The organism is Clostridium transplantifaecale, assembly GCF_900626075.1.
GTDB classification, from domain to species: Bacteria; Bacillota; Clostridia; order Lachnospirales; family Lachnospiraceae; genus Otoolea; species Otoolea transplantifaecalis.
Genome location: NZ_UYZY01000006.1, coordinates 115,344 through 173,014, shown reverse-complemented (window position 1 = coordinate 173,014; position 57,671 = coordinate 115,344). Strand labels below are relative to the sequence as shown.

The following is a 57,671-nucleotide window of genomic DNA, read 5'->3' as shown; positions in this document are numbered from 1 at the left end:
CTGTTGCCAGCTTCGCTGGCATAATCACTCAAGATTCCGAGAGATCATTAAATGATTGGTTTGCCTGCGGGCAGCCGCGACGGGACTGCCGTATGTTTTTGGTTAATATTTTACATGCGAGAAATTCATTTAACAAATATCTAGCATGCTAATTAATAGCTTGCATAAATCATACTTCTTTTTTCTCTGTTGGTCAATATGCAAAGTGTAAAATTATCTGCCGTTTTTTTGTGTAATTTCACAACAACCGGTTTTACAACAACCGGCAGATTCCGGCCGGAATTGTCAAAGCCCGAGGGATGCCAGCACAATGAAGAAACCACAGGCGATAAATGGAATAATGATCTGAGTGACGGCAATATCCCAGTAAGCTTCCTTGTGCGTCATCTTACAGATGCCGAGAAGCGTAATCTGCGCGCCCTGGTGAGGCAGGGTGTCGAGTGTTCCGGCAGCAATAGCGGCGATGCGGTGGACATACTGGAAGTTGATGCCCATTTCCAAATAGGTGCTTTTTAATGCATTAAAGGCAACGCCCATTCCGCCGGAAGCGGAACCGCAGGCTCCGGCGCAGACCGCCACGGTAAGCATAACGAATACAAGAGGCGGCATATGGAGGCTTTTTAGCGTCAGTACAAGGTCGGAAAAACCCTGCGTATTCTGCACAACGCCTCCGAATCCGACAACGATAGCCGTGTTCAGGATTGCGACTCCCGAGTCGGCGGCTCCTTTGTTAAAAACTTCGATCCAGCGGTTCAGGCCGCCGACTCTCCGGAACATCAGAAGGACGGAAGCGCCGATTCCGGCCAGTACCGCGGTTTCCACCGGGAAATTAAGAAGGTTAAATACGGTCAGGATAATGAGAATCGGCAGGAATGCAATAATCCAGTGAGGCAGATCCCTGCTTTCCTCGGTGCTCAGTTCCTCGTCGGTTAGCTGGTATTTGAGAGAAGCGTCATTAAATACCAGACCTTTTTTCGTAAACTTCCTGGCCCTGTATTCCAGCCAGGCAAAAATCATGGCAAACATGGCGGCCGTGGTGATGAGCGACGGCACAAAAGCAGCCGTGGCCGGAGTTCCCAGATTGGTCATAGCAATATAGTTCTGGATGGAAGGAGAGCCGGGACCGCTCATGGACCAGGTCCAGCAGCCCGCCGAGATGGCAGCCGGCAGCAGCCGCCGTGTGAGATTGGCTTCCTTGAACAACTGGATGGCAATCGGGTAAATGACAAAGAATACAACAAAGCCGCTGACGCCGCCAAATGTCAGTATACCGGTGATGCACATAATAATCGGAGCGGCATATTTTCCCTTGCTCACCTTAACTATGGCCCTTGCAATGGATTCGGCGGCTCCCGTAAACTGGTAGACGGAACCGAACAGAGCGCCCACAAAAAAGATAAGGAAATACTTGATAATGTAATCCCCGGCTGCCGGCATGAACTGGTTCTGCAGGCTGTCGAGAATCGGAAGTCCGGAGCAAACCGCGACAAAGATGGTAATGACCGGAGCCAGAACCAGGGCGCTGACCTGTTTAAAGGCCAGCAGCCCGAACAATACGATAGCAATGAATAAAATCCAAATCTGAAAATTCATAGATTTATGCCCCCCTGACAATAAGTTTTGCTATCTGGCCAGACCCATCAGCTCGTTTCTGAATATCCTGCTGTCCATCAATCTTGGCTGTCCGTCCATCTTGGGAGTGAATCCCATCTGATCAATAATCTGGGTCTGTATATCAATTCCGGGCGCCACTTCAAGCAGATAAACGCCGTCTTTTCTAAGCTCGAATACGGCACGCTCGGTGATATAGAGCACCGGCTGCCCTGTCTTATTGGCATAGTCACCGCTAAAGGTGATCTGCTCCACCTGCTCAATAAATTTCTGTTCCCTGCCTTCAGAAACAATCTGAAGCTCTCCGTTTTCAAAGGAAACCTTAAGTCCTCCGGCAGTAAACGTACCGCAGAAAAAGACGCGTTTTGCATTCTGGGTGATGTTGATAAAACCTCCGCAGCCAGCAATTCTCGGACCGAACTTGCTGACATTGATATTGCCGCAGCTGTCGGCCTGTGCCAGACCGAGAAACGCATAATCCACGCCGCCTCCGTCGTAAAAGTCGAACTGGTACGGCTGATCCAGAATTGCCTCGGGATTGACGGAACCGCCGAATTTCGGGCCGCCCTGGGGGACTCCGCCGACGGGGCCGGCCTCCACGGTCAGGGTCATATAGTCGCCGATTCCCTCCTCGTTCGCAACCATGGAAATATATTCGGGAACTCCGATACCCAGATTGACGACGGAATCATTTTTAAGTTCCATCGCAGCCCTGCGGCCGATCACTTTCTTGGCGGAGAGGGAAGGGTAGGACAGGCTGCTTAACGGCACGCTGAAATCTCCTGTCATGGCTCCGTCGTACTCACAGCCGACGCACTGTTCGTGATCCTTCATATCCTCACATACCACAACGGCATCCACATAGATTCCGGGGATTTTAACCAGCTTCGGATCAAGACAGCCGTTCTTAACGACTTTTTCCACCTGCACAATCACTTTGCCTCCGCTGTTGCGGACAGCCTGTGCAATGGATGTGGACTCAAGTGACGCCACCTCATGCTCCATTGTTATATTGCCGTTTTCATCGGAATAAGTGCCGCGGATAAAGGCAATATCAAGAGGAAATGATTTATAAAGCAGTTTTTCTTCACCGAGAATCTCGACAACCTCCACTAAATCATCTTTTGTAATGGAGTTCAGCTTTCCGCCCTCAATCCTGGGATCGGCAAAGGTGTTCAGGCCCACATGGGTGATGGTGCCGATGCGGTGTGCAGCGATGTCGCGGAAGAGCTGTGACAGAGTGCCCTGGGGAAGGTTGTAACCCTCGATCTTGTTTTCCAGGACCATCCGTCCAAGGTTGGGAACCATATTCCAGTGGCCTCCGATTACACGTTTCACCATACCCTCATGGGCAAAATGGTCGGCTCCGCTGCCGTCCCTGTTACCCTGGGCAGCGGCGTAAAACAGGGTCAGATCCTTCGGAGCGCCCGTTTCCAGAAATCTCTGCTCCAGAGCCTTTGACAGAGCCTCCGGCATATCACTTGCCACAAATCCGCTGGTAGTTACGGTCATGCGGTCTGTGACTAATGCGGCTGCCTCGGCGGCTGTTATAATAGAAACTTTGCTCATATATTACCTCCTGTGGTTTAAGAATCATAAAAGAATATTGTGTGGTAAATGGAACTTGATAAATAAAAAAATCAGACTTTTGGTTAAAACAAAATAAAAAACAGATAATTTTGGGCAAAAAAATATTTAAAATACCGGAGCCGGGTTTTACACCAACTCCGGTTAAACTATATTACCTATGTAATTTTAGAAATCCGTCAGCTCGGCTTTTCTCTTTTCCAGAAATGCCTGCATTCCTTCCGCTTTGTCATGGGTGGAGAATGCCAGGCCAAAGAGATTGGCTTCCAGCTTCAGGCCGCTGTCCAAATCGGTGTCCATACCCGTGTTGATGGCCTGTTTTGCGAGGGTAACCCCGAAGCTGGCCTTGGACATGATTTTCTTCGCCATTTCCTTACAGTAGTTAAGAAGCTCTTCCTGAGGAACCACCTTGTTGGCAAGTCCGATGCGGTAGGCCTCCTGGGCATCGATCTGGTCGGTTGTGAAAATCAGTTCCTTGGCGCGCCCTTTGCCAACCAGTCTTGGAAGGCGCTGTGTGCCTCCAAAGCCGGGAAGAATTCCGAGATTGACTTCCGGCTGGGCAAATTTGGCGTTTTCCGCAGCAATCCTGATATCGCAGCACATGGAGATTTCACATCCACCGCCGAGGGCGTATCCGTTGACGGCTGCAATGGTCACCTGAGGCATATTTTCAAATTTTTTAAAGGTATCGGCGGCCAGAAGCGCCATAGCGCGTCCTTCCTGAGGTGTGGCGTTTACCATTTCAGAAATGTCTGCGCCTGCGACAAATGCTTTCTGCCCGGCTCCCGTCAGAATTACCACCTTTACTTCTTTCGATTTTTCAATCTCAGCGGCAATGTCGCCCAACTCTGCCAGCGTCTCGCTGTTCAGCGCGTTTAAAGATTTAGGACGGTTGATTGTGACAACGGCAATACCTTCTTCTACTTCTACCAATAAGTTGTTGTAATTTTTTACTTCCATGATCCGTTCCTCCCAATTTGAATGATTTGGTTAATAAATTTTCCTGAGCCATCGTCGCTGCTCTTATAATCAGGAGTATATCACAGTTATAAATGAATGTGAATAGTTTTGCGATAAAAAATATAGCATGCTAATAATTTGAAATAAATCAAAGAGCGAGCGAAAAATTGGCACAAATAGATAAAAATATTTTTGATTTTTGGGGAAATTACCTCTGGAAATGGGGGGCGGAATTTTTGAGAACAGATTTTTTCCGTCTAAATGAACAAAAATAGAGCATGATTTTCTATAGGAAAGCGGCCCCGCATCAGGAGCGGAGCCGAAGCCGTTACATTCTTTTCACTTTTACTATCTTTCCAGCACTTGTTTTATATACGCAGCAGTTATATTTTTCTAGTACATGTAATGGCTAAACTTATACGGAATGTAACGTGCGGCCGGAGGAACGGCCTTTTTCGGCTCCCTGACACAGCGGCTGTCTGCAGCATGCAAAAATCATTTGGGAGTAAGCTAATTGTTAGCATGCTAGATAAAGCTTGTATGTATGATAATCTATTTTTCCCCTTTCGTCAATGTACAGATTGCATAATATAGAAAGAGGTTTATTGTGAATAGTTCCGACGTTCCACCGGTGCGGTGTGTCTGAAAACAAATCCTTTACCCCTCGGAGGGCCTAATTATTGATATATTAATATCACAGTTATAAATTACGGCGAATAACAGGAGAAACGGAATGTCCAAAATCTCACACAGTCGTGCTACTATTTAGTAATAACGCAAAAGAAACCGGGTGAAAAGTAAAAAAAATGTAAAAAAAATTGTGCAAAATTGCCAGAGGGGCTGAAAAACCGGCAAAAAATCATCGCTAAAACCGTGTTAAGAAAGCATTATAAAAAGTTTATAAATTCATTGATAATTATTTGACAGGACACTTCAAGAGTGATAAGATAGAGTTACTATCAATCTATGCAATTGTTTTATTTACGTGGCAAGTCATTTTTTAAGGAGGAAATTTGATATGTCAAAGAAAGTCGTAATAGCAAGTGCATGCCGTACCGCCGTAGGTTCCATGGGCGGTCAGCTCAGCACAGTGCCGGCAGCCGAAATGGGCGCTGTCGTTATTAAAGAAGCACTGAACAGAGCTGGCGTAGCACCGGAACAGGTAGATCACGTTTACATGGGCTGTGTAATCCAGGCCGGCCTTGGTCAGAACGTGGCTCGTCAGATGTCTATCAAAGCAGGGCTTCCTATCGAAGTTCCGGCAGTGACAATGAACGTTGTGTGTGGCTCCGGTTTACATTGTGTAAACGCAGCAGCACAGATGATCGTTGCAGGTGACGCTGACATCGTAGTAGCAGGCGGCGCGGAGAACATGTCCGCAGCACCATATGCGTTAATGAACGCACGTTACGGCTACCGTATGAACAACGCTCCAATGATCGACACCATGGTAAATGACGCCCTGTGGGATGCCTTTAACGGTTATCACATGGGAATTACCGCAGAGAACATCTGCGACAAATGGGGCATTACAAGAGAAGAGCTTGACGAGTTTGCAGCAGCCAGCCAGCAGAAGGCATGCGCAGCACGTGAAGCAGGCAGATTCAAAGACGAGATTGTTCCGATCGAAGTCAAGAAGAAAAAAGAAACTGTCATTGTTGATACCGACGAAGGCCCGCGTGCAGGTACAACAAAAGAATCACTTGCTAAACTTCGTCCTGCATTTAAACCAGACGGCGGACGTGTTACGGCAGGTAATGCTTCCTCTATCAACGACGGCGCAGCAGCAGTAGTTGTAATGAGTGAAGAAAAAGCAAAAGAACTGGGAATCAAACCAATGGCTACTTGGGTTGCAGGCGCACTTGGCGGCGTTGATCCTACTATCATGGGTATCGGCCCTGTAGCAGCTACCAACAAGGTTCTCAAGAAAACAGGCATGAAAGTTGAGGACTTCGACCTGATCGAAGCAAACGAGGCATTCGCTGCACAGTCTATCGCAGTTGCCCGTGATTTACACTTCAACACCGACATCCTGAACGTAAACGGCGGAGCTATCGCCATTGGACATCCGGTAGGAGCTTCCGGATGCCGTATCCTTACTACATTGTTATACGAGATGCAGAAACGGGACGCTAAGAAAGGTCTCGCAACACTTTGTATCGGCGGCGGCATGGGATGTGCCACAATCGTCGAGAGAGACTAAGCAGTTTAAATAACCGGAATCTGTGGAGGGGGACAACCCCTCCACGCTCCGGCTGTTTCTGGTTTAACTACATAATTATGTAAGGAGATGATGGCAATGGGGTTTGTTGATTACGAAGAGGATGGATACGTTGGCATTATGACCATCAACCGTCCCAAAGCACTCAATGCGTTAAATGAAGATGTGTTAAAGGACATCGAAGCTGCTTTTAATGCAGTGGATCTTTCCAGAATCAGAACCATTATCCTGACAGGCGCAGGGGAGAAATCCTTTGTGGCCGGAGCCGACATCGCTGCCATGAGCACGATGACAAAGGCTGAGGGAGAAGCATTTGGCAAATTCGGCAATGATATTTTCCGTAAGATCGAGACATTCCCGATTCCGGTAATTGCGGCAGTGAACGGATTCGCGCTTGGCGGCGGCAACGAGCTTGCCATGAGCTGTGACATCCGCATCTGTTCCGACAATGCGATGTTCGGCCAGCCGGAAGTTGGCCTTGGAATTACACCGGGATTCGGCGGCACTCAGAGACTGGCCCGTCTGATTGGTGTAGGAAAAGCGAAAGAGATGGTTTACGGCGCCCGAAACATCAAGGCGGATGAGGCGTACAGACTGGGACTTGTCAATGCGGTTTATACACAGGAAGAACTGATGCCGGCGGCAAAGAAGCTGGCGGCAGGCATCGCAAAGAATGCTCCTATCGCAGTGAGAAATTCAAAGAAAGCGATGAACGAAGGACTTCAGGTTGATATGGATCAGGCTATCGTCATTGAGGAAAAAGCATTTGGCGGCTGCTTCGAGACAGAGGATCAGAAAGAAGGCATGACCGCGTTTCTCGAGAAACGGAAAGTAGAAAATTTCAATAACAAATAACAGTGTAAAATCAGGAGGATTTGTCATGAAAGTTGGTATTATTGGTGCAGGAACAATGGGTTCCGGTATTGCTCAGGCTTTTGCCCAGGTAGATGGTTACGAAGTATGTTTATGTGATATTAATGAAGAATTCGCCGCAAACGGCAAAATGAGAATTGCAAAGGGATTTGAGAAACGTGTTGCAAGAGGCAAGATGGACAAGGAGACGGCTGATAAGATCCTTGCCAAAATCCACCCAGGTGTGAAGACAATCTGCGCTGACTGCGATCTGGTAGTTGAAGCAGCAATCGAGGATATGGAAATCAAAAAACAGACCTTCAGAGAACTGGCTGCAATCTGCAAACCGGAGTGTATCTTCGCAACAAACACATCCTCTCTGTCCATCACGGCAATCGGTGCAGGACTTGACAGACCGGTAGTAGGTATGCACTTCTTTAACCCGGCTCCTGTTATGAAGCTGGTAGAGGTAATCGCCGGACTGAACACACCGGAAGCGACTGTCGACAAAGTAAAAGCAATCTCAGAAGAAATCGGAAAGATCCCGGTTCAGGTAGAGGAAGCCGCAGGTTTCGTAGTAAACAGAATCCTGATTCCGATGATAAATGAAGCTATCGGCATTTATGCTGAGGGCGAAGCAACTGTAGAAGGCATCGACACAGCTATGAAGCTGGGTGCAAGCCATCCGATGGGACCGCTGGCTCTTGGAGATCTGATTGGTCTTGACGTAGTACTTGCCATCATGGAGGTATTACAGGCTGAATCCGGAGATCCGAAGTATCGTCCGCACCAGCTCCTTCGTAAGATGGTCCGCGGCGGAAAGTTAGGACAGAAATCCGGCGAAGGCTTCTATAAGTACAATTAATTAATTATTTGAACCGCATCAGGCGTGCCTAAGCCGCCTTTAAGCGCTATATAAGAAAATGATGGAGGAATAGACATGGATTTTACATTAAGTAAAGAGCATGAAATGGCGAGGAAGTTATTCCATGACTTCGCCGAAAAAGAAGTAAAACCTTTAGCACAGGAAGTTGACGAGACAGAACATTTCCCGACAGGCACTGTTGAGAAGATGCAGAAACTGGGCTTCATGGGAATTCCGGTTCCGAAGGAGTACGGCGGACAGGGCTGCGATCCGTTAACATACGCTATGTGTGTTGAGGAGCTTTCAAAGGTTTGCGGTACTACAGGCGTTATCGTATCCGCACATACCTCTCTTTGCTGTGACCCAATCCAGACCTACGGTACTGAAGAGCAGAAACAGAAATTCCTGGTTCCCCTTGCAAAAGGTGAGAAATTAGGTGCTTTCGGTTTAACAGAGCCAGGCGCTGGTACAGATGCACAGGGACAGCAGACAAAAGCTGTTTTAGATGGTGACGAGTGGGTACTTAACGGTTCCAAAATCTTCATCACAAACGGTAAGGAAGCTGATGTCTATGTAATTATCGCTGTAACAGGCATTAAAGAAGATGCAAGAGGAAGAAAGAAAAAAGAAATCTCTGCATTTATCGTAGAAAAAGGAACTCCAGGATTCACCTTCGGAACGAAAGAGAAGAAGATGGGTATCCGTGGTTCAGCAACATATGAGCTGATCTTTACAGACTGCAGAATTCCGAAGGAGAACATCTTAGGACAGCAGGGTAAAGGCTTTGGTATCGCTATGCATACTCTGGATGGCGGACGTATCGGTATTGCCGCTCAGGCACTCGGCCTTGCAGAGGGCGCTCTCGACAGAACAATTGAATATGTTCAGGAAAGAAAACAGTTCGGCCGTTCCATCGGACAGTTCCAGAATACACAGTTCCAGTTAGCAGATATGGCTACAAAAGTTAAAGCGGCTCAGCTCCTTGTTTACAGAGCGGCTATGGCTAAGAAGACACAGAAAAATTATTCTGTGGAAGCAGCTATGGCTAAATTATACGCAGCAGAGGTTGCTATGGAAGTAACAACCAAGGCTGTTCAGCTTCACGGCGGTTACGGCTACACAAGAGAGTACGACGTAGAGCGTATGATGCGTGACGCTAAGATCACAGAGATCTACGAAGGAACATCTGAAGTTCAGAGAATGGTAATTTCCGCTTCCCTGTTAAAGTAAGATTTCCAGATAATAGATTGAAAAGTATCTCGATTATGAGAAAAAACATTGAATAAGGAGTGAACATACCGTGAAAATAGTAGTTTGTGTTAAACAGGTTCCGGATACCAAAGGCGGAGTTAAATTTAATCCTGATGGTACACTTGATAGAAGCGCAATGCTTGCAATCATGAACCCGGATGATAAAGCAGGACTGGAAGCAGCACTTCGTTTAAAAGATCAGTATGGCGCAGAAGTTACCGTAGTTACAATGGGTCTTCCAAAGGCTGAAGAAGTTCTTCGCGAGGCTATGGCTATGGGTGCAGATAAAGGTGTTTTAGTAACAGACAGAGTATTAGGCGGCGCAGATACATGGGCAACATCCCAGACAATTGCAGGCGCTATCCGCAATATGGAGTATGACTTAATCATCACAGGCCGTCAGGCTATCGATGGTGATACAGCACAGGTTGGACCGCAGATCTCCGAGCACCTGGGAATCCCGGTAATCAGCTATGCACAGGAGATTAAAGAGATTAATCTCGAAGACAAATATATTGTTGTTGAGCGTCAGTATGACGACAGATATCATGTTGTTAAAGCTCAGTTACCATGCTTACTCACAGCTCTTGCAGAATTAAATGAGCCGCGTTACATGACTCCAGGCGGAATTTTTGATGCTTACAGCACGGAAATCACTGTTTGGGGAAGAAATGACCTGAAAGACGTAGAAGATTCCAACTTAGGTTTAAAAGGTTCTCCAACTCAGATCGCTAAGGCTTCCGATAAAGTCAGAAAGGGCGCCGGCGAGCATGTAACTTTAGATCCGGCAGCTTCCGCAGATTACATCGTAGGCAAACTGGCAGAAAAACACGTTATTTAAAAATCAAAGAAAAGAGTGGTGAATAAGATGAACTTAGAAGCATATAAGGGAGTATTTGTCTTTGCACAGCAGGTTGATAACGTAATCGGCGGTATCGCATTCGAGCTGATTGGCAAAGGAAAAGAATTAGCAAAAGACTTAAACACAGAAGTAACAGCTGTTTTAGTTGGTTCCGATGTAAAAGGCCTTGCAGACCAGCTGGCTGAGTACGGCGCTGACAAAGTAATCGTTGTTGATGATCCTGAGTTAAAAGAGTACAGAACTGAGCCATACACACACGCTCTTGCATCTGTAATCGAGAAATATAAACCGGAAATCTTCTTAATCGGCGCTACAGCAATCGGCCGTGACCTTGGACCACGTGTTTGCGCGAGAATCCACACAGGTTTAACAGCTGACTGTACACAGCTTGATATCGGTGACTTCCCAATGAACCCGATTCCTGGAAGAGAGACAAAACATAATCAGTTACTGATGACACGTCCTGCATTCGGCGGTAACACAATCGCTACTATCGCTTGCCCGGAATTCCGTCCTCAGATGGCAACCGTACGTCCAGGCGTTATGAAGAAAGCTCCGAAGGTTAAAGGCGCTAAAGCTGTAGTTGAAGAATTCAACCCAGGATTTACACCAAACAACCAGTACGTAGAAATCCTTGACATCGTTAAGGCTGTATCCGACACTGTAGATATCATGGACGCTAAGATCCTCGTATCCGGCGGACGTGGAATGGGAAGCCCGGAAAACTTCAAGATTCTTGAAGAACTTGCTGAAGCAATCGGCGGAACAGTAAGCTGCTCCCGTGCAGTCGTAGATGCAGGCTGGAAACCGAAAGATTTACAGGTAGGCCAGACAGGTAAGACAGTTCGTCCTAACGTTTACTTTGCAATCGGTATTTCCGGCGCTATTCAGCATCTTGCAGGTATGGAAGAGTCCGACATCATTGTTGCTATCAACAAAGATGAGACAGCTCCTATCTTCGATGTAGCTGACTATGGCGTAGTAGGCGATCTGAACAAGATTGTTCCTTTCTTAACAGAGAAGATCAAAGAAGCAAAAGCTGCTGCAAAAGACAACTAATCAGCAGATTCAATTAAAAAAGCACCGCAGACCAACTGTGAAAACAGGGTTTGCGGTGCTTTTTTTAATTAACAGCTATTTACCTGTTGCCTTTGCTCGGAATAACTTTTGGAAATAAAAAAGGGCCGATAGTATAATTGGCTTATCAAAAGAACCAAAGAACTGCTGCAAAGGAGGCAGAAGAAATGATGTCAGTTAAAAAATATATTGAAACAAGAATAGAACGTCTGAAAAAAAGATGGTTGAACAGGGGCTAGATGCGGTGATTATTCAAAGCTTATAGATTTATTGCATAATTTGTGCTATATTATTAAATATTTATAATAGAATGAATGGGCTTCAAAGGGGGATATATGCTGAAAGAAGATCGTTTTTTACAGATAGTAAATTACCTGAAAGAGAATAATGTGGCCACATTTGCAGAGCTTTCGGAGATAACGGGGACATCGGTGGGAACGATTCGCCGTGACTTAACGGAATTGGAAGACAAGGGAATGCTGTCGGTAGTCCGCGGCGGGGCGGCCAGACGCAAGGACGATCTGACACGCCAGAGCTTTGATATGAGAGGGATAGAAAACAGAAAAGAAAAAGAAGAGCTGTCGCGGCTGCTCCAGGAGGTTGTGACAGACGGTCAGGCCGTTGCAATGAACAGCGGGACCACAAATATTGAGGCGGCAAAGTTTCTGGCCGGCAACTATAAACGTCTGACGGTACTTACCAACAATATGCGGATTGTGGAAGTTCTGCAGGAGAATCCGGGCTTTTTAATTGTGGTTCCCGGAGGCGTCCTGAGAAATGAGGAACATTCCATTTTTGGCAAACAATGCGAAGAAGAAATAATGGCATACAATTTTGACACGGCAATTCTCGCGGTCAATGCTTTGTCTTCTGATAAGGGAATTACGGATTTCAGAATGGAAGAGGTGGGAATTGTCAAAGCCATGCTGGCTGCTTCTAAGAATAGGGCTGTGGTGGCGGATCATACTAAATTTGACAGAACTGCATGCATTAATGTCTGCCAGCTTTCAGAGATTAATTATATACTGACGGATCATAAAATAACCGGGGAGCAATTGGAACGGTATGAAAAGATGGGAGTAACTGTACTTACCCCGGACAAGGCGGGTGAAAAGAGATGATGCAGGATGAGCGTTTTATAAGAATTATAGACTTTCTGAAAGAAAATCAGACAGGTACTCTTGCGGAGCTGAGTGAACTGAATGGAGTGTCCCTCGACACTGTAAGGCGCGATTTGGAACAGCTTGAGAAGAGCAAGATGCTGCGCAGGGTCCGAGGAGGCGCAGTCTACCACAATGCCGACATAACTACTCACGGAGTGGGCCTGAGAAGTATTTCCCACAAGCGGGAGAAACGGGAAATAGCCGAGGTTGTAAGTTCCCGTATTGTAGACGGACAGGCGATCCTGATTAACAGCGGCACGACCTGTATGGAGGTGGCAGAACTTCTGGTGGAGCGTTTCTACCGTTTAACCGTTATGACCAACAGTCTGCCTGCAATTCGCATTTTGTCACAAAACAAGAAATTTAATATCATAATACCGGGAGGAATTGTGGATGGGCAGGAAGAAGCCATATGTGGTGAACAATGTCCAATTGATATCCGAAAATACAATCTTGATATGGCAATTCTGGGAGTCCACGCGGTTTCCCTGGAGAAAGGAATTACAGACTTCCGGATTCACCAGGAACCAATTATGCGCGCGATGCTGGAATCTTCAAGGCAGAAAATTATAGTAGCGGATCACAGCAAATTTGAAAAGATTTCCTATGTGAATATATGCAGCCTTGCGGAAATAGACAGTATTATTACCGATAGCGGACTGGCGGCTGAAATGCGGCGAAAGTACACAGAACAGGGAATTGAGGTGATAGCAGCGGAATCAGAGTGACAAGTAACCCGATTAATCTGATGTTATGCGGTAAAATGATAAGTAGTTGAATGGAGCAGATCCGGTTGCGGCTTGAAAGCCGGGCCGGCTCTGCTTTTTTGCGCCATAATTGAAAGAAATGCAATATTTTTAAAATATAAGCGATAAAAACAAGAAAATATTTAAAAATATAGCAAAACATTATTGACATACATGAAACAATATGCTTTAATATAGTTAAGAAATGCGAATTTATTAAAATTTAAAGGAGGATATTTTATGTACAACAGACACTACACTGGAAAAATCGAACTCGCGGTATTGGATACGGCAGGTACCTTCTGTGATGGCCCTGGCGATCTCAGACACAGATGGCCGCTGGACGATCTTCGCGGATGCAAAGCGCCGGTCGTTCCATTTTATGAGGCTCTCCGTGGATTTGGCATTGAGTGCGACTGGGCGACTATTCGTAAGCCGATGGGTAATTTTAAACCGACTCATTTAAGAATGCTTCTTGACCAGCCGGAAATTTCAAAACAGTGGGAAGAAAAGTATGGCCGTCATTGGACTGAAGATGACTTTAATGCAGTTTTAGCAGCATTCCGTCCATTGATGTCAAAATACATAGTGGATGAAGATTTGGCAAAACCAATCGAAGGCGCAAACGAAGCAATTAAAAAGATGCGTGAAGCCGGGATCCTCGTTGGCTGCGATACCGGGTATTATGAGGAAGACTCCCTCAACTTAAACCGGGTCCTGGAAGAAAAGTACGATATGAAGTTTGACGTAGTAACCAACGCCGAGAAGGTTCCCGGAAGGCCGTCACCTTTCATGGTTTACGATTGTATGCTCAGCGCTTATAAGCTCACGGGTAAAGTGATTCCGATTGAATCTGTTGTTAAAATTGACGATACGGCTGCGGGCATGAAGTGCGGCAACAATGCGGGCTGCTGGACAATTGGCCTCTATGCAAGCGGAAGCAATACGTATGATGAACTGGCCGCATCCAAACCGGATTTCCTGGTGCCGTCTGTAGCATATGTTCCTGAAATTATCTTTACTCAGATTGAGCCAAGATTAAGACAGGGGATCAGACCTGGACAGGGACTGATTGAAACAATCTAAGTACATAGACAAACAATGATGCTGTATACGGGAAGGGCGTCCGATGGGACTCCCTTTTCCCGTAAAAAAGGATTATTTCAAAAGTTAAAAGTGCGAGGAGGGTGTTTGTGGGTAAACAAGAGGGAAAATATGGTTATAGTGGGGATGAATACTTAAAATTTAAGAAATATGCCATGTATATGCTGATTGGTTTTTCGATTATGTACTGTTTCTTCTATAATGGAAGGCAGAACATGAATCTGGCCATTCCTCTGATGATAGAAGAGTTTGGCGTTACCAAGGCAGATATGGGTATGGTTACATCGGCGCTATTCTGGTGTTATGGGTTTGGACATCTGTTTTCCGGCCGTCTGGGGGAGATGGTGGGAAACAAGCGTTTTATTTTCTGGGGCGTTGTATTATCTGCTCTGTTGAACCTTATCATCAGTTTCCAGGCATCACTGATTGTTATTGCTATTCTGTGGGGAATCAATGGTTTCGCCCAGTCCATGGCTTGGTCTCCGGGAATTGCTTTGAGTAATAAATGGTGGCCGAAAGATAAACGCGGATTTGCCAGCGGCGTTATTACGGGCGCATCAGGCGTTGCTCAGGTTGTTACATACTTCTGCGTATTGATTGCATATCAGATTTCACCGAATATGGGATGGAGGGCTGCGTTCAGATGGCCGTTGATCCCCATGCTGATAATTTTAGTGGTATTTGTGGCGCTGGTTAAGAATTCACCGATGGATGTGGGGCTTCCGGAGTTTGAGGAGGAAGATAAAGAAGCGGCAGCCCTGGAAGCGGCCAGAATGAAAGAACTTCAGGGTAAAGGAGCAGTTTACCCGTTTTTGTGCCTGCTTCGTGAACCAAAGATGTGTGTATTCTTATTTATCATTGCAATTGGAGGAATTGGAAGATATGGAATGCTGACCTGGGTTCCTACCTATTTCAAAGAGGCTCTTGGAATGGATATTAAAAGCGGAATTTTTGCATCCGTACTTCTGCCGGTAGGCCAGGCGGCGGCTTTCTTCCTGATGCCGTACCTGACAGACAAGGTGTTTAAGGGCAAGAGAGAACCGGTGCTGGTAATCTGCGGATTTATTTCCGCTATTTCGCTGATTCTGTTTCCGCGCATCACATCTCTTGGAATGGCATCCGTGATGCTGCTGTTCGTAGGCTTTTTCTCATCTGTAAACGGTATTGTATGGGCATTCGCCGGCGATATTGGAACAAGGGCATTTGCCGGTACTGCCACAGGACTTTTGGACTGGGCCGCTTATATGGGAGCTGCTGTCCAGTCTATTCTCTTTGGTTATGTAAGCAGCTACAGCTGGAATGCAGTTTTTATTACAATTGCGATATTATATGTAGCGCTGGTTATCCTGGCGCTGGCAGCTAAAAACATGAAAGTACGGGGAACCGCACAATAGGAGGTATATTATGGGATATGATCCATACTGTTCAGTAGAAATTGAATTTTCAGACATGGAAGGACTTCACAATTTAATTACAGGATGCAGCCATGCTCAAAAGACACTTGTGGTTTGCGACCGTTTTACCACAGATATCTGGGGAATTACAGAGGAAATTGAAAATGGTGTTGAAGAAGGCATTTTGGCATGGGTAGACCGGTGTCCCGGCAATCCGACCCAGAAGGATATCTTTGATGCATTAAATAAAGTCGGCGATTTGAACCCAACTCAGATACTTGCTATAGGCGGCGGCAGCACCATCGACCTTGCTAAGGCGGTCAGCGCATTCTACTACATGTTTAAGGGACAGGAAATTACTATCCCGATTATCACGGAAGCGCTGAAAAATAAAACCTATACAACACCACATCAATTCATAGACATCATCGCCCTTCCTTCGGCAGCCGGAACGGGCTCTGAGGTTACACGGTTTGCTACCATCTGGGATGTAGATAAAAAAGCAAAATTTTCAATCGACTGCCAGGAGAACTATGCAAAGAAGGCTATTGTTATTCCGGATCTGACCCTGTCACTTCCGCTTCGCCTCACCCTTTCCACCGGTCTGGATGCATTGTCCCACGCTATGGAATCTTTCTGGGCCAAGCCGACTACCTATGTTGTTAAAGATATTGCGCTGAGAGCCATCGACCTGATTATGACTTATCTGCCTCAGGTCTTGAAGGATCCGAAGAACCTGGAGCTGAGGACTGCAATGTCCCGGGGAGCTCTGCTGGCAGGTATGGCATTTGCAAAGACCAGAACTACGGCCTGCCACTCCATCAGCTACCCGATTACCATGCAGTACGGTGTGGAGCATGGCCTGGCCTGCGCCCTGTCTCTGGATGCTGTGTCAAAAATCAACCGTGATAAAACGGTTCTGGCTGACGACCTCTTTGACGTTCTGGAAAAGCACGGCGGTTTAAAGAACTGGCTTGATTCCACCAGTGAAGGAATTGTGGATATTCGTTTAAGCGCCCTGGGAGTGCCGAGGGAAGGTATTGATTTGATCGTGGAAGGCACATTTACAAAGGGACGTATGGACAATAATCCTGTGGATATCAGTCCGGAGCAGGTAAAAGAAATTCTCATATCGGTTTACTAAAGGAGGGAAGTTTGTGGCATATACATATCTGACTCCGCAAAAGGTGCTTCTCGGAGAGGGAGCCCTGGCGCTGGCACAGGATACATGGAAGAACTGCGGTCGAAAAGCGTTAATCATTACCGATTCTGTAATGGTAAAACTAGGGAACGTGGGGAAGGTGACCGCCCTCCTTGATGAAATCGGCATTGCATATGAAATCTATGATGGGATAAATCAGGAACCCTGTGATTATATGATAGCAGAGGGAGCGGAGGTCTATCTTCAGAAGCATTGCGATTTCCTGATAGCCGTGGGAGGCGGCAGCCCGATTGACAGTATGAAGGCAATCGGTGCAGTGATTGTGCTGGGGGACAGCATAAACAGTTTTATGGGAAAGACTATTGAGGGCAGTCTGCCGCCAATGTGTGCCGTGCCGACCACGGCAGGGACCGGAAGTGAGGCTACTCAATTTACTATCATTAATAATACTGAGAAAAATATTAAAATGCTCCTGAAGGGGGCCGCGCTTTTGCCGCAGCTTGCCGTGATTGATCCGGTATTTACTATGACGGCGCCCCCTGCCGTCACAGCGGCTACAGGTATCGATGCACTGTGCCACGCGGTAGAGGCTTACACCTCAATTAAAGCTTTCTCTATGACAGACACCATGGCGGTGTCGGCCGTAAAAAGAATATTTGACAGTCTGTATCTGTGTTATACGGACGGCGGAAATATGGAAGCCAGAATTGACATGGCGATTGCGGCGCTGGAAGCGGGAATGGCGTTTAATAATTCTTCCGTCACAATTATCCATGGAATGAGCCGGCCGATTGGCGCGCTTTATCACGTTCCCCATGGCTTATCCAACGCCATGCTGCTGGAGAAATGCCTGGAATTTGCAATCGAAGGCTGCCCTGAACGGTTCAGGGAGCTGGCACAGGCAATAGGCGTCTATGAACCGGGAATGACGGATCCCGAAGGCGCCGCCGCTTTTGTGCAGGCTGCCTCAAAACTGTGCAAAAGCCTGAAGATTCAGACGCTGGAAGAATTCGGAATCGACAAAGATGATTTTCTGGGCAGGATTGATAAAATGGCCCAGGATGCGCTCGACAGCGGAAGTCCGGGTAATACACGGAGGAAACCTGATAAAGAGGATATAGTAAGAATTTATAAAGCGTTATTTGATTAAAAGATTTTTGGAAACAACTGATAGAAGGCTGCCGCACTGGCGTTATTATGACCGGTGCGGCGGTTTTTTTGAATGGTGATAAAAAAATTTGTTGGAGGTAAGCTGCTCGGCGATGCAATGTTTCTGCGGTATATTAAAACGGCCCTGGATACCGTTATTCAAATCCACAGGCGAATACGGGGACAGTATCCTGCAGAGCCACTGTGCCGGGAGAATGGAATAACAAGAATGTAATAACAAAAATGAAATAACCAATAGCAAATACCAATAGACAGATGAAAAAACCACAGTGAAAAATACAGGTTTTAAGGAAAGAGAAGTTCCGTAAGCTCTTCCATAAAAAAATTCCGGCCAATCTGCTCGATACAGGAACGCGCAAGCAGTGGATTGTCTGTTATCACACCGTCGGCCCCGCAGTTAAGAATCTTGTTGATGTTTTCCTTTGAATTTGCCGTCCATGCATACACCTGCTTCCCAAGTAAGTGTGCCTGCACTACCATACTCGGAGATAAGGAAGTGGTTTCCACGCTGAAGGCATCCACATCTTTTAGATTATACTCTTCGGTGAGCAGCAGGACGGAGATAAGCACTGTTTGTATCCCGGGGGCCGATGATTTTACCTGGTTTAGAAGACCGGCATCCATAGAGGCAATTACACACTGGTCCTCCATATCATGCTTCTGTATCAGTGAAAGCGTTTCCCTCACCAAATTCTGTTCCCGGCCTGTTGGTTTCAGTTCGATCATCAGGTCAATGCGGCCGTTTGCCTCAGAAAGAACGTTTTCTAAGGTAGCGACCGGTTCTCCTGCAAAATCAGGGGAAAAGAAGGAACCGGCATCTAAGCGCTGCACCATCTCAATATCAGCATCCCATACGTTCAGGTCTACACCTGTTGTTCGTTTGAAATTAGCGTCGTGCATTAATATCAGTGTTCCGTCCTTTAATTGCCGGACATCAATTTCAGCCATTTCTGCTCCGTCTTTGACCGCCTGCAGCAGTGAAGCTATGGTATTTTCAGGGGCAACGACCGCGCTGCCGCGGTGGGCGACGACGCGGGTGGTGACAATTTCAGGGAAGATTATTCTGCCGCCCAGCTCAGACTCACTGAAAATAATCAGAAGGGAGAGCGTACCTAATGCTGCGCATACGCGCAGCGTTGTCCGGCACAACGTCATGGGCTGAGGCTTTTTATCCGGGCGGCGGTTTTTGCGGTATTGATGATAAAGCACTACAATACCGGCACAGAGAAAAGCTGAGATCAGGGCGCCGGCGGCAATGCTTTCGACTTCCTGAAAGGAGCGGAAGTGAAGCTGAAACTGGTATTCTGCAGTCTTCAGATTCGGATATGAGAGGCGGACGCCTCCGTAAATCAGAAAGATTCCGGCTCCTAAAGCTGCAGCACGCGCTAAAATGAACAGCAGAATATAACCGTAAAGTATCCCGGCAGTGCGCAGCTTCTTACCATGCAGCATTTTAAGGCTCTCTTTCCAGGAAGCGGCAAAGGACTTTTGGGTAAAAAGAAGATGAGGAACACCAAAAATGTATAGAAACAGGATAATGTGGCAGAAAACAACCACTGCTGTGAAAAATATCAAAAGCAGCGGAGCAGTTTTAATGTAATCCATAACAAATTCAGGAATCTTTACCATACGCAAATACCCGCTGAGGACAGCAAAAACGGAGAGAGCCATAAAAGGCAGCATTAGAAACACCGGCAGGCGGTTGAGACGAATCAGCCCCACAGACTTAACCACAGTTTCATGCCATAGTTCCCAGACTGAAATCTGTTCCCGCCTCCATCCTTTTTCTGCACAAATAAACAGAGCCGTGATTTCAAAGAAGATATAGAGCCCCGTCATGAGTGCTATGGCGATAAGAAGCAACAGGGCCGCAGGGTGATGAAAAACGGATGCGATATTTTCCTGGCCAAGATAAGCCTCTCCTGCAAGTCCCGGGAGCAGGGCAAGGAGATAGCGGTGCAGCGGGAACAGGAGAGTGGCAGCCGTTCCGCGATAAATCATCTCGAAACAGAATAATGTACTCCAGTTTTGAAAAACGACATTGAAGGCTCCGGTAAATACCTGCTCATTTTTGCTCATAATTAAAGTCTCCCTTTTCCCGAATCCGCTGTTTATGTGCCTCTCCAAGCGCTGCTTGGGCAGAACTATGGGTTGTTTTCCGGACGACAGCATTATTAATATGCGCAAAAAAGGCGCCCCTCAATCATCATACCGATAACTAAGTGGCACCTTCAATGGCAGCAGGAATTTCTTGCAGTGTAATTTTATCGTTTCATCCCATCACAGGCTGCTCCTGTCAATTGCTATTTTGTTAAATCCATCCGCCGTCCAGTCCGATAATCTGTCCGGTCAGATAAGATTCCTTATATCCGAGATGATAAGCCAAATCCGCTACCTCCTCCGCTTTTCCGAGCCGTCCGGCAGGTATTTCATCTATCAGATTCAGCAGGTCCTCCCTGTGCAGGAAATGATTCATTTCAGTGTCGATCGCGCCGCAGGCAATGGCATTGACCTGGATGTTGCTTGGGGCCAGTTCTTTAGCCAGCGCTTTTGTAAATGCATTGACTCCGCCCTTGGTTGCGGAATAAGCAACCTCGCAGGAAGCGCCGCTTACACCCCAGACAGAAGAAATGTTGACGATCTTACCCTGCTGTTTCTGAAGCATCATGGGAACGGCCAGTCGGCAGCAGTTGAATACGGAGGTCAGGTTGGTGCGGATGATACGGTCCCAGTCCTCCGGTTTCATGTCCTGGAGCAGACCAATATATGAAACGCCTGCATTATTAATAAGTACATCCAGTGTTCCAAACTGCTTTTTAATCTTTTGGAACAGTTCTTCGCAGGAGGCATAGTCCCCTGCATCCCCTACCCAGGTCAGGCATTCCACGTTGTAATCCTCGATTTCCATCTCCGTTTGAAGAAGCTGCTCACGTCGGTGGATGCAGGTAATGATCACATTGTAGCCCTTTTTGGCATATTTTATCGCGATGGCCTTTCCGATTCCCCGGGAAGCGCCGGTGACAAATACAGTTTTTCTTGGCATAAAATCAACTCCTTTGACAGAATACCCTGCGGGATATTCACTGTGAACGGCATCGGAAAGCAGTTATGGTTTATCCCATGCCCGGCAGCAAGTTTCCTTATTCAGGTTAAGATTATTTTATCACGTATTTGGAAAAAAGTCATCCCCAGGCAGGCTTTTGGAATGGCTTTGGAATGGCGGCACCTTGCACGTCTTCAGTCACGGCCATAAGCCGTCTTTGGCTAATTATTGCAAAAAATGTAAGAAGTTTCCATATAAAATATCTGTTCGGTGCTGGAAAGATGTGGTATACTTAAAAGTAAGCTTAAAAGCCATATTTAAAATGGCTGAAAACGGAAGATAATAGTTAGAAGAGAATACAGAAAAACCAGAGTCCCAGTGGGATATGCCTGGTCATTGGATAAAATTCAGAAAAAGCAAAAATCCGATATTATTTTAATGAAGGAAACAGTGAATCTACGGCGCTGTTCCGCGGGTTTTTGTGTAACAGACTAAAATATCAGGACGAATGGAGGACGGTCAGATGGACAAAATCCATGATTTGATCATTATCGGTTCAGGACCGGCAGGATTGAGCGCCGCCGTTTATGCGCAGAGAGCAGAGCTCGACACGGTGGTGATTGAGAGAAATATGATGAGCGGGGGACAGATCCTCAACACATATGAAGTAGATAATTATCCCGGCCTTCCGGGAATTTCCGGTTTTGATCTCGGAATGAAACTGAGAGAACATGCGGACAAGCTGGGAGCCGAATTTAAAGAGGATACCGTTATGGCCGCCGAGTTGGGCGGAGACGTGAAGAAGATCGTCTGCGAGAATGATACGTATCTTGCAAAGACAGTGATTATTGCCACGGGAGCCCACCACAGAAAACTGGGGGCGAAGGGTGAAGAAATCCTGACGGGAGCCGGGGTTTCCTACTGTGCAACATGCGACGGAGCATTCTTTAAGAATAAGGTAACGGCTGTTATCGGCGGAGGTGATGTGGCATTAGAAGATGCCATATTCCTGGCCAGGATGTGCAGTAAGGTATATCTGATCCACAGAAGGGATGAGCTGAGAGGCGCCAGGAGCCTGCAGAACAGACTGCTGTCCTTAGATAATGTGGAAGTGATCTGGGACACGGTAGTGGATGAGATAGAAGGAGAAGACAAAGTAGAGTCATTAATGCTCATAAATAAAAAGACCGGAGAGAAGAGCGGACTGAAGGTGGACGGCGTGTTTATAGCCGTGGGGATCGAGCCTGACAGTGAGCAGTATTCCGGACAGGTAGAGATGGACCAGCACGGATATATTGTAGCCGGCGAGGACGGAAAGACATCGGTGGACGGCGTGTATGCCGCCGGGGATGTGAGGACGAAAGCACTCAGACAGGTTATAACGGCAGCAGCTGACGGAGCGAACTGTATTACCAGCGCTCAGAGCTATCTTACCATGATTTAGGGGGAAGTTTCACATGAAAAAGGGTTTGAAGATACTGATGATGTCGTCCGCCTGCCTGCTTTTTGCAAGCGGGATGGCGTTTTCATCGGAAGCCGCAATGAATCTTGAGACGGATTCCCCGGTGGCGGGCGCGTCGGTAGCGATTAATAATTACTATGCAGGAAGCCTGAACCCGGAGGAGGAGCTGGCCCAGGCCTTCTCTTCGGATGAGAAACTGGCTCAGGCAGCCACATCGTCCCGTGACGGAGAAGTACCGGTCGTAAAAGCCACATCCAAGTCAGCATATGACAATGTGGCGATTTCCCGTGTCAGTAATTATGTCAATGTAAGGGCGGAGGCCAACACGGCAAGCGCCGTGGTGGGGAAAATCTATAACAACTGTGCCGCCACGATTCTTTCCACCGTGGATGGGGAAGGCGGAAAGTGGTACCAGATTCAGTCCGGCAGTGTAAAAGGATATATTAAGTCACAGTATTTTATAACAGGCTCGGAGGCGGAATCGATCGCCAGGCAGGTGGGAACCCAGAAGGCCCGCGTTGCCAGCACCGGCACGCTGAGGCTGCGCGAGAAGCCCGGCCTGGACAGCAGGACCCTCGATCTGCTGTCACCAGATGCGGAATACATAGTAATCGGGGAAGAGGGAGATTTTTATAAGATATCCGTTGATAACGACCTGGTTGGCTATGTGTTTAAAGATTATATCGATGTGAAGGTGGAATTTAACCAGGCAGTCTCCACACAGGAGGAACAGCAGAAGGCAGCCGAGGCCGCAAAGCTTAAGAAAGATGCGGAGGATGCGATAAAGAAGATGGAGGATGCCAAGAAGGATGCTGCCAAGCAGACAACGGAAGCAGCGAAGCAGACAACCAAGGCAGAGCCGGCGGCGAAAGCGCCTGAGACATCTTACAACGGAACGATAGAGGCGAATCCGGACAGCGCCCCGACTAAGGCGCCGGAAACAACCAAAGCGCCAACCAAAGCGCCTGAGACGACGAAGGCCGCAAGTAATAAAGGCCCCGGAGGCGGGGATTCAGGAGCCAAAGGCCCTGGCGGCGGATCGAGCGAGGTCACTTCCGCAACAAGGTCTGCTGTTGTAGCTTATGCGAAACAGTTCCTGGGCAATCCGTATGTTTACGGAGGAACCAGCCTGACAAACGGCGCGGACTGTTCCGGATTTACACAGGGAGTATACGCCCACTTTGGAATCACAACGGGAAGAAGCTCCAGGGATCAGGCGGCCAAAGGACGTGAGATTTCGGTTAGCAGCGTACAGCCGGGAGACTTGCTGTTCTATGCCAGCGGCAATTATATAAACCATGTTGCCATGTACATAGGCGGAGGCCAGGTAATCCACTCCAGCACCCCTACTACGGGTATTACGATTACATCGTCCAATTACCGTACGCCGTGTAAAGCGGTATCGTTCCTGGATTGATAACGGAAAATCCATAGAAGAGAAGATGTACATAGATATATTGGTTATCAGGCGGAAAGCGAATTTAGCTTTCCGCCGCTTTTGTTTTATGGAAAAGCGCGTACATTCCGCTGAAACTACTTGCCGCAACAATTTGCCATTTTTACCGCCGATCTAAAAAACCATGCAAAACAGTAGGTACTGTCCTGCATGGCTTGAAGTTTTAATTTCTGTTATTTATTTCATATCTGGTGAAATCAGTCGAGCCTGACTCCGCTTAACGGAGAAAATTCTTTCTGCCTGAAGTAGGTAGAAAGTAGAATTGAGGTGTTGGAGAGACCGTACTTGCGGATCTGCTCAAGGAGCACCTCCAATTCCTGCGCATTGCCTACGCGCATTTTAATCAGTACATTATTTAAGCCGACTATATGATGATGTTCAACGATAGAAGGATCATTTTCGCAGAATCTGCAGAATGGTTCGTATTCTTTCGGCGGGACGTTCACAAGCGCGTACGCTGAAATGTTGCTTCCCAAAAGAGTTTCGTTAATCTGCGCGTGAAATCCTTCAATAACCCCTGCATCTTTTAAACGGTTTATTCTTTCGGCTACAGCCGGAGCGGTCAGTCCTACCATCTGTCCGATTTCACGGGTTGAAGTTTTGCAGTTATCCTGGAGAATATTAATGATCTTGATATCTGTATTATCCATGCCTCTTCCCCTTTCTGTAAATAGTTCCCCTAAAGTCTCATTATACATGATAAAAATTGGTAAGTAAAGACTTTCTGTAAAGCGGTTGGGCAAAATTGAAATAAGAATTTTAGAGAATGAATAGTTTTGCAAACGGAAAGATATTTACACAACGGTGTAATATTGTTAAAATTATCGTACAATATTAAAAGAGGAGAGATGTCTCATGGAGCCGTTGAATTTACCTATTACGGGTATCTGTTCTTTTGGCAAATATCCGATTTGTACCGACCTTGATGAACTTGATGCGGATATAGCGGTATTGGGGGTACCTGTTGACTTTGCGGTAGGTTTTATGAGCGGCGCGAGGCTGGCCCCGAGAAGAATCAGGGAAGCATCCACCCAGTATGGCCGCGGGAAGACGGGATACTATGATTTTGAGAGCGGTAAGCAGAGACTTGCAGCGCCTTTAAAGATTGTAGACTGTGGGGACGTCGATGTACTACATAGCGATTTCAATTACACCTTCGCTAATGTAACGGAAAGTGTAAAGAAGATAATCAGAAAAGGAGCCGTTCCCGTTATTATGGGAGGCGACCACTCTATCTCCATTCCGGTAGGAAAAGCGCTTGAGGAGTTGGGTGAGGAAGTGTGCGTAATACAGTTTGACGCCCACCTCGACTGGACCGACCATGTCGGACCTCTGAAAACCGGCAACGGAAGCCCGATGAGGCGTATGTCGGAGATGGACCATATCGGGCCGATGGCACAGATTGGTTTAAGGGGTATGGGAAGCAGCAGAAAATCAGATTTTGACGATGCCAGGAAATACGGCAGTGTTCTCATCTCGGCACGCGAGGCCGAAGAGATTGGCGTAGAAGGCGTTCTGGCAAAGATACCAAAAGCAAAGAATTATTTTCTTACAATAGATATCGATGGATTTGATATGTCCATCGCACCGGGAGTTGCTTCACCGCTGCCCGGAGGACTTTTTTATAATCAGGAATGCGACATCATAGACGGTATCGCAAAGATGGGAAAAATCGTGGCAGCCGACCTCGTGGAGGTGGATCCGATGTTTGACCCGTCGGGAATTACATTGCGGCTCGCGTCATTGATGATGATGCATGTGTTCGCCAAGATAGAGGAACAAAAACAAACAGACAAGGGTTAAACAGGAGAGGGGTAAGGCTATGGCAGAATACCAGGCGGAATTGTTACACAAAGAAGATTATAAGACGACGGAGTGGAGCGGCGGAATGACAACCGAACTTTCCATTGCACCGGAAGGCAGTGTTTACGCAGACAGAGATTTCATGTGGAGGCTGAGTTCAGCCACCGTGGAACTGGAAGAGAGTGATTTCACATGCCTTCCCGATTATGACCGCATTATTATGACACTGAAGGGCGACATCAGTCTTTCACATAACAACGACAACTGGATTGACCTGCCGGAATTTACACCGCATGCCTTTGACGGCAAAGATGAGACCGTTAGCAAAGGCAAAGTCATTGATTTTAACCTGATGTTACGGAAAGGCCAGTGCGCCGGACATGTGGTTCCGCTGCGCATGGAAGAGGGAGAAGGCTGCGACCTGCGCAGTATCCTTACTTTTGAGATGCCGGAGTACGAAGCAGTTATGGTTTACTGCTATAAAGGAACACTTGCCATTACACTGGAGAACGGAAGTGAGTACCTTCTGAAAACCGGAGATACGATGAAACTGACCGGAAGCTTCGGCGGGGCCAGCTGGTCATGTTCCGCAAAGACGGCCGTAGCGGCCGTTGTGGCGGCCGTCCACTTCCAGTAAGAAAAGAGTTAAGATTATCTCAGGCTTATCCTGAATGACACAGAATAAGCTATAATAGATTCATTATAATATATATCACCATTATATATATCACTATCACTATTATTTATCACTATTAAAACAGAGGAGGATCATTATCATGGGAAACAAACTGATTGAATGCGTACCGAACTACAGCGAGGGCCGTGACCTGCAGAAGGTGGAGCAGATCGTTGACTGCTTCAGAGGTAAAAAAGGAGTTAAGCTCTTAGATTACCAGACAGACCCGAACCACAACAGATGTGTTGTAACTGTTATCGGTGAGCCGGATGAACTGCGCGATGCCGTAGTTGCTTCCTTTGGAAAAGCAGTTGAGTTAATTGATATGACCAAACACGAAGGACAGCATCCTAGAATGGGCGCAGTTGACGTAGTTCCATTCATTCCTTGCCGTAACACAACCGTAGAAGAAGCAGATGCAGTAGCAAAAGAAGTAGCTAAGACAGTTGCTGAGAAATATGGTATTCCGTGTTTCTTATATGAAGATTCCGCTTCAGCTCCTCACAGAGTGAACCTTGCAAAGATTCGTAAGGGACAGTTCGAGGGAATGGCTGAGAAGATGAAAGACAAAGAACTGTGGGCACCGGACTTCGGACCGGAAACAATCCATCCTACAGCAGGTGTTACAGCAGTTGGCGCAAGAATGCCGCTCGTAGCATTTAACGTAAACCTTGACACACCAAACCTTGAGATTGCAAACCAGATCGCAAAGAGAATCCGTCACATCGGCGGCGGCTACCGTTATGTAAAAGCTATCGGTATCATGCTGGATGACAGAAACCTTGCACAGGTTTCCATGAACCTGACAGATTACACAAAAACATCCGTTTACCGTGCATTCGAAGCAATCAAGATGGAAGCAAAACGCTACGGCGTTTCCGTATTAGAGAGCGAATTAGTAGGTCTTGTACCAATGCAGGCTCTGATTGACTGTGCTGAGTACTACTTACAGCTTGCAAGCTTCGGCCCGATGACATTCGATGCTGACAAACAGGTTATGGAGAACCGTTTACTGGAAGAGGAATAATCCGAATCCGGGACGCGGCCTGATAAGAACGATTTTGTAGTGACGCCGCCCCTGCTCTGAGCCGGGGCGGTACAACGAAAGTATGAATAAATGCGAGGAGATATACCACAATGGGAGATTTAAAAGATTTAACAGTTGAGGGTTTTGTAGACGTAACAGCATCTGACGCACCGGCGCCAGGCGGCGGCAGCGTATCCGCACTTGCAGGAGCACTTGCGGCAGCACTTGCAGAGATGGTTGCAAATCTGACAGTAGGAAAAGCAAAATATGCAGAAGTAGAAGGTGAGATGAAGGAACTGGCAGCAGCCGGAGCCGCTATCAGAAAAGAACTGGTAGAAGATATCCAGAAAGACAGCACATCTTTCAACCTTTACATGGATGCTATCGGAATGCCTAAGGACACAGACGAGGAAAAGGCAGCAAGAAGAGAAGCGATGCAGAACGGCTTAAAGGCAGCGGCACAGGTTCCGCTTTCCGTAGGAGAGACAGCATACAAGATTTTCCCAATCGCTGAGGCAGTAGTAAGCAGAGGAAATACAAATGCCGTAACAGACGGCCTTGTAGCAGCAATGATGGCACGTACAGCCGTAATCGGAGCATTATTCAATGTTAAGATTAACCTGGGTTCCATTAAAGATGAGGCATTCGTAGCTGAACTGGCTGCAAAGGTAAAGAGCCTTGAAGAGCAGGCAATCGCTTACGAGCAGAAGATTTTAAAGGCATCTGAGCTTTCCGATCAGTTATACTAAAATTTATATTGAACTTTATTAATCAAAACATAAAATAGAATCGATGGAGGGGAACATATCATGAAAACAGATATCGAAATCGCACAGGAGTCAACACCGTTAAACATCCGTGAGATCGCCAGCGCAGCAGGCATTGACGAGAAGTACTTAGAGCAGTACGGAAACTACAAAGCAAAAGTTGACTACAACCTGTTAAAAGACACAGACAAAGAAGACGGAAAACTGATTCTCGTTACCGCTATCACACCAACACCGGCCGGTGAAGGAAAGACAACGACAACCGTAGGCCTTGCAGACGGCTTAAAGAGAATTGGCAAGAACGTAACCGTAGCTCTGCGTGAGCCATCCCTGGGACCGGTATTCGGCGTTAAGGGCGGAGCAGCAGGCGGCGGATATGCCCAGGTCGTTCCGATGGAAGACATCAACCTGCACTTCACAGGCGATTTCCACGCAATCGGCGCAGCAAACAACCTGATTGCAGCAATGCTTGACAACCACATCTACCAGGGCAACGCACTTCGCATTGATCCGAAGAGAATCACATGGAAACGTGTTGTAGATATGAACGACCGTCAGTTAAGAAACATCGTTGACGGACTTGGAAGAAAAGTAGACGGCTTCACACGTGAAGACGGATATGAGATTACCGTAGCAAGTGAGATCATGGCAGTTCTCTGCCTGGCAAACGACATCACAGACTTAAAAGAGCGTCTTGCAAAGATGATCATTGCTTATACATACGATGATGAGCCTGTAACGGCAGGCGACTTAAAGGCAGCAGGCGCAGCGGCAGCCCTGTTAAAAGATGCCCTGAAACCAAACCTGGTTCAGACACTGGAGCATACACCTGCTTTTATCCACGGCGGACCATTCGCTAACATCGCTCATGGCTGTAACTCCGTTATCGCTACAAAGATGGCATTAAAGCTTGGCGATTACACGGTAACAGAGGGAGGTTTCGGCGCTGACCTTGGCGCAGAGAAATTCCTTGATATCAAGTGCCGTAAGGCTGGCCTCAAACCATCCGCAGTTGTAGTTGTAGCTACCGTACGTGCCCTGAAACATCACGGAGGAGTTGCTAAGACAGAGCTCAACAACGAGAACCTGGAAGCGCTTGAGAAAGGTCTTCCAAACCTGTTACAGCACGTAGAGAACATCACAAAAGTATTTGGTCTTCCTTGTGTTGTTGCTATCAACCGTTTCCCATTCGACTCCGAGGCAGAATTACAGCTTATCGCTGACAAGTGCAAGGAGCTGGGCGTTAACGTGGCACTTTCCGAAGTATGGGCAAAGGGCGGCGAAGGCGGCGAGGAGCTGGCAAAAGAAGTAGTACGTCTTTGCGAGACAGAGAACAACTTTGAGTTCTGCTACGACGAGAACCTCTCCATCGAAGAGAAATTAAATGCAATCGTAACAAAGATTTACAGAGGCGAAGGCGTAGAGCTGGTTGCATCTGCAAAGAAACAGGCAAAGAAACTGACAGAGCTTGGATTCGGCAACCTGCCAATCTGTATGGCTAAGACGCAGTTCAGCTTCTCCGACGACCAGAAACTGACAGGAGCACCACGTGGATTCAAGATTACGGTACGTAACCTGAAAGTATCCGCAGGCGCTGGATTCATCGTAGCCCTCACAGGCGACATCATGACTCTTCCGGGTCTTCCAAAAGTTCCGGCTGCAGAGAAGATTGATGTAGATGAGACAGGAAAGATTTCCGGTCTGTTCTAAAAACCGAATCAGTTCTTTAAGGACTGGAAGAACATTCAAAAGTACAGATACAGGCAGTGTATAGATTAGAGTGTAACGTGAATGATGCCGCAGAAATTCTTTTCTGCGGTGTCATTTCTTATAATTGAAGGCATTTAAAGCGCCATTAAGGTTTTCTATTGCCGAACAGGGGAGGAATATTATGAATCTTTTTACTGCTCCGGAAGTTGTAATGAATTTTGCAGCCGCCGGTAAGAAAAAATCGGAATTATCCATTTTCAAGATGCTGGTATTGGGGATACTGGCAGGTATGTTTATCGCATTAGGAGCCGCCGTCACCAATACGGCAGCCCATACAATTACGGACGTTTCGACAGCCCGTATCATCTGCGGCCTTCTGTTTCCGGCCGGACTGTCACTCGTTGTTCTGATGGGAGGAGAGCTGTTTACCGGGAACTGCCTTATCAGCATTTCCGTCCTGGCAAAAGAAACGACAGTGGCCAAGATGCTTAAAAACTGGCTGTTTGTTTATATAGGGAACTTCATCGGAAGCATTATCGTGGCATTTGGCTGCGCATACTTCGGACAGATGAATTACTCCGGCGGCGGACTCGCCGTATTTACGATGAAGCTGGCTGCCACCAAGGCCTCACTGCCGGCAGGCAATGCAGTCGTTCTGGCTTTCTTCTGCAATGTACTTGTCTGCTTTGCCGTATTATGCAGCCTTCAGGCCAAAGACGTATGCGGAAGAATTTTCGGAACCTTTCTTCCAATCGCTTCATTCGTTATCTGTGGATTTGAGCACTCGGTTGCCAATATGTACTACATCCCGGCCGGAATCTTCGCATCCCATGTTCCGGCTTACGCGGCAAAAGCAGCCGAAGCAGGCCTCGACCTGTCCATGCTGACCTGGGGGAATTTCATTGTGAAAAATTTAATTCCCGTCACGATCGGGAATATCCTGGGCGGTGTATTTGTCGGCGTGGCGATGTGGCTTGGGCATATCTATAATGGAAAAAAACAAGTTGAAAAATGAGAACGCCGCCGGAACGGTCGGGGGCGGGATGGTGAGAGGGAGGTTGTGAGTCTTCAGTCCCGGTTTGCAGGTTGTCGCGAGTGGGGAATCCGGGCAGGTTATGGCCCGGGACTGAAGACTCAACCACCTAGCCTCCGCCCCGTCCGCCATCTTACAGAGGCGTCCTCATATCCCAACTAAATAAATATTGACATTAAATCATAAATTGGTTAAAATAAGGTTAAATAAATAAAAGCCTATGAGAGATAAGAGTAAGGTATCAAGTGTCTTCGGACGCTTTGTTTCCTTACTCTTTTTGTTTATTGGTGGTAAAAAGTCTGAAAAGTGCGCTTTTTGTTACCTTTGGCGGCGGATTTGCCGGGTTTTCTGACCGGCGGCGCCATAACAAATGTAAAAGGAGAGAAGAAAAATGAGCAGTTGTATCTATGATGTAGTTGTAATCGGTGGCGGCGTGACAGGTTGTTCCGTTGCCAGAGAATTATCCAGGTATAATCTCCACACCTGCCTGCTGGAACGTGAAGAAGACGTTTGTTCAGGCACTTCCAAAGCCAACAGCGCCATTGTCCATGCGGGGTATGACGCGGCCAACGGTTCCCTGAAGGCGAAACTGAATGTACAGGGAAATGAGATGATGGAGCAGCTTTCTAAGGATTTACAGTTCGATTTCAAACGCAATGGTTCTATGGTGCTCTGCTTTGACGAAAGTGATATGCCGTCCCTGGAAGCATTGTACGAGAGAGGCGTAAAAAACGGAGTTCCGGGCCTTACGATTATCACAGGGGATGAGGCGAGGGCCAAGGAACCGAATGTGAGTGAGACGGTGGTGGCCGCCATCTATGCTCCTACGGGCGGAATCGTATGTCCTTTCGGCCTGACCATCGCGATGGCTGAGAATGCGTATGAGAACGGCGTAGAATTCAGAATGAATACCGAGGTGGTCCGGATTGAAAAAACGGATTACGGCTACAGGCTGATCACGGCGGACGGAGAGATTGAAACAAAATATGTGGTAAACGCAGCCGGTGTTTACGCCGACGTATTCCATAACATGGTAAGTGAGAAGAAACTTCAGATTATCCCCAGAAGAGGCGATTACTGCCTGCTCGACAAAGAGGCGGGAAACCATGTGTCCCATACCATTTTCCAACTTCCGGGCAAATACGGAAAAGGAGTCCTGGTATCCCCGACCGTCCACGGCAATCTGCTGGTAGGACCTACGGCAATTGATTTGGATGATAAAGAGGCTACCGCTACAACAGCGGAGGGACTGGCAGAGGCCGTTTCTAAATCTGTTTTAAGCGTTAAAAATATTCCTTTCAGACAGACAATCACTTCCTTTGCCGGACTGCGCGCCCATGAGGTGAATGACGAATTTATCATCGGCGAAGCCGAGGATGCAAAGGGATTCTACGATGCGGCCGGAATTGAATCACCGGGACTTTCCTGTGCGCCGGCCCTTGGAAAATATCTGGCCGAAATGATCGCAGAGGCATCGGGAGCAGAGAAAAAAGAAGATTTCAAAGCAACGAGAAAAGGATTTATCAAAGCAGCGGAGCTTCCAAGAGAAGAGAGGGCAAAGCTTATCAAAGAGCATCCGGAATACGGCACTATCATCTGCCGCTGTGAGAATATCAGTGAGGGTGAGATCATTGACGCCATCAGAAGACCGCTCGGAGCCGTATCCCTGGACGGAATCAAGAGAAGGGTGCGCGCCGGAATGGGAAGGTGCCAGGCCGGATTCTGCACACCGAGGACGATGGAAATCCTTGCGAAGGAGCGGGGCATGGCTATGGAAGATATCTGTAAAAACAGAGCCGGTTCAGAACTGTTAAAGGGTGATAAATAGGAGGAGCTTAAAATGATGCATCATGATATTGTAATTATAGGCGGCGGCCCTGCAGGCCTGGCTGCAGCAGTTTCAGCACGTAAAGCGGGCGTTGAGGATATTCTGATTCTGGAGAGGGATAATGTACTGGGCGGCATTTTGAACCAGTGTATCCACAACGGATTCGGTCTGCATACATTCAAGGAAGAGCTGACGGGGCCTGAATACGCAGCACGTTATATTGAAATGGTGATGGAAGAGAAGATTCCCTATAGACTGAACACTATGGTAATCGATATCAATAACGAAAAAGAAGTGACCTATATTAATAAAGAGGAGGGCCTTACGACAATTAAGGCCGGCGCCGTCATCCTGGCAATGGGATGCCGTGAACGTCCGAGGGGAGCCCTCAACATCCCGGGTTACCGTCCGGCCGGTATTTTCTCCGCAGGAACGGCACAGAGGCTGATGAATATTGAGGGTTACAGCGTAGGCAAGGAAGTGGTTATCCTGGGGTCCGGCGATATCGGGCTTATTATGGCGAGACGTATGACGCTCGAAGGCGCAAAGGTGAAGGTGGTGGCAGAGCTGATGCCGTATTCCGGCGGCCTTAAGAGAAATATTGTACAGTGCCTCGACGACTACGGTATCCCGCTGAAACTGAGCCATACCGTGACGGAAATCCATGGCAAAGAGAGAGTGACGGGCATTACAATCGCCCAGGTTGATGAAAACAGAAAGCCGGTTCCGGGAACGGAAGAATTCTATTCCTGTGACACACTTCTCCTTTCCGTTGGACTGATTCCTGAGAATGAGCTGACAAAGGGAGTAGGCGTATCCATGAACCAGGTTACTTCGGGGCCGAATGTCAACGATCATCTTCAGACGGAAGCAGAGGGCGTATTTGCCTGCGGCAATGTGCTTCACGTGCATGACCTGGTGGATTATGTTTCAGAAGAAGCAAACCTGGCAGGAAAGAATGCGGCGGATTATGTGAAAAACGGAACTGTCAAGAACCAGGGAAAAGAAGTAAAGCTGGAGGCTGTAAATGGTGTCCGTTACACCGTGCCGCAGTCGCTTGATATTCAGAATATGAATGACCAGGTAGTAGTGCGTTTCCGCGTGGCCGACGTATATAAGGACCGCTTCATATCCGTATATTACGGGGATGAGAGAGTGTCAAAGAGAAAGAAGAAGGTCCTTGCCCCCGGAGAGATGGAGCAGGTTATTCTGAAAAAAGACAGTTTTAAGAACTATCCTGATTTAAAGAAGATTGTGATTTGTACGGAGGTAGAGTAATGGAAAAGAGAGATCTGATCTGTATCGGCTGTCCTTTGGGCTGCCCTGTGAGCGTTACGATAGACGGGGACAATATTACCGTAACGGGAAATACATGCGCAAAGGGTGAAGCATATGCCAAAAAGGAAGTGACAAACCCGACCCGTATCGTTACTTCCAGTGTTGTTGTGGAGGGCGGGACTCTCACCAGAGCGTCCGTAAAGACGAAAGAAGATATCCCGAAGGGAAAAATCTTTGATATCATGAAGGAAATCAGAGCAGTCAGAATGAAGGCGCCCGTCCACATGGGCGACGTTATCATCAAGGACTGTGCGGGAACCGGTGTTTCTGTCATTGCCACAAAGACAGTGGAGGCGGTTTAACAGCAGCATACATATCGTATCATCAGGAACAGACGGGAGGAACAGGAAATGACCGGAAACAGGGACATACTGAAAGAAATCAAGCTGTTTGTACTTGATATGGACGGCACGTTCTATCTGGGAGACAGAAGGCTCGACGGGGCTTTGGAGTTTATACATGCCGTAGAGGCGGCGGGGAAGCAATTCCTGTTTTTCACAAATAATTCATCAAAGGCGCCTGAAAATTATATTCATAAATTAGAGAAGATGGATTGCCATATAACCAGAGATCAGATTGTCACATCGGGGGATGTGACAATCCGCTATCTGAAAGAATTCTATGGCGGAAAAAACGTTTATCTGATGGGTACAAAAGCGCTTGAAGAGAGTTTCACAAAGGCCGGAATCAGCCTTGTGAACGGCCGGGCGGGAAGTGAAGCAGAGAAAACACCCGATGTGGTGGTGATTGGATTTGACACGGAGCTGACCTATGAGAAGCTGGAACGCGCCTGTACATACATCAGAAACGGAGCCGTTTTTCTGGCAACCCACCTGGATATCAACTGTCCGGTAGAGGGCGGTTTTATACCGGACTGCGGAGCCATGTGCGCAGCTATTGCACTTTCCACGGGAGCGCAGCCCAAATATCTCGGGAAACCATTTGCAGAAACAGTGGATATGGTTCTTGACCATACCGGAATGAAGAAAGAAGCGGTGGCATTTGTCGGAGACCGTATCTATACGGACGTGGCTACCGGCGTCAACAACGGCGCAAAAGGATTTCTGGTTCTGACCGGGGAGACAAAGCCGGAGGATGTGGAGAAGTCCTCCGTGAAGCCGGATGCTATTTTTGATTCACTGGGGGAAATGATACAGTTCCTGTAATGTTCGGCAGGTAATGTATCGCGGAGCAGAAACTGTGCAGGCGTTGAATCAGTTCGGTTTTTTGCAATAGACTATAAATAGGGGGAGTTAAGATGCAGGAATTTTTAAGTCAGTTAAGTCAGGAGACAGAAGCGCTTCTTGTACTTTCTATCATACTATTTGCAGGATTTATCATGACAAGGCTGACCAATACCTTGAACCTGCCCAAAGTGAGCGGTTACATATTGGCAGGTATACTGATCGGCCCCTGCTGCCTGAATTTTATTCCGCAGCACATGATTGATGCCATGGGGTTTGTAAGCGATTTGGCGCTGGCCTTTATTGCCTTCGGTGTCGGCAAATTCTTTAAAAAGGAAGTGCTGATGAAAACCGGTAAAAAGATTATCGTCATCACGATCAGTGAGGCGCTGACGGCAGGCGTTCTCGTGACAGTGATATTAAAGTTTGTCTTTCATCTGGATTGGGATTTTGCCCTGATTCTCGGAGCGATCGCCACGGCGACGGCTCCGGCCAGCACGATGATGACGATTAACCAGTATAAGGCAAAAGGTGAATTTGTCAATACGCTGCTCCAGATTGTGGCTTTGGATGACGTTGTCTGTCTTCTCGCGTTCAGTGTGGTGGCGGCTATTGCCAATGGAAGGGCGTCGGGAGCCCTGTCCGCCAACGACATTTTAATCCCGATCCTGCTGAATCTGCTCGCGATTTTCCTGGGATTCTTCTGCGGTTACTTTTTAAGCCGTCTGCTGATTCCGGCCAGGAGTAAAGATAACCGTCTGATTCTGGCGATTGCCATGCTGCTCGGGCTTTCTGGCATCTGCGCAGCAGCCAATATTTCCCCGTTGTTATCCTGCATGGTATTTGGGGCCGCATATATCAATCTGACCAGGGATAAAAAGCTGTTCCGGCAGATTAATAACTTTACGCCCCCCGTTATGTCCATTTTCTTTATCGTTTCGGGTATGAATCTGGATGTGACGGCTCTGTCCACGGTGGGAGCCATCGGAGTGGCCTACTTTATTATCCGTATTGTCGGAAAATACCTGGGAACGTATTTCAGCTGTCTGGTAATGGGAACCAGTAAAGAGATCCGAAAGTACATGGGCCTTGCACTGATCCCACAGGCCGGTGTTGCGATCGGTCTGGCATTCCTTGGACAGAGGCTTCTCCCGCCGGAGACGGGAAACCTGATGCTGACTATCATCCTTTCGTCCTCCGTACTCTATGAAATGGTGGGACCGGTCAGCGCCAAAGCATCTCTGTTCCTGTCCGGCAGTATCGCCTTTAAGAAGGAAGATAACTGTAAAGAAGAGGGGATGGAGATTGACGCCTCGGTCGATATTCTGGAAAAGGTGAAGGGACTTCCCCTGGACATAGACAGTTCCGAGGATGAGGAAGAAGATCTTGCTCCGGTTTCGGAACGCAAAAATATGTGTGAAAAAATTGACGGAGTTTCGGCGGAAATGGCTCTTTCCGAGTGTAAAGAACGGGAGGCGTCCTTTGAATGCGAGGTGGATGCGGGAGAAGAAACGGAAGAAAATTCCTGCGGTTCCGAGGGTGCAGATGACGGAGACTGCGATGATGATCCTGAAAACGGAGGATGCCAGTCGGAAGACGATGACCAGGAAGACGGCGATGATGCCGAAGAACACGACGATCTGGTCGATGGCGTGCTGGAGGAACTGAGAGAATACAGCAAGGGCGTAGATGAACGGGATGATTATGACATCGAAAAAGAGGTCAAACCATCGAAGCGCAAAAAGAAGAAAAAGCAGAACAAAAAGAATAAATAAGAATGGTTAATTATTTGTCAATATTTACATAAATTGACACAGATTAAGAAAAAAACTGGATGATATCGACAAAAATGCTTGCTTATTTGTTGATATAGTGTTAAGATTACACTATAAATTCGATAAGTGAATAAAGAGCAGAGAGTTGGAGAGCGGCGCAAACTATAATCAGTTCACATAAGTGAGCTGCTTTAGTCGAACCGCTTTTTTCTTTTTCCGGAACCGGCGGATCAGGCCGTCCGGTCTGAGGCATTTGTCGGATTAGAGAAAATAAACAGGAGCGCAAGCTGCAGGAGGGTATCATGGTAAAGAATTTTGCCCACAGAGGATTCAGCGGGAACTATCCGGAAAACACAATGCTGGCTTTCGAGAAAGCCGTGCAGACAGAAGGATGTGACGGAATCGAGATGGACGTCCATCTGACAAAGGACGGGGAAGTCGTAATTATCCACGATGAGAAACTGGATCGTACCTGTGTAAACGGGACCGGCTATGTAAGAGACTATACATATGAAGAGCTGAAGAAATTTGATATGTCGTTCAAATTTGCAGGCCAGTGTGAACCACAGCATATTCCCACTCTCCGGGAATATTTTGAGCTGGTAAAAGACACGCCAATCATAACCAACATTGAATTAAAAACAGGGATTTTCGAGTATCCGGGAATCGAAAAGAAGGTGTTCGGGCTGATTCACGAATTCGGTCTGGAGAAGAAAATCATTATTTCATCATTCAACCATTTCAGCATCCGGAGAATGAAGGAACTTTGTCCGGAACTGGAGTGCGGGCTTCTGACGGAGACATGGCTGATAGACGCAGGCCGCTACACGAAAGGTACCGGAGCGGAATGTCTTCATCCGATTTTCTACAACATGACGGAAGAGATTGTTGCGGAAGTAAAGAGCCAGGGCATCAAAATCAACACGTGGACAGTCAATGAGGAAGAAGATATCAGAACCATGATCGCAAGAGGGGTGGATTCCATCATCGGCAATTATCCGGACCGCGTGACAAGAATCAGGAAAGAGATGCTGGACTAAGAGAGACTTGAGGGACAAACCCTTAAGATATAAGGAGGAAGAAAAATGAAAAAAATGAAGAAAGTACTGAGCCTGACGTTAGCAGCTGCGCTTTGCGTATCATTGGCAGGCTGCGGTTCCAAGAAACCGGCGGAGACACAGGCCCCGAAGGCAGAAGGCGAGGCAGCGGAAGGAAGCCAGGAGGCAGCAGCCCCGGCAGACGATTATCACCTGGTATTAAAGCTGAGCCATGTTTTTGCACCGGAAGAGCAGCTGACCAAGACGATGGATTCCATCGCAGCAAGCATTCTTGAGAAGACAAACGGAGCTATCGAGATCCAGACCTATCCACAGGGCCAGCTGGCAACCTACAAAGATGGCGTTGAGCAGGTAGTCCGCGGAGCCGATTTCATCTCCGTAGAGGATCCGTCCTACTTAGGCGACTATGTGCCTGATTTCAACATCCTGGCAGGACCGATGTTAGTTAATTCCTACGATGAGTATGAGTATCTTCTTGGAACACCGGAAGTACAGGATATGTTCAAGAGAGCAGAGGAAAAAGGAATCAAGATCCTCTCCCTTGATTACATCTTCGGTTTCAGAAGCCTTATGACCAACAAAGTCATCACAAAACCGGAAGACTTAAAAGGCATGAAGATCCGTACGCCAGGCAGCCAGTTATATGTTGACACCTTAAACCATATGGGAGCAACTGCAACACCGCTTGCTTTCTCCGAGACAATCTCCGCTGTTCAGCAGGGTGTTGTAGACGGACTGGAAGGAACAATTGACGCATACGCAACAAACGGCAGCGCCGAAGTTGCCAAGAACATGGCTCTTACAAAACATCTCTTAGGCGTTTGCGGCGCATACATCAGCGTGGATGTATGGAATAAAATTCCTGCAGAGTACCAGACAATTATCCAGGATGAGTTTACAAAGGGTGCGGAGACAATGGTTAAGAACATCTCCGAAGGCGAAGAAGCTACAAAACAGAAACTGGAAACAGAGATGGGAATTTCCTTCAACGAAGTTGACAGTGCGGCATTTGCAGAAGCAGTGGCACCTATCTATGAGAATATGAAAGACGTTACTCCGGGTCTCTACGAGAAATTCAGAGAATCAATCGCAAATATGCCAAAATAATGGAATAGCGCAGGGGAGGGGCCTGGCTCCTCCCTTTTTTAATATCATAGAAAAGTGTTCCTATGATATTAAAAAGCCCTCCGGGCATGATCGCACTGCGGGGGAGAGGAATTATGCCGCTAAAGCGGCCCGCCGCGGGCGGAGAAGCCCGGGTTCGGTGCGGGAGGTGACGCGCGTTCCTGAAAAGAGAGGAAGAATGGTATGAATAAAACAGTGAAGTTTCTGCTGGGACATTTTGAAGAGATATTGGCCTCCATCTTTATTACTATCACAACAAGTCTCGTCCTTGTAAACGTATTTTTACGTTATTTTATGAAAACCGGTCTTTACTGGACCGAAGAAGTGACAACAAGCTGCTTTGTATGGTGTGTTTTCCTGGGAGCGGCAGCCGGCTACAGAAGGGGAATGCATATTGGGGTTGACATACTTGTCAATAAATTACCGAATACAATGAGGAATATTGTAAGGATATTAGTTGATCTTGTTTTGCTGTTTACCAACGGATATCTTTTTTATCTGAGCGTAGTATTTGTGCGCCTGTCTTATATAAAACCGACTGCAGTGCTTGGGGTATCATCCGCATGGGTCAGCTCGGCGCTGATTGTCGGTTTCGCCCTGACCACAGTTTACTCCGTGGGGCATTTAATCAATGACATTAAGCAGATTATGAAAACGGGCACATTTGGAAAGGGGGAAGAGTAAATGGCATTTTTACCGGTTCTTATCGTATTTATCCTGTATTTCTCAGGAATTCCGATCGCATATGCATTATTTGCATCTTCACTTTTCTATTTCGGAGTGCTGAACACCGGTTCACCGACCGACCTGATTTTACAGAAGTTCATTACCAGCACACAGTCGTTCCCATTGCTTGCAATTCCATTCTTCGTAATGGCGGGTTCCATTATGAACTATGCGGGAATCAGTACCAAGCTGATGAGCTTTGCGGATGTGCTGACGGGCCATCTTCCGGGAGGACTTGCCCAGGTTAACGTACTGCTCAGTATGCTGATGGGCGGCGTATCCGGTTCCGCCAACGCCGATGCCGCCATGCAGTGTAAGATGCTGGTTCCGGAGATGGAGAAGAGGGGCTACAGCAAGGGATTCTCGGCCGCGATCACAGCCGCATCCTCAGCCGTAACGCCGGTTATTCCGCCGGGAATCAACCTGATTGTATATGCATTGATTGCGGGCGTTTCGGTAGGTAAGATTTTCATGGCCGGCTATATGCCGGGTATCTTCATGGCGATCTGCCTGATGATTACGGTACATCTCATTTCCAAGAAAAGACATTATGCCCCCAGCCGCGAAAAGAGGGCGTCGGGCAGAGAAATCTGGCATCAGGCTATTGACTCCATCTGGGCGCTTCTGTTCCCGTTCGGAATCATCCTGGGTCTCCGTATTGGTCTTTTCACACCGTCCGAGGCCGGAGCCGTAGCTGTTTTATACTGTATTATCATTGGAACCCTGGTTTACAAGAATCTGCGTCCGGCCCACATTCCGGTGGTCCTCAGGGAGACAATCGAGGGAACCAGCACGGTTGTCCTGATCATTGTTGCGGCCAACGTGTTCGGCTATTACATGAGCTGGGAGCGTATTCCCCAGATGCTGACGGGCCTGCTTCTCGGCATTACACAGAACAAGTATGTGATGCTGATGATTATCAATGTACTTCTGCTGTTCCTCGGCATGTTCCTGGAGGGCGGCGCGGCATTGATTATCCTGGCTCCTCTGCTTGTGCCTGTAGTAAAGGGCCTGGGCGTGGATCTGGTACACTTCGGTCTTGTCTGTATCGTCAATATTATGATTGGCGGGCTGACGCCTCCGTTCGGTTCGATGATGTTCACCTGCTGTTCTATTACGGGATGTGAACTGACAACATTTGTAAAAGAGTGTATACCGTTCATCATTGCCCTTCTGGTGGCTCTGGTGATTGTTACCTATGTGCCGATACTGACGATGTTTATTCCGAATCTGCTCTATTAAGGGAGGATTTAGTTGAGATGCGAGGACGCCTCTGTAAGACGGCGGACGGGGGTGTGGGAGGTGTATATGAGTCTTCAGTCCCGGTTTGCAGGTTGTGGTGAGGGGGAATCCAGGAGAAAAAATTCCTACGGGGACACGCTTCCGCTTGTGGAGCGCACAGCGGATGCTAAGACGTCAGAGAACGCCGTCTAAGCACCGGCGGGCTCCAAGGTCCCCTTCGGAAAGTTTTCTCCTTCCTTCCCCGGGCAGGTTGTCGGCGGGACTGAAGACTCAGCGAAGGTTATTGCCCCGTCCGCCGGCTTCAGGGGCTGATTGTCTCTTTCGTCAAGTGCGGGAGAGGTATTGTCGCGGCCACTATGTAGACATGATTCTTTTACATTCTGATGATATCCTGATGACATCCTGGTCTGCATAAAAAGAGTAGCAGAATAAATACTCTAAGATTATAAGCCTACACAGTCTCATAGTGAGCAGGATGTAGTTTTTAGGCATTCAGAGCAACGTAGTGGCAGCGACAAGCGCCTCCCCTCTTGAAGAAAGAGGACAGATCAGCCGCCGCAGGCCGGGCAGCAGTCTTGGCTGAGTCTTTCGTCCCGGCCATAACCTTCCTGCGGGGAAGAAGGGAGAAAAAGATTCCGGAGGGAACCTGGGAGTTCATCGGCACTTACCGAGGTATTTTCGAGGTTAGTGACCGTTATGTACTCCAACGAGCGAAAGCGTTTCCCGCAGGAACTTTTTCTGCCCGTATTCCCCGCCCACGATCACCTGACGCCCGGGACGAAAGACTCATCGATCCCCCTCACCACCCCGGCCCCTGGCCTGAAGGCGGCGTCCTCATTTCTCAACTAAATCCATAATCAACTGCCTGGTCTCTTTATTGACAAAGCCATAGCGATATGCTAGAGTGAAATTGAATATTACCAGGAGAAAGGAGCCGGTTATTGACAGTGCGCATCACTGCCGATTACAGTGCTCTTTTCTTTGAATAGCTGATGGTACATAGGGTTTCCGTGCCATGCTTTGAGGCAGGGCAGGCAGAAGATAAAGAAGACGGGGGAGACGGGATGCGGAATGCATTTAACGATATACTAATCGATTGTCCGGTGATTGCGGCGGTCAAGGATGATGAGGGGCTTAAGAAGTGCCTTGAATCAGAAAGTCAGATTGTGTTTATTCTCTATGGGGATCTGATCAGGATTCCTCAGATGGTGAAGATGATAAAGGATGCCGGGAAGCTGGCGATGGTACATATTGATTTGGTCGCAGGCCTTTCGGGTAAAGAAGTGGCGGTGGACTTTATAAAACAGGAGACAATGGCGGATGGAATTATATCCACGAAGATGGCAATTGTCAAGCGGGCAAAGGAGCTTGGACTAGTTACGGTGTTCCGGTTTTTTGTCATTGATTCCATGGCTTTTGATAATATCAGGAAGCAGTACCATGCCGTGCAGCCCGATGTGGTGGAGATTCTTCCGGGGCTGATGCCGAAGATTATCACAAAAGTGTCAAAACTCGTTTCATGTCCCGTTATTGCAGGGGGGCTGATTGCAGACAAAGCCGATATCATCGGGGCAATCGAAGCGGGGGCCACGGCCATCTCTTCCACCAATCAGAAGACCTGGTTTATCTGACTAATGTCCGGCTGAACCGGAAAAAATACGGGGAGGATTATTTTATGGCAGGCTATGTAATGGCGCTGGATGCAGGGACAACCAGCAACAGATGTATTCTTTTTAACGAAAAAGGGGAGATATGCAGCTCGGCTCAGAAAGAGTTCCGGCAGTATTTTCCAAAACCGGGCTGGGTAGAGCATGATGCGAATGAGATTTGGTCCACACAGCTGGGAGTGGCTGTTGAGGCCATGTCAAAAATCGGGGCCGGGGCGTCCGACATCGCAGCCATCGGAATTACAAACCAGAGGGAAACGACGATAGTCTGGGATAAGAACACGGGCGAACCGGTATATCACGCCATCGTATGGCAGTGCCGCAGAACCTCCGAATACTGTGACTCCCTGAAGGAAAAAGGACTGACGGAAAGTTTTCGCCAAAAGACGGGACTTGTCATCGACGCCTATTTTTCGGGGACCAAGCTTAAATGGATTCTGGACAACGTAGAGGGAACCAGGGAGAGGGCGGAGCGCGGAGAACTGCTCTTCGGTACCGTGGAGACCTGGCTTATCTGGAAACTCACACGCGGTAAAGTCCATGTGACCGATTATTCCAATGCATCGAGAACTATGCTTTTCAATATCAGGACACTTCAGTGGGATGATGAGATCCTGGCAGAACTGAATATTCCAAAGTGCATGCTTCCGGAGGTAAAACCGTCCAGTTTCGTTTACGGGGAGGCGGATCCTCAGTTCCTGGGCGGTCCAATCCCGATTGGGGGAGCCGCGGGAGATCAGCAGGCCGCTCTGTTCGGACAAACGTGTTTCAAACCGGGAGAGGCTAAAAATACATATGGAACGGGTTGTTTTATGCTGATGAATACCGGGGAACAGCCGGTTTATTCAAAGAACGGGCTGGTCACGACAATTGCATGGGGAATTGACGGCAAAGTGAATTATGCCCTGGAAGGTTCTATCTTTGTAGCGGGCGCTGCAATCCAGTGGCTGCGCGACGAGATGAGGCTCATTGATTCCTCGGCCGACTCGGAGTACATGGCCGGGAAGGTGAAAGATACCAATGGCTGCTATGTGGTTCCGGCGTTTACCGGATTAGGCGCCCCTCACTGGGATCAGTATGCGCGCGGCACGATTGTAGGAATTACACGCGGCGTTAACAAATATCATATTATCAGGGCAACGCTGGAATCCCTGGCTTACCAGACGAATGACGTCCTGCAGGCGATGAAAGCGGATTCCGGTATCGAGCTGTCCTCCCTCAAGGTGGATGGAGGAGCCAGCGCCAATAATCTGCTGATGCAGATGCAGTCCGACATCATCCAGGCCCCGGTCAGACGTCCGCGGTGCGTGGAGACGACAGCCATGGGAGCTGCCTATCTGGCAGGTCTGGCAGTGGGCTACTGGGAGAGCACGGAAGACGTCATGAGAAACTGGGCCATCGACTGCATATTCGAACCGGGAATTGGCAAAGAGGAACGGGAAAACAGGGTCCGCGGTTGGAATAAGGCGGTAAAATGCGCTTATAACTGGGCCAAAGAAGATTAATATCGAAAGACAAATGAATTGATGGGAAATATACAGGACGGCCGGACATAACGGCCGTCCTGTCCGCATCTGGAAGACAAACGCAGAATATGTAAAAAAGTCACAAAATAGGTAAAAACTGTCAAATTTATGAATATTTCTGAAGATTTATTTACTTTTTGGCGGGGGCAACGGTGGACTTTTTAATGGAAATATGGTATTTTATAAACAATAGATTAAATAGAATCAGGCAGTGAAAAAATGGAACGATACAGGCCTAAAAACGATTGGCACAGGCGCCTGACATGACACCAGACTTTACTTGCATAACAAGTAAAGTTTTTTTATACCATAGGAGTTTCCTAAGATATAAAAAGCCCTCCGGGCAGGATGCGCCTTTGCGCGAAAAGGCGGCATGACTTCATAGCGGTCCATCGCAGGCGGAGAAGCGCACTTTTGAAGATGAACTGTACGCGCAGGGGGAAGCGGCCCTGGATATCATGGCGGGACGGAGGTAAGAACGTGGCTGCAAATAAAAGAATTCGCCTTGGAGATTTATTAGTTCAAAAAGGCCTTATTACAGAAGAACAACTGATGCGGGCGCTGAAGGAGCAGCGGCTTCGCGGGACGAAACTGGGCGAGACGCTGATCAGCATGGGTTTTGTTTCAGAGCTTGCTATTGTAAAGATACTCTGCGATCAGCTCCATATTGAATATGTGGAACTGCGCAATATGAAACTGGATGAGGCCGCAGTCTATACAATTAACGAGACGATTGCTAAGAAATATAATCTGATCCCGATTGGCTTCGACAAAGACAACCCGAATATGCTTCGCGTTGCTATGTCGGATCCTATGGATTTTATGGCCATCGACGACATTGCCATTATTACCAACTTTAAAGTGATTCCTGTTCTCAGTACCAGCAGCCAGATAGCATTTCAGATTGACCGGTATTTTGGGCGTCAGTCGGTCATCGCGGTTGCGGATCAGTATAAGAAGGAGCAGGGAAGAGATGACGCCGCCCGGGATGCCGCCAGAGGCGAAGCTTCCCTGACCGAATCATCACCGATTGTTGTGATGGTGCGTTCTATCGTCGAGCAGGCCGTGCGACAGAGAGCCAGTGATATCCACTTTGAGCCGATGAGGGAAGGAATCAGGATCCGTTTCAGAATCGACGGAAACCTGGTGGAGGCTATGAGCTACGATTTGTCGATTTATACGGCAATCATTGCCAGGCTCAAGATCATATCCGGCATGGACATTTCGGAAAAGAGAAAACCGCAGGACGGCAGAACCACGCTGGATATCGACCACGTGGAGTATGATGTCCGTGTTTCTTCGCTTCCCACCGTTTACGGCGAGAAGATCGTAATGAGGCTTACCAACAAGGAGAGCCTGACAAGGGATAAGAAGGAACTTGGGTTAAACGATGAGGATATGAGGCGTTTCGACCAGATGCTGGCACATCCGCATGGAATTATCCTCGTAACGGGCCCTACGGGAAGCGGTAAATCCACGACCCTGTATACAGCCCTCAGCGAGCTGAACAATGAGACCGTGAACATTGTCACGGTAGAAGATCCGGTCGAGGCTAATATCGACGGTGTAAACCAGATACAGGTAAACCCGAAGGCGGATATGACATTTGCGTCGGCGCTCCGTTCTATCCTCCGTCAGGATCCTGATATCATCATGATAGGAGAGATACGAGATCCCGAGACTGCGGAAATCGCGGTGCAGGCATCCATTACCGGCCATCTGGTGGCCAGTACATTACATACCAACAGCACATCGGCCAGTATCGCCAGGATGCTGAATATGGGAATTGAACCATACCTGATTGCGGACGCCCTGGTGGGTGTTGTGGCACAGCGTCTTGTGAGGAAACTCTGCCGCTGTAAGAGAGGCAGGGAAGCAACCCCGGAGGAGAAGGAAAAACTGGGAGTGGGCATAGACGAACCGCTGACGGTTTATGATCCGGTGGGATGCCAGCTTTGCAGTCAGACCGGATACTTTGGCAGAACCGCCGTCTATGAGATGATGCCTGTCACACCGGAACTGAGGTGGGCGATTACCAAGATGCAGCCATCCTCGAAGATAAAAGAGATTGCACAGCGGGAAGGTATGGTTACTCTGAGAGGAAGCGCGGTGCGCCTTGTAAAAGAGGGTGTCACTTCGATTGACGAGATGAAGAAGATTGCCAGCGAGGAGGACTAACCGATGGATTTAACAGAACTTTTAGGCGAGGCGAAAAAGCTGGAAGCCTCCGACCTTCACATAACGGTAGGAGTGCCTCCCCAGGTCCGCGTCAACGGCGCGCTGATTGCGATGGAGGGGTATCCCAGGCTTATGGGGAACGATACACAGGCCCTTGTCGAGAGCATCATGGGGGAGAGGCAGAAGAATATATTTGAAGAAAAAGGAGAGGTGGATTTCTCCTTTGGAATTCCGGCGCTGGGACGTTTCCGTGTCAATGCGTTCCGACAGAGAGGCACTACGGCGGCGGCATTCCGTCTCGTGAGCACCGAGGTTCCGTCCCCGGAGTCATTGGGACTACCGCAGTCCGTCATTGATTTGTATCAGAAAAACAGCGGGCTGGTTCTCGTAACAGGCCCTACCGGAAGCGGAAAATCCACAACCCTGGCTTCGATTATCCAGCGGATCAACGAGACCAGAAGAAATCACATTATCACATTAGAAGACCCGATCGAGTATCTGTACCGCCACAGTAAATCACTGGTGAACCAGAGGGAGATCGGCCTGGATACAAGAAGTTATGCGGCGGCGCTTCGTGCGGCCCTCAGGGAGGATCCGGACGTGATTCTGGTAGGAGAGATGAGGGATCTGGAGACAATCAGCACGGCTATTACGGCCGCTGAGACGGGGCATCTCGTATTTTCCACCCTGCATACCATCGGCGCGGCATCGACGATAGACCGAATCATCGATGTGTTTCCGGCGGATCAGAAGGACCAGATCAGGGTGCAGCTCTCTATGGTCATGGAAGCCGTTATTTCCCAGAGGCTGCTGCCAAAATCAGATGGAAGCGGCCGAACCGGTGTATTCGAAGTCATGCATGTGAATACGGCGGTCAGGAGCCTGATCCGGGACGGTAAGACGTATCAGATTCCAAGCATCATCCAGACAAACCGCAAATCCGGCATGATCACGATGGACGACGCTCTCCTGGAGAAATACCGCGCCGGTATCATCAGCCGCAAGATGCTGGTCGATTACGCGGTGGATCCGGCGTCTATGGAAAAACGCCTGTTATACTAAGGAGGCGCTGAATGGCGAATTACCGTTACCATGTTATTACCCCGGCAGGAAAGGAAAAGAGAGGAAACATCACTGCGTCTGACAGGCCCCACGCAATGGCGGTCTTAAAGAACGACGGAAATACGGTTATCTCTATCGACCCTCCCAGCATCTGGGATAAAGAGTTTGAACTGCCGTTTTTAAATCCGGGTGTAAAACCCAGGGATATGAGCATCTTCTGCCGCCAGTTTGTCACACTGACCGAATCCGGCATCAGCATTGTGCGTGCGATGGAGATGCTGGAGGAGCAGACGGTCAACAAACTGCTCAAAGAAGCAATCCGTGAAACCAGGGCCTCCGTGGAAAAGGGAGACACACTGGCCGGGAGCATGCGGCATCACGAAAAAGTATTTCCTCCAATGTTCGTCAACCTGGTACAGGCCGGAGAGGAAGCGGGAAAACTGTCCCTGTCCTTTGAGAGGATGGCCTCCCACTATGAGAAGACGGCAAAACTTAACAATATCATTAAAAAAGCAATGATTTACCCGATTATTCTGTCGATAGTGGCGCTGATTGTCATTATCGTCATGCTGGTCTATATCGTTCCTATGTACTCCGCGATGTTTGCGGATATGGATGCCGAGCTGCCTGCGATTACAAGGGTGGTTGTGGGAATGAGTGATTTTGTGACCAGCTACTGGTATATTATAATGATAGGTATTTTTGCTGTGGTCATGGGACTGAGGGCATACGGAAGCACTGAGAGCGGCGATTATGTCTACTCCAATCTGGTGCTCAGAATCCCTCTGGTCGGAAAGCTGAAAAAGAAGACGGCTTGCGCCCAGTTTTCCAGAAACTTAAGCACCTTACTCAGTGCAGGCGTGCCAATCATCGACGCCCTGGAAATCACGGCGAAAACAATGGACAATACCGTGTACCGCCTGGCGGTCAGCGATGCCAAAGAACAGGTCTCGCGCGGAATCCAGCTCTCGGTGCCTCTTCGCGAGAGCGGTGTCTTTCCTTCCATGGTATATCACATGGTGGGAATCGGCGAAGAGACAGGCGGACTGGATACCATGCTTGATAAGGTGGCGGAGTATTATGAGGAAGAGGTGACAGCCGCAACCGAGCAGGCTGCTGCCGCATTGGAACCGCTTGTTATCGTGTTTATGGCGTTTATTGTAATTGCTATTATTGCAGCCGTGTTTACACCGATGCTTACTATGTATAGCAGTGTGGATAATCTGTAAGTTACAAACAGCGCAAATCAGGTGATGTAACTAATGTCGAAAGATGTATAATGAAAGATATCTAACTGGCGCCGTGGGCCCGACATGACGCAGTTACATATAAATTAAAGGTTTAAGAAAATTTTTAGAGAAAGAAGGAGAAATTGGTATGAACAAGAAAAAGAATAACAAAGGTTTTTCGTTGATCGAGCTGATCATTGCGATCGCGATTCTGATCATCCTGACAGGGTTGTTGGCACCACAGTTTATGAAGTATATTGAGAAGTCGAGAGAAGCGAAGGATGTGCAGGCTATGGATACTGTTTATTCAGCAGTACAAGGAGCTTTGTCTGATGAGACTGCATATAATGACTTTATTAAAGCTCATTTAACTGTAAGTGACTCATTTACCACGACCCTTACCGATGCATTGAATGATGGGCAATTTGGAAAGGAATTAGGAGATTTACTTGGTACTAATACTGTAGAATTAAATTCTAAAAAAGCCGGCGGAGGAGTTGTTTGCATTGTTTTTAAATATACAGAAGGTACCGCAGCGGAAAAGGATGAGGATGGAAAAGTAACGACCCCTGCAACATATGGTGGTTTTGCAATAACAGTATATTGTGGTAAAGCAGATAACGGACATGATCCTATTACGGGGTTAGAAACTGTAGGTACACCACTAAGTATTACTGCTCCATAATTTTTTTTAATATCGGGTAATTACGATATATTAGCATTGGCATATGCTGCGAGGCATATGCCCGTGCTTGTATTTTGATTTAAATGCATAAGAATACAACAATATTTTGTAATATTCTTATACATTTAAATATAGTTGGAGAAAAATTAAGGTAAAAAACAAGAGTCTTTTTTGAGTATACTAGAATAATTACAAAGTTGACAAGAATGAATAGTTTGTTTTCTGCCTCTTTTTAAATTAATATGGTAATTTAAGAAAAGTCATATAAAGGTCGTTGAAGGCAGTATAGGTATATTTGTATAATGGATTTATGTGGAGAAATTAGTAATAAATTATTGGAGAGTGAGAAATTATATTAAATGTTGGCATACCGTTATCTTTTTATTTTTTCCATTGCCATCACCATCGGCAGTTTCCTCAACGTCTGCATCTACCGCATCCCCAAAGGTGAGGACGTCGTCCACACCAATTCCCACTGCATGAACTGCGGCTACAAACTGGCATGGTACGATTTGATTCCCATATTCAGTTGGTTATTCCTGCGTGGACGGTGCAGGAAATGCGGAGAGAAAATATCGGTTCAATATCCCCTCATAGAACTGGCCAACGGCCTGCTATGGGTTATATTGATCTATAAAAACGGTCTTACAGTAACGGGACTCTGTTATTGTATCGCCGCCTCATCTCTGCTGGTATTAAGCGTTATAGATTGGCGCACTTTTGAAATACCGATGGGATGTAATATTGTGATTGGAATTGCCGGTCTGGTGAATCTCTGGTTTAACCGTCAGGACTGGCTTACATATGGGATAGGGTTTGTCTGCGTTAGCGGACTGCTACTTCTGATTCTGCTCCTGAGCAGGGGCAGGGCCATGGGAGGCGGTGATGTGAAGCTGATGGCGGCGGCCGGTCTTCTGCTGGGGTGGCAGAATGTCATCCTGGCTTTTGCATGCGGATGTATCCTTGGTTCCGTGATTCATCTGGTTTTAATGAAGATACAGGGTAAAGAACGCATGCTGGCATTTGGCCCCTATTTGTCCATGGGAATCTGGTTTTCCATGATGTGGGGGCAGGAACTGATCCGGTGGTATATCGGGCAGTTCATAAATTGACGGTGAAATATCGGATAAATATCATATTTACCGTTTGACCTGTTTTTTCATCGCGCAGGGACAGCAAAACAAATGGAAAGGATCATTTATGGGTAAGCTGTTATCAATTGTATTAAATGACAACCATATAAGAATTGCGGAATTGTCCGAAGGCAGGCGCGGTGTAACGGTTTACAGGCTTCTGACAAAGGAAGTGCCGGAAAGTCTGGTGTCGAGCGGAATTATAGTGGATGTCCGGGGATTTGGAGAGTACCTGAACAGTGCACTGAAATATGCCAACATTAAGACAAAGAAGGTGGTGTTTTCTCTTCCTTCCGACCGTATCATGAGCAGGGAAGTAATTCTGCCTGAAATGAACGAAGAGAAACTGAAGACCGCCCTCAAGGTCAATGCACCGGAGTATTTTCCGGTGGAACTGACGGATTATGTCCTGTCTTATTTTATAATCTCCAGAGTAGTGGAAGAGGAACCGGAATCCGGGGAGGAAGACGGGGAAGAACCTGAGAAAACGAAAAAGAAGAAAAAGCGGACCGGCAAAAAGAAAAAGTCCAAGCTCCGTCTGATGGTTGTGGCCGCGCCGAATGATATGGTTCAGTCTTATTATGATGCGGCCAAACTGGCACATCTGAAACTAATATCACTTGATTATATCGGCAACAGCGTATTCCAGCTCACCTCCAATCAGATTGGCGATGAGCCGTGCCTTGTCATTCAACTTGACGAGGAGCACACTGTTCTTACTATCTACAATGATACGGTTATGGTCCTTCAGCGCCATGTGGATTTCGGAAGCAATACCCTGATCCAGTCGGTGATGGAAAAGAAAAACTGCAGCGAAGAGGATGCACAGGAGATTCTGGAACGCAGACAGCTCATACATAATAACTTTGACGACGGTGATGAACTGACCGACAATCTTTACTATCTGGTCAGCAACATAAAAAGAGTCATCGAATACTATACGGGGCGCAATGTGGAGCAGCCGCTGGAGCTTATCTACATCATCGGCGACGGTTCCCATATCGGAGGACTGGACAGCCTGTTTGAGAACCAGCTTCATCTGCCCGTGGAAATGATTACAGCATTAAAACAGGTAACGGTGAGGGAAAGTTCCGGGCTTTCCATGAAAGAAGTCCTGAGATACATGGATAACATCGGAGCAGTGATCGATCCGGTGAATATGATTCCCAAACAGCTTGAACAGGATATCAGGAGAAAGGTGGAGGCAAAAGCCTACCGCATTATGATTCTTCTGGCGCTGTTTTTATCTGTGGTGATTGTTACGGTACCGGCCACCAATTTCTTCAGCGAAGCAATGGAAGCCATAGATCTGCAGAATAAACTGCTGACCGTGGAAGATGTTAAACCAATTCTGGAAAATTATAAACAGGCACAGTCTCGTTACACCGATGTCGGGCAGATTCAGGCAATGGTAAGGACGGATAACGAGAGCCTTTCCGATTTTATTACCATATTTGAACAGCTCCGGCCGAGTAATATTTCCATTCAGAGTTTTAGCTGCAGTGAGGGACAGGTGAGCTTTTCCGCATTAGCAGAAGGAAAGAAGACGGTAGCCAGGCTGATCCAGCAGCTTAATATGATTGCCAATGTATCTGAAGTGAAGGTCAGCGCACTTTCCAGTATATTCGAGGGAGATAAGGAGACCGTTGCATTCTCGCTGACCTGTATTCTGGTGAACCAGGATTCCCTGCTGAACCCGGGAACCAGAGGGGAAGCTCTGGGGAATCTGATGCCGGAGGAATACAGCGATATCTGGGATCCCGAAGGGGTCATGGACGGAGAACAAACGGAAAGTGGAGATACAGAAAGTGACGGCGGTGAAACTATCGGGGCGGAGGAGAATGACACTTCGGGCGCCGATCCCCAGACGGACGGACAAGAACGCTTAGCCCGTGAAGACGGAGCTATTGCCGGGGAAGCAGCCATATCGGCGGCAGCGCCCGTTTTGAAACAGGAAAGTACCGCCGCGCCTGCGGCGGAGCAGATAAATACGGCATCAGTCCAGTCTCAGGCGGCTGCGGCGCCGGCTCAGGCGCTGTTTCAGATGCCTCCGGCAGAAGAAGATGCGATGACAGCAAATACGGGAAGCACACCTGTGACGGAAACTGACGCGGCCCAGCCGCAAGCCGAAGCCGAGGTTAATATTTTGGAGGAAACGGTACCGAATACAACCCCGGAAGCAGCCGTTTTACCGGCGGCGCCTGCCGCTGTTCCGGAAGGAGCAGCAGCTGCGGAGGGAAATGAAAGCGGGGTGACGGCATCATGAAAATGACATCACGGGACAAAGAACTGATTTTTCTCGCATTATCGCTTGGTATAGTTGCCGCGTCCTGGTTTTTCGGGGCTAAGAATATTGAGAAGAAGACTGCGGAAATGACAGTCAGGAAAGAGGAACTTCAGCAGGAATATGACGAGAGGATGAGGATTCTCGCAAAGAAAGATGAGTACATCCAGAACACAAAAGATTATAATGAAGCATATCAGCTGATGCTGACCCAATATCCGGCGGATATCTCACAGGTGCAGCAGATTATGTTTGTAACCGGCCTGGAAGAGAAGTTTGACACACAGGTGGTTTCCGTGTCTTATACGGATCCCGCAGATATTTATCAGTTCCAGACAACGGATCCGGGAAATATGGCGCCTTATACTCTGGCCGTGAGCACGTTGCAGATACCGGTTCAACTGGATTATAAACAGTGGAAAGAATTTTTGGACTATGTATTTTCCTATCAGGACAAGAATACAATTTCTGATATTTCCGCGACATATAATACCGAAGCCAACGTGGTGGATGCCACTGTCACGATGTACCAGTATGCGGTCCGCGGGGAAGGCAGGGTACTTGAGGAGCCGAAAATTACGGTTCCGATCGGAACGGACAATATCTTCCGCTCCGGAACGGCTCTTTCCTATGACGGAGGCGCCATCGAGCAGATAGAGGCGATTAAAAAGGATTATGACTGTTATATCATGCTCTACCCTTCCGCATCCGACATGAAGGCAAAAGTGATTGCCGGTCCGGACGACAGGGAGAAAGTGGTTTCAGACAAAAATGAGGAGGAGACTCTGGTAATCCGCGCAGAGGAGAACGGAGGAACGTACAGCATTACTTACACGCTGGGAGAAAACGGCCGTCCTCACGTTCTGTATCCGGAGGGAGATACGCTGGATATTTATGTTCTCAGTTCCCCCAGAATGGGCGGTACCGATTTGAGCCAGGTAAAAGTCCAGATTGAGAACCGTACGGATAAAAAGATGCGGATTGCTGTGGCCGGTGAGGATGATTCAAGACCGAGGTTTGCGGTGGAGAGCCGGACCGGCAATGTGGAGATTCTAAAGTAACGTCAGGTTGGTTACAGAAAGGAGCACGGCTGCCATGAAGAAAAGGGACGGAGGATTTACGCTGATTGAACTGTTGATCGCGCTTGCTGTTCTTTCCATCATGGCAGGCGTGCTTCTTCAGTCTTTCGTGATCAGCAGAAGGATGAATACAAAAGCCCGAAAAGATGAGCTTGTGCTGGATGCGGCAAAGCGCACGATGGAGGAGCTGAAGGGATATCCGTTTGAAAAACTGGAAACATTTCTGGCCGGAGACGGTGGAACTCCGGGAGAAGATAACGGAAGCGGGAACGGCGACAGAGGAAATGTCGTGATAGGCAATACAATTTACCGTGTGGAAAGGCTGGAGGACGGATCCGGCTCAGACGGCGGTACACCGGCCGGAGAAGAGGGCGGCGATGGGGCTCCACCGTCATCCGATTCACGGCAGGGATACAGGCTGACTGCAGAATACGGAAGAGATGCGTCCGGTTCCGGAAAGGCGGCCTATCTTATCTGTGCGGAAGCCGATTATGAAAAGTATAATTCGACGGAAGACGAAGACCAGGAGAAATCATATTCCATCAACCAGTACCAGATGCCTAATATAGCCGACGTCAGCAGTTTCCAGAATGTGGTGATTGAACCGCAGGCGCTGATGAAGGATGATAAAAGCCTGACTTCCCAGTTACTGTTAAAGGTAAATCCTGATAAAGAGGAAGAAGGAGAAGACGGCGGAGAAGAAGCAGTGGAAGAATCCGGAGGCTCCGGTTCGGAGGAGGAGACGGTATATAAGGAAGAAAATGTAAAACGGCATCTGTGGCTGTCTATAAAGGAAACGGTGGCTATGGATGACGGCAGCGGTGAAGCTGGAAACCTAACGGTCCAGGCTCAGGCCGTGTATACGGTAAAGGAGACAGAGGGAAATAGTTATAGTGCGGAGGAATCCATCGAAGCCAGTTTTGCATCTGTAAAGAAGACTATCGTTAAAGATGAGAAAACAGGGCCTCCTGCAAACCGTGTTTATCTCTTCCTTCCGGATAATGAAACAAAATATACCTGGACTTCGGAGGAGGCAAAAGAAGGCGGGGAGGCTGAAGAATCGGGATTCCCCGGATTTGACAGGATTTATATCAGCTCTTCCCTGGAAGAGGAGATTGAATTTTTCATAGTAGCGGCAAATCCGGATCAGTATAAAGAGGACGACGAGAAACTGGCCCAGAAAGTTGGGGTAGATTTCATAGTAGTGGCAAATCAGAATCAGTATAAAGAGGACGAGAGGACCCTGACCGAGAAAGGTGAGGTAGAATCAGCGGAAGATAAGAAACTTCTAATCTATTCCAACATCGGCGGAAAAGAACCTGTATCCTGGAAGGATGCGGAAAACAGGCTTTATCATCTGACTGTAACGGTCTATGAGGCGGATTACAGCGGAACAGGAGCAGAGAATGGGGAACCGGAAAGAGGCAGTGAAGTATTGAAGCTGGATTCTACAAAATCGGAATAGACAGGATGGAAGATATCCGGATGGGAAGAGCCTGGATTAAGGGAAACCTGGATAAAAGAGACTTGGATGAGAGAAACACGGACAGATTGAGCAGATCATACGTCAGAATCAGAGCAGAAAAGACAGGAGGACCCAGAATGGGAAAGCTGTTAAAACATTTGCCGGAAAGAAGAAAACTGAATAATGCAGGTTCTACGATGATTATGGCGATAACAATCGTTTCACTGATTGCCATTTTAGGAGTAATGGCTTTAAGCACGGCTCTTCTGAATGTAAAAATGAGGAATCTGAACCGGAGATCCGACAAGAATTTTTATTATCTAGAAACGGCGCTGGACGAAATTTACGCGCAGACTGGAAGGATGGCCAGCAATATCCTGAAAGAAAATTATGTCGAAGTCATGGGATCGCTTTATAAGGACGGCTACCGGACGAATGACGAGGCCAATCTGCAGTTGAAGTCCAAGTTTATAAGCGCTCTGCTGGCAGATGAGGCTTTGGGAATCGAAATGCCCTTATCGGACGATAACAGCGGAAATAACAGGAAAAATGCGGCAGAAAAACTGGCGTCTTTTTCTGATACAATACAGGATAAGGACCTGGATGTATCAATTGGTTCGATTGTCCTGGAAAAATATACGGGGCAGGATAGTGAACTGTCCGAAAACGGGCTGAAAAGTGGAAAGGCGGGTGGCATGTTTGCTGCCGGCGGCAAAGAGGTTTACAGCGGAATCCTGTTCAAGGATTTCTGCATTTTGTATACAAATCCCGAAACAGGGATAGAGTCGGCTATCACAGTGGACTTAAAAATAACAGCGCCTTATGTGAGGTTTATGAATGAAGGCGAAGCACTGTTAGATTATGTTCTGGCGGCAAATGGCGGCATCGAAGTCAATGTGAACGGAACCGGCAGCCCGGACAATTATTTTGCCGGAAAGATTTACGGCAAGTCATTTACGGTAGAACACAGCAAAACAGAGGTGGCAAGCAGTTTGTTTACATCTGCGGGAGCTCTGACGGTCAGTAAGGGGGCGGATTTGAAAATTCTGCCGGATGAAAATACGGGTGCGCAGAGCCGGGTATGGGCAGACGGAATCCGGATGGATGTTTCTTCTGTACTTACGGCGGAAAATGCAAGTTTCTTTATCAAAGATGATATGACCCTGTCGGGAGACAGGAATGAGGTGACTTTAAAGGGCAGCTATTACGGATATGGAAACGAGGGAGACGACAGGAAGCTGACAAAAGAGACGCCGAATAAGAGCAGCGCGATTATTATCAATGACAGAGGGAGCAAACTCGACATGACAGGGCTGGATACTCTGATCTTAGCCGGCCGCGCCTATATGAGATTCGACGACACAATCACAGGCCAGGATGTGTATCCGATGGGAGAGTCCCTGGCTGTGAAAGCGACACAGACCATTTATCTGGTGCCGGAGTCATGCATTACGTTGAAGTGGAACGGGAAGACAGAAACGGCAGGCTCAAATCCCGTACTGCTGCCGGAGGAAGAGCTGAAACTCCATGTAAAGCTTCCCGAGAACATGGGCGCCAAAGAGGCCGAATATCACATTAAGGTGGATAATCCAAAAGCGGCGGATGACGGTGGAAAAAGAATCTCAGTTTCCGGGTATGACAGGGAAAGTTCCCCCGCTGTTCCCGTAATTCTCAACGGAAAAGTCTATATTTATTACAATTTTGATTCAGAAGATGACAGAAGAAAATATTTCAATGATTACCTGAAAAACGAGGCCGGCTCCTTTGACGAGCTGCTTCAAAAGAGCGGCATGACGGGAGCCAAAAGTCCGGAAAGCACATTTAATGGAGGCGTGTTAATAGAGAACGGCGGCAGTTCGACTCAAATCAATACGTCAGGTTCCTTGTATCAGGTAGCGGGAAAGGATGAAGGAGAGGACGGTCATCTGTTCCAGCTCCTGGAGAAAGGGCAGAGCGGTGTAAGCAGCAGTCTGGAATGGGCGAACCTGATAGGAAACCTCGACGCTTCGTTTAACAACCTGAAAATGAACCTGGCGGAGACGGATCGTGTGGGCGGCCGTGCTGCGGAGGCAGTTACGGGGCTTT

48 protein-coding genes (1 of these 48 only partly in view) are annotated in these 57,671 nt (G+C 47.8%); 42 read left to right on the top strand and 6 right to left on the bottom strand.

Features of this window, described 5'->3' with window-relative positions; genetic code table 11:
• Positions 1-285 precede the first annotated feature (285 nt).
• The 3 genes from EJL91_RS20385 to EJL91_RS20375 all read right to left on the bottom strand — a co-directional run bounded on the left by EJL91_RS20385 (position 286) and on the right by EJL91_RS20375 (position 4,158).
• Complete coding sequence (locus EJL91_RS20385; protein WP_125143802.1) at positions 286-1,593, bottom strand: GntP family permease; 1,308 nt, start codon at positions 1,591-1,593, stop codon at positions 286-288.
• Positions 1,594-1,623: 30 nt separating this feature from the next.
• Positions 1,624-3,180: an acyl CoA:acetate/3-ketoacid CoA transferase gene (locus tag EJL91_RS20380; protein ID WP_125143801.1), complete on the bottom strand. Its 1,557-nt coding sequence runs from the start codon at positions 3,178-3,180 to the stop codon at positions 1,624-1,626.
• Between the two features lie 186 nt (positions 3,181-3,366).
• The gene (locus EJL91_RS20375) at positions 3,367-4,158 is read right to left on the bottom strand and encodes an enoyl-CoA hydratase-related protein (protein ID WP_125143800.1); all 792 of its coding nucleotides are present in this window, start codon (positions 4,156-4,158) and stop codon (positions 3,367-3,369) included.
• Positions 4,159-5,176: 1,018 nt separating this feature from the next.
• Here EJL91_RS20375 and EJL91_RS20370 point away from each other — a divergent pair.
• The 12 genes from EJL91_RS20370 to EJL91_RS20315 all read left to right on the top strand — a co-directional run bounded on the left by EJL91_RS20370 (position 5,177) and on the right by EJL91_RS20315 (position 18,005).
• Positions 5,177-6,361, top strand: a complete 1,185-nt coding sequence (locus EJL91_RS20370; RefSeq protein WP_125143799.1) for an acetyl-CoA C-acetyltransferase — start codon at positions 5,177-5,179, stop codon at positions 6,359-6,361.
• 96 nt (positions 6,362-6,457) lie between these two features.
• On the top strand, positions 6,458-7,234 hold the full coding sequence (locus tag EJL91_RS20365) for an enoyl-CoA hydratase-related protein (RefSeq protein ID WP_125143798.1): 777 nt from the start codon (positions 6,458-6,460) through the stop codon (positions 7,232-7,234).
• 25 nt (positions 7,235-7,259) lie between these two features.
• The gene (locus EJL91_RS20360) at positions 7,260-8,096 is read left to right on the top strand and encodes a 3-hydroxyacyl-CoA dehydrogenase family protein (protein ID WP_125143797.1); all 837 of its coding nucleotides are present in this window, start codon (positions 7,260-7,262) and stop codon (positions 8,094-8,096) included.
• Between the two features lie 75 nt (positions 8,097-8,171).
• A complete protein-coding gene (locus EJL91_RS20355) occupies positions 8,172-9,326 on the top strand; it encodes an acyl-CoA dehydrogenase (RefSeq protein ID WP_125143796.1) in 1,155 nt (384 codons plus the stop codon).
• A 70-nt stretch (positions 9,327-9,396) separates the two neighbouring features.
• Positions 9,397-10,188: an electron transfer flavoprotein subunit beta/FixA family protein gene (locus tag EJL91_RS20350; protein ID WP_125143795.1), complete on the top strand. Its 792-nt coding sequence runs from the start codon at positions 9,397-9,399 to the stop codon at positions 10,186-10,188.
• A 27-nt stretch (positions 10,189-10,215) separates the two neighbouring features.
• Entirely contained in the window at positions 10,216-11,268 is a 1,053-nt protein-coding gene (locus EJL91_RS20345; protein ID WP_125143794.1) for an electron transfer flavoprotein subunit alpha/FixB family protein, read from the top strand.
• 353 nt (positions 11,269-11,621) lie between these two features.
• A complete protein-coding gene (locus tag EJL91_RS20340; RefSeq protein ID WP_164516905.1) occupies positions 11,622-12,407 on the top strand; it encodes a DeoR/GlpR family DNA-binding transcription regulator in 786 nt (261 codons plus the stop codon).
• A complete protein-coding gene (locus tag EJL91_RS20335; RefSeq protein ID WP_125143792.1) occupies positions 12,404-13,177 on the top strand; it encodes a DeoR/GlpR family DNA-binding transcription regulator in 774 nt (257 codons plus the stop codon). The genes EJL91_RS20340 and EJL91_RS20335 overlap by 4 nt, the downstream gene beginning before the upstream one ends.
• Positions 13,178-13,435: 258 nt before the next feature.
• Positions 13,436-14,281 carry an HAD hydrolase-like protein gene (locus EJL91_RS20330; protein ID WP_125143791.1) on the top strand — a complete coding sequence of 282 codons (846 nt, stop codon included), beginning with the start codon at positions 13,436-13,438 and terminating at the stop codon, positions 14,279-14,281.
• A gap of 107 nt (positions 14,282-14,388) precedes the next feature.
• The gene (locus EJL91_RS20325; RefSeq protein ID WP_125143790.1) at positions 14,389-15,693 is read left to right on the top strand and encodes an MFS transporter; all 1,305 of its coding nucleotides are present in this window, start codon (positions 14,389-14,391) and stop codon (positions 15,691-15,693) included.
• 10 nt (positions 15,694-15,703) lie between these two features.
• Positions 15,704-16,837 (top strand): phosphonoacetaldehyde reductase, encoded by a 1,134-nt coding sequence (locus EJL91_RS20320; RefSeq protein ID WP_125143789.1) that lies wholly within the window; start codon positions 15,704-15,706, stop codon positions 16,835-16,837.
• A gap of 13 nt (positions 16,838-16,850) precedes the next feature.
• On the top strand, positions 16,851-18,005 hold the full coding sequence (locus tag EJL91_RS20315) for an iron-containing alcohol dehydrogenase (protein ID WP_125143788.1): 1,155 nt from the start codon (positions 16,851-16,853) through the stop codon (positions 18,003-18,005).
• A gap of 305 nt (positions 18,006-18,310) precedes the next feature.
• Here the strand turns inward: EJL91_RS20315 and EJL91_RS20310 are convergent, their stop codons facing one another.
• A complete protein-coding gene (locus tag EJL91_RS20310) occupies positions 18,311-20,104 on the bottom strand; it encodes a glycerophosphodiester phosphodiesterase family protein (protein ID WP_164516904.1) in 1,794 nt (597 codons plus the stop codon).
• A gap of 232 nt (positions 20,105-20,336) precedes the next feature.
• On the bottom strand, positions 20,337-21,068 hold the full coding sequence (gene ymfI, locus EJL91_RS20305; protein WP_125143786.1) for an elongation factor P 5-aminopentanone reductase: 732 nt from the start codon (positions 21,066-21,068) through the stop codon (positions 20,337-20,339).
• 523 nt (positions 21,069-21,591) lie between these two features.
• Between ymfI and trxB the strand changes: the two genes are divergently transcribed.
• Both trxB and EJL91_RS20295 read left to right on the top strand, forming a co-directional pair.
• Positions 21,592-22,512 (top strand): thioredoxin-disulfide reductase, encoded by a 921-nt coding sequence (gene trxB / locus EJL91_RS20300; protein ID WP_125143785.1) that lies wholly within the window; start codon positions 21,592-21,594, stop codon positions 22,510-22,512.
• A 13-nt stretch (positions 22,513-22,525) separates the two neighbouring features.
• Positions 22,526-23,947: a C40 family peptidase gene (locus EJL91_RS20295; protein WP_125143784.1), complete on the top strand. Its 1,422-nt coding sequence runs from the start codon at positions 22,526-22,528 to the stop codon at positions 23,945-23,947.
• Positions 23,948-24,183: 236 nt separating this feature from the next.
• Here EJL91_RS20295 and EJL91_RS20290 read toward each other — a convergent pair whose 3' ends face one another.
• Positions 24,184-24,636, bottom strand: coding sequence for an Lrp/AsnC family transcriptional regulator (locus EJL91_RS20290; RefSeq protein ID WP_125143783.1), 453 nt, complete (start codon positions 24,634-24,636; stop codon positions 24,184-24,186).
• A gap of 205 nt (positions 24,637-24,841) precedes the next feature.
• Between EJL91_RS20290 and EJL91_RS20285 the strand changes: the two genes are divergently transcribed.
• The 28 genes from EJL91_RS20285 to EJL91_RS20160 form a co-directional block, all read left to right on the top strand.
• A complete protein-coding gene (locus tag EJL91_RS20285; RefSeq protein WP_125143782.1) occupies positions 24,842-25,789 on the top strand; it encodes an agmatinase in 948 nt (315 codons plus the stop codon).
• A 19-nt stretch (positions 25,790-25,808) separates the two neighbouring features.
• Positions 25,809-26,426: a HutD family protein gene (locus EJL91_RS20280; protein ID WP_125143781.1), complete on the top strand. Its 618-nt coding sequence runs from the start codon at positions 25,809-25,811 to the stop codon at positions 26,424-26,426.
• Positions 26,427-26,565: 139 nt separating this feature from the next.
• Positions 26,566-27,492, top strand: a complete 927-nt coding sequence (gene ftcD, locus EJL91_RS20275; RefSeq protein ID WP_125143780.1) for a glutamate formimidoyltransferase — start codon at positions 26,566-26,568, stop codon at positions 27,490-27,492.
• Between the two features lie 110 nt (positions 27,493-27,602).
• On the top strand, positions 27,603-28,241 hold the full coding sequence (locus tag EJL91_RS20270; protein ID WP_125143779.1) for a cyclodeaminase/cyclohydrolase family protein: 639 nt from the start codon (positions 27,603-27,605) through the stop codon (positions 28,239-28,241).
• A gap of 60 nt (positions 28,242-28,301) precedes the next feature.
• The gene (locus EJL91_RS20265; RefSeq protein WP_125143778.1) at positions 28,302-29,969 is read left to right on the top strand and encodes a formate--tetrahydrofolate ligase; all 1,668 of its coding nucleotides are present in this window, start codon (positions 28,302-28,304) and stop codon (positions 29,967-29,969) included.
• Between the two features lie 181 nt (positions 29,970-30,150).
• Entirely contained in the window at positions 30,151-30,984 is an 834-nt protein-coding gene (locus EJL91_RS20260) for a formate/nitrite transporter family protein (RefSeq protein WP_125143777.1), read from the top strand.
• Positions 30,985-31,405: 421 nt separating this feature from the next.
• On the top strand, positions 31,406-32,830 hold the full coding sequence (locus EJL91_RS20255; RefSeq protein ID WP_341467043.1) for an NAD(P)/FAD-dependent oxidoreductase: 1,425 nt from the start codon (positions 31,406-31,408) through the stop codon (positions 32,828-32,830).
• Between the two features lie 12 nt (positions 32,831-32,842).
• The gene (locus tag EJL91_RS20250; RefSeq protein ID WP_125143775.1) at positions 32,843-34,108 is read left to right on the top strand and encodes an NAD(P)/FAD-dependent oxidoreductase; all 1,266 of its coding nucleotides are present in this window, start codon (positions 32,843-32,845) and stop codon (positions 34,106-34,108) included.
• A complete protein-coding gene (locus EJL91_RS20245) occupies positions 34,108-34,470 on the top strand; it encodes a DUF1667 domain-containing protein (RefSeq protein WP_125143774.1) in 363 nt (120 codons plus the stop codon). Before EJL91_RS20250 ends, EJL91_RS20245 begins: the two co-directional genes overlap by 1 nt.
• A 48-nt stretch (positions 34,471-34,518) precedes the next feature.
• Complete coding sequence (locus tag EJL91_RS20240) at positions 34,519-35,334, top strand: HAD-IIA family hydrolase (RefSeq protein ID WP_125143773.1); 816 nt, start codon at positions 34,519-34,521, stop codon at positions 35,332-35,334.
• A gap of 92 nt (positions 35,335-35,426) precedes the next feature.
• The gene (locus EJL91_RS20235) at positions 35,427-37,127 is read left to right on the top strand and encodes a cation:proton antiporter (RefSeq protein WP_125143772.1); all 1,701 of its coding nucleotides are present in this window, start codon (positions 35,427-35,429) and stop codon (positions 37,125-37,127) included.
• A gap of 302 nt (positions 37,128-37,429) precedes the next feature.
• Positions 37,430-38,167, top strand: coding sequence for a glycerophosphodiester phosphodiesterase (locus EJL91_RS20230; RefSeq protein WP_125143771.1), 738 nt, complete (start codon positions 37,430-37,432; stop codon positions 38,165-38,167).
• Positions 38,168-38,212: 45 nt separating this feature from the next.
• Positions 38,213-39,292 (top strand): C4-dicarboxylate TRAP transporter substrate-binding protein, encoded by a 1,080-nt coding sequence (gene dctP / locus EJL91_RS20225; protein ID WP_243125495.1) that lies wholly within the window; start codon positions 38,213-38,215, stop codon positions 39,290-39,292.
• 201 nt (positions 39,293-39,493) lie between these two features.
• Complete coding sequence (locus EJL91_RS20220; protein WP_125143770.1) at positions 39,494-39,994, top strand: TRAP transporter small permease; 501 nt, start codon at positions 39,494-39,496, stop codon at positions 39,992-39,994.
• Positions 39,995-41,278 (top strand): TRAP transporter large permease, encoded by a 1,284-nt coding sequence (locus EJL91_RS20215; protein WP_125143769.1) that lies wholly within the window; start codon positions 39,995-39,997, stop codon positions 41,276-41,278. It abuts the gene before it with no gap.
• A gap of 66 nt (positions 41,279-41,344) precedes the next feature.
• Positions 41,345-41,470 carry a hypothetical protein gene (locus tag EJL91_RS25190; RefSeq protein ID WP_279230058.1) on the top strand — a complete coding sequence of 42 codons (126 nt, stop codon included), beginning with the start codon at positions 41,345-41,347 and terminating at the stop codon, positions 41,468-41,470.
• A 504-nt stretch (positions 41,471-41,974) separates the two neighbouring features.
• Positions 41,975-42,127 (top strand): hypothetical protein, encoded by a 153-nt coding sequence (locus tag EJL91_RS24690; protein ID WP_164516903.1) that lies wholly within the window; start codon positions 41,975-41,977, stop codon positions 42,125-42,127.
• A 215-nt stretch (positions 42,128-42,342) separates the two neighbouring features.
• Positions 42,343-42,909 carry a glycerol-3-phosphate responsive antiterminator gene (locus tag EJL91_RS20210; RefSeq protein WP_125143768.1) on the top strand — a complete coding sequence of 189 codons (567 nt, stop codon included), beginning with the start codon at positions 42,343-42,345 and terminating at the stop codon, positions 42,907-42,909.
• Positions 42,910-42,953: 44 nt separating this feature from the next.
• Positions 42,954-44,450 (top strand): glycerol kinase GlpK, encoded by a 1,497-nt coding sequence (gene glpK, locus EJL91_RS20205; RefSeq protein WP_125143767.1) that lies wholly within the window; start codon positions 42,954-42,956, stop codon positions 44,448-44,450.
• 501 nt (positions 44,451-44,951) lie between these two features.
• Positions 44,952-46,649: an ATPase, T2SS/T4P/T4SS family gene (locus tag EJL91_RS20200; protein ID WP_125143766.1), complete on the top strand. Its 1,698-nt coding sequence runs from the start codon at positions 44,952-44,954 to the stop codon at positions 46,647-46,649.
• A 3-nt stretch (positions 46,650-46,652) separates the two neighbouring features.
• Positions 46,653-47,711, top strand: a complete 1,059-nt coding sequence (locus EJL91_RS20195) for a type IV pilus twitching motility protein PilT (protein ID WP_125143765.1) — start codon at positions 46,653-46,655, stop codon at positions 47,709-47,711.
• 11 nt (positions 47,712-47,722) lie between these two features.
• Positions 47,723-48,940, top strand: coding sequence for a type II secretion system F family protein (locus EJL91_RS20190; RefSeq protein ID WP_125143764.1), 1,218 nt, complete (start codon positions 47,723-47,725; stop codon positions 48,938-48,940).
• 148 nt (positions 48,941-49,088) lie between these two features.
• Entirely contained in the window at positions 49,089-49,625 is a 537-nt protein-coding gene (locus EJL91_RS20185; RefSeq protein WP_125143763.1) for a prepilin-type N-terminal cleavage/methylation domain-containing protein, read from the top strand.
• 359 nt (positions 49,626-49,984) lie between these two features.
• A complete protein-coding gene (locus EJL91_RS20180; protein ID WP_125143762.1) occupies positions 49,985-50,737 on the top strand; it encodes a prepilin peptidase in 753 nt (250 codons plus the stop codon).
• Positions 50,738-50,825: 88 nt separating this feature from the next.
• Entirely contained in the window at positions 50,826-53,024 is a 2,199-nt protein-coding gene (gene pilM / locus EJL91_RS20175) for a pilus assembly protein PilM (RefSeq protein ID WP_125143761.1), read from the top strand.
• Positions 53,021-54,103, top strand: a complete 1,083-nt coding sequence (locus tag EJL91_RS20170) for a hypothetical protein (protein ID WP_125143760.1) — start codon at positions 53,021-53,023, stop codon at positions 54,101-54,103. The genes pilM and EJL91_RS20170 overlap by 4 nt, the downstream gene beginning before the upstream one ends.
• A gap of 34 nt (positions 54,104-54,137) precedes the next feature.
• A complete protein-coding gene (locus EJL91_RS20165; protein WP_125143759.1) occupies positions 54,138-55,586 on the top strand; it encodes a type II secretion system protein in 1,449 nt (482 codons plus the stop codon).
• A 137-nt stretch (positions 55,587-55,723) separates the two neighbouring features.
• Positions 55,724-57,671: the 5' portion of a hypothetical protein gene (locus EJL91_RS20160; RefSeq protein WP_125143758.1), read on the top strand. 473 nt of this gene lie beyond the right edge of the window; 1,948 of the gene's 2,421 nt are visible here — the first part of the coding sequence; the start codon lies at positions 55,724-55,726; its stop codon lies off the right edge, out of view.

What these genes read in the sequence shown, in the direction of transcription:
- EJL91_RS20385 (WP_125143802.1), bottom strand. Translation starts at nt 1,593, where the DNA reads ATGAATTTTCAGATTTGGATTTTATTCATTGCTATCGTATTGTTCGGG.
- EJL91_RS20380 (WP_125143801.1), bottom strand. Translation starts at nt 3,180, where the DNA reads ATGAGCAAAGTTTCTATTATAACAGCCGCCGAGGCAGCCGCATTAGTC.
- EJL91_RS20375 (WP_125143800.1), bottom strand. Translation starts at nt 4,158, where the DNA reads ATGGAAGTAAAAAATTACAACAACTTATTGGTAGAAGTAGAAGAAGGT.
- EJL91_RS20370 (WP_125143799.1), top strand. Translation starts at nt 5,177, where the DNA reads ATGTCAAAGAAAGTCGTAATAGCAAGTGCATGCCGTACCGCCGTAGGT.
- EJL91_RS20365 (WP_125143798.1), top strand. Translation starts at nt 6,458, where the DNA reads ATGGGGTTTGTTGATTACGAAGAGGATGGATACGTTGGCATTATGACC.
- EJL91_RS20360 (WP_125143797.1), top strand. Translation starts at nt 7,260, where the DNA reads ATGAAAGTTGGTATTATTGGTGCAGGAACAATGGGTTCCGGTATTGCT.
- EJL91_RS20355 (WP_125143796.1), top strand. Translation starts at nt 8,172, where the DNA reads ATGGATTTTACATTAAGTAAAGAGCATGAAATGGCGAGGAAGTTATTC.
- EJL91_RS20345 (WP_125143794.1), top strand. Translation starts at nt 10,216, where the DNA reads ATGAACTTAGAAGCATATAAGGGAGTATTTGTCTTTGCACAGCAGGTT.
- EJL91_RS20340 (WP_164516905.1), top strand. Translation starts at nt 11,622, where the DNA reads ATGCTGAAAGAAGATCGTTTTTTACAGATAGTAAATTACCTGAAAGAG.
- EJL91_RS20335 (WP_125143792.1), top strand. Translation starts at nt 12,404, where the DNA reads ATGATGCAGGATGAGCGTTTTATAAGAATTATAGACTTTCTGAAAGAA.
- EJL91_RS20330 (WP_125143791.1), top strand. Translation starts at nt 13,436, where the DNA reads ATGTACAACAGACACTACACTGGAAAAATCGAACTCGCGGTATTGGAT.
- EJL91_RS20320 (WP_125143789.1), top strand. Translation starts at nt 15,704, where the DNA reads ATGGGATATGATCCATACTGTTCAGTAGAAATTGAATTTTCAGACATG.
- EJL91_RS20310 (WP_164516904.1), bottom strand. Translation starts at nt 20,104, where the DNA reads ATGAGCAAAAATGAGCAGGTATTTACCGGAGCCTTCAATGTCGTTTTT.
- ymfI (WP_125143786.1), bottom strand. Translation starts at nt 21,068, where the DNA reads ATGCCAAGAAAAACTGTATTTGTCACCGGCGCTTCCCGGGGAATCGGA.
- trxB (WP_125143785.1), top strand. Translation starts at nt 21,592, where the DNA reads ATGGACAAAATCCATGATTTGATCATTATCGGTTCAGGACCGGCAGGA.
- EJL91_RS20295 (WP_125143784.1), top strand. Translation starts at nt 22,526, where the DNA reads ATGAAAAAGGGTTTGAAGATACTGATGATGTCGTCCGCCTGCCTGCTT.
- EJL91_RS20290 (WP_125143783.1), bottom strand. Translation starts at nt 24,636, where the DNA reads ATGGATAATACAGATATCAAGATCATTAATATTCTCCAGGATAACTGC.
- EJL91_RS20285 (WP_125143782.1), top strand. Translation starts at nt 24,842, where the DNA reads ATGGAGCCGTTGAATTTACCTATTACGGGTATCTGTTCTTTTGGCAAA.
- EJL91_RS20280 (WP_125143781.1), top strand. Translation starts at nt 25,809, where the DNA reads ATGGCAGAATACCAGGCGGAATTGTTACACAAAGAAGATTATAAGACG.
- ftcD (WP_125143780.1), top strand. Translation starts at nt 26,566, where the DNA reads ATGGGAAACAAACTGATTGAATGCGTACCGAACTACAGCGAGGGCCGT.
- EJL91_RS20270 (WP_125143779.1), top strand. Translation starts at nt 27,603, where the DNA reads ATGGGAGATTTAAAAGATTTAACAGTTGAGGGTTTTGTAGACGTAACA.
- EJL91_RS20265 (WP_125143778.1), top strand. Translation starts at nt 28,302, where the DNA reads ATGAAAACAGATATCGAAATCGCACAGGAGTCAACACCGTTAAACATC.
- EJL91_RS20260 (WP_125143777.1), top strand. Translation starts at nt 30,151, where the DNA reads ATGAATCTTTTTACTGCTCCGGAAGTTGTAATGAATTTTGCAGCCGCC.
- EJL91_RS20250 (WP_125143775.1), top strand. Translation starts at nt 32,843, where the DNA reads ATGATGCATCATGATATTGTAATTATAGGCGGCGGCCCTGCAGGCCTG.
- EJL91_RS20245 (WP_125143774.1), top strand. Translation starts at nt 34,108, where the DNA reads ATGGAAAAGAGAGATCTGATCTGTATCGGCTGTCCTTTGGGCTGCCCT.
- EJL91_RS20240 (WP_125143773.1), top strand. Translation starts at nt 34,519, where the DNA reads ATGACCGGAAACAGGGACATACTGAAAGAAATCAAGCTGTTTGTACTT.
- EJL91_RS20235 (WP_125143772.1), top strand. Translation starts at nt 35,427, where the DNA reads ATGCAGGAATTTTTAAGTCAGTTAAGTCAGGAGACAGAAGCGCTTCTT.
- EJL91_RS20230 (WP_125143771.1), top strand. Translation starts at nt 37,430, where the DNA reads ATGGTAAAGAATTTTGCCCACAGAGGATTCAGCGGGAACTATCCGGAA.
- dctP (WP_243125495.1), top strand. Translation starts at nt 38,213, where the DNA reads ATGAAAAAAATGAAGAAAGTACTGAGCCTGACGTTAGCAGCTGCGCTT.
- EJL91_RS20220 (WP_125143770.1), top strand. Translation starts at nt 39,494, where the DNA reads ATGAATAAAACAGTGAAGTTTCTGCTGGGACATTTTGAAGAGATATTG.
- EJL91_RS20215 (WP_125143769.1), top strand. Translation starts at nt 39,995, where the DNA reads ATGGCATTTTTACCGGTTCTTATCGTATTTATCCTGTATTTCTCAGGA.
- EJL91_RS25190 (WP_279230058.1), top strand. Translation starts at nt 41,345, where the DNA reads ATGAGTCTTCAGTCCCGGTTTGCAGGTTGTGGTGAGGGGGAATCCAGG.
- EJL91_RS24690 (WP_164516903.1), top strand. Translation starts at nt 41,975, where the DNA reads ATGTACTCCAACGAGCGAAAGCGTTTCCCGCAGGAACTTTTTCTGCCC.
- EJL91_RS20210 (WP_125143768.1), top strand. Translation starts at nt 42,343, where the DNA reads ATGCGGAATGCATTTAACGATATACTAATCGATTGTCCGGTGATTGCG.
- glpK (WP_125143767.1), top strand. Translation starts at nt 42,954, where the DNA reads ATGGCAGGCTATGTAATGGCGCTGGATGCAGGGACAACCAGCAACAGA.
- EJL91_RS20195 (WP_125143765.1), top strand. Translation starts at nt 46,653, where the DNA reads ATGGATTTAACAGAACTTTTAGGCGAGGCGAAAAAGCTGGAAGCCTCC.
- EJL91_RS20190 (WP_125143764.1), top strand. Translation starts at nt 47,723, where the DNA reads ATGGCGAATTACCGTTACCATGTTATTACCCCGGCAGGAAAGGAAAAG.
- EJL91_RS20185 (WP_125143763.1), top strand. Translation starts at nt 49,089, where the DNA reads ATGAACAAGAAAAAGAATAACAAAGGTTTTTCGTTGATCGAGCTGATC.
- EJL91_RS20180 (WP_125143762.1), top strand. Translation starts at nt 49,985, where the DNA reads ATGTTGGCATACCGTTATCTTTTTATTTTTTCCATTGCCATCACCATC.
- pilM (WP_125143761.1), top strand. Translation starts at nt 50,826, where the DNA reads ATGGGTAAGCTGTTATCAATTGTATTAAATGACAACCATATAAGAATT.
- EJL91_RS20170 (WP_125143760.1), top strand. Translation starts at nt 53,021, where the DNA reads ATGAAAATGACATCACGGGACAAAGAACTGATTTTTCTCGCATTATCG.
- EJL91_RS20165 (WP_125143759.1), top strand. Translation starts at nt 54,138, where the DNA reads ATGAAGAAAAGGGACGGAGGATTTACGCTGATTGAACTGTTGATCGCG.